The 57,671-nt window shown below is 37.8% G+C and carries 60 protein-coding genes and 1 other RNA gene (1 of these 61 running past the window's edge); 55 read left to right on the forward strand and 6 right to left on the reverse strand.

Features of this window, described 5'->3' with window-relative positions:
* Nucleotides 1-293, reverse strand: a 293-nt coding sequence (locus tag IPU53_RS17225) for a cytochrome c oxidase assembly protein (RefSeq protein ID WP_207452254.1), incomplete at its 3' end; no start/stop codon positions are given.
* 78 nt (nucleotides 294-371) lie between these two features.
* On the reverse strand, nucleotides 372-1,364 hold the full coding sequence (locus tag IPU53_RS17230; protein WP_207452255.1) for an asparaginase: 993 nt from the start codon (nucleotides 1,362-1,364) through the stop codon (nucleotides 372-374).
* A gap of 139 nt (nucleotides 1,365-1,503) precedes the next feature.
* On the opposite strand from IPU53_RS17230, the gene prsW reads away from it, so the two are divergent.
* The 34 genes from prsW to purU all read left to right on the forward strand — a co-directional run bounded on the left by prsW (nucleotide 1,504) and on the right by purU (nucleotide 33,578).
* On the forward strand, nucleotides 1,504-2,190 hold the full coding sequence (gene prsW, locus IPU53_RS17235) for a glutamic-type intramembrane protease PrsW (protein WP_207452256.1): 687 nt from the start codon (nucleotides 1,504-1,506) through the stop codon (nucleotides 2,188-2,190).
* Nucleotides 2,191-2,732: 542 nt separating this feature from the next.
* Nucleotides 2,733-3,533, forward strand: a complete 801-nt coding sequence (sleB, locus tag IPU53_RS17240) for a spore cortex-lytic enzyme (protein WP_242698388.1) — start codon at nucleotides 2,733-2,735, stop codon at nucleotides 3,531-3,533.
* A gap of 18 nt (nucleotides 3,534-3,551) precedes the next feature.
* Nucleotides 3,552-4,898 (forward strand): germination protein YpeB, encoded by a 1,347-nt coding sequence (gene ypeB / locus IPU53_RS17245; protein ID WP_207452258.1) that lies wholly within the window; start codon nucleotides 3,552-3,554, stop codon nucleotides 4,896-4,898.
* Between the two features lie 127 nt (nucleotides 4,899-5,025).
* On the forward strand, nucleotides 5,026-5,679 hold the full coding sequence (locus IPU53_RS17250; protein ID WP_207452259.1) for a flagellar brake protein: 654 nt from the start codon (nucleotides 5,026-5,028) through the stop codon (nucleotides 5,677-5,679).
* Between the two features lie 42 nt (nucleotides 5,680-5,721).
* Entirely contained in the window at nucleotides 5,722-5,916 is a 195-nt protein-coding gene (locus IPU53_RS17255; protein ID WP_207452260.1) for a DUF5359 family protein, read from the forward strand.
* Between the two features lie 172 nt (nucleotides 5,917-6,088).
* Nucleotides 6,089-6,763 (forward strand): (d)CMP kinase, encoded by a 675-nt coding sequence (cmk, locus tag IPU53_RS17260; protein ID WP_207452261.1) that lies wholly within the window; start codon nucleotides 6,089-6,091, stop codon nucleotides 6,761-6,763.
* Entirely contained in the window at nucleotides 6,763-7,347 is a 585-nt protein-coding gene (locus IPU53_RS17265; RefSeq protein ID WP_207452262.1) for a lysophospholipid acyltransferase family protein, read from the forward strand. The genes cmk and IPU53_RS17265 overlap by 1 nt, the downstream gene beginning before the upstream one ends.
* A 143-nt stretch (nucleotides 7,348-7,490) precedes the next feature.
* Nucleotides 7,491-8,627 carry a 30S ribosomal protein S1 gene (gene rpsA / locus IPU53_RS17270; protein WP_207452263.1) on the forward strand — a complete coding sequence of 379 codons (1,137 nt, stop codon included), beginning with the start codon at nucleotides 7,491-7,493 and terminating at the stop codon, nucleotides 8,625-8,627.
* A 496-nt stretch (nucleotides 8,628-9,123) separates the two neighbouring features.
* Nucleotides 9,124-10,449 (forward strand): ABC transporter substrate-binding protein, encoded by a 1,326-nt coding sequence (locus IPU53_RS17275; protein ID WP_207452264.1) that lies wholly within the window; start codon nucleotides 9,124-9,126, stop codon nucleotides 10,447-10,449.
* A gap of 307 nt (nucleotides 10,450-10,756) precedes the next feature.
* Nucleotides 10,757-11,353: a YphA family membrane protein gene (locus IPU53_RS17280; protein WP_207452265.1), complete on the forward strand. Its 597-nt coding sequence runs from the start codon at nucleotides 10,757-10,759 to the stop codon at nucleotides 11,351-11,353.
* Between the two features lie 471 nt (nucleotides 11,354-11,824).
* Nucleotides 11,825-13,135 (forward strand): ribosome biogenesis GTPase Der, encoded by a 1,311-nt coding sequence (gene der, locus IPU53_RS17285; protein ID WP_207452266.1) that lies wholly within the window; start codon nucleotides 11,825-11,827, stop codon nucleotides 13,133-13,135.
* 30 nt (nucleotides 13,136-13,165) lie between these two features.
* Entirely contained in the window at nucleotides 13,166-14,221 is a 1,056-nt protein-coding gene (locus tag IPU53_RS17290) for an NAD(P)H-dependent glycerol-3-phosphate dehydrogenase (RefSeq protein ID WP_207452267.1), read from the forward strand.
* A 578-nt stretch (nucleotides 14,222-14,799) separates the two neighbouring features.
* Entirely contained in the window at nucleotides 14,800-15,000 is a 201-nt protein-coding gene (locus IPU53_RS17295) for a DUF2768 domain-containing protein (RefSeq protein WP_207452268.1), read from the forward strand.
* A gap of 51 nt (nucleotides 15,001-15,051) precedes the next feature.
* A complete protein-coding gene (locus tag IPU53_RS17300) occupies nucleotides 15,052-15,753 on the forward strand; it encodes a hypothetical protein (RefSeq protein ID WP_207452269.1) in 702 nt (233 codons plus the stop codon).
* 153 nt (nucleotides 15,754-15,906) lie between these two features.
* Nucleotides 15,907-17,385, forward strand: a complete 1,479-nt coding sequence (gene spoIVA, locus IPU53_RS17305; RefSeq protein ID WP_207452270.1) for a stage IV sporulation protein A — start codon at nucleotides 15,907-15,909, stop codon at nucleotides 17,383-17,385.
* Nucleotides 17,386-17,711: 326 nt separating this feature from the next.
* Complete coding sequence (locus IPU53_RS17310; protein ID WP_057988285.1) at nucleotides 17,712-17,984, forward strand: HU family DNA-binding protein; 273 nt, start codon at nucleotides 17,712-17,714, stop codon at nucleotides 17,982-17,984.
* 231 nt (nucleotides 17,985-18,215) lie between these two features.
* On the forward strand, nucleotides 18,216-18,440 hold the full coding sequence (gene mtrB, locus IPU53_RS17315; RefSeq protein ID WP_207452271.1) for a trp RNA-binding attenuation protein MtrB: 225 nt from the start codon (nucleotides 18,216-18,218) through the stop codon (nucleotides 18,438-18,440).
* 101 nt (nucleotides 18,441-18,541) lie between these two features.
* Nucleotides 18,542-19,339 (forward strand): heptaprenyl diphosphate synthase component 1, encoded by a 798-nt coding sequence (locus tag IPU53_RS17320; RefSeq protein WP_207452272.1) that lies wholly within the window; start codon nucleotides 18,542-18,544, stop codon nucleotides 19,337-19,339.
* Nucleotides 19,339-20,046: a demethylmenaquinone methyltransferase gene (locus IPU53_RS17325; RefSeq protein ID WP_207452273.1), complete on the forward strand. Its 708-nt coding sequence runs from the start codon at nucleotides 19,339-19,341 to the stop codon at nucleotides 20,044-20,046. Before IPU53_RS17320 ends, IPU53_RS17325 begins: the two co-directional genes overlap by 1 nt.
* Nucleotides 20,047-20,065: 19 nt before the next feature.
* On the forward strand, nucleotides 20,066-21,028 hold the full coding sequence (gene hepT / locus IPU53_RS17330) for a heptaprenyl diphosphate synthase component II (protein WP_207452274.1): 963 nt from the start codon (nucleotides 20,066-20,068) through the stop codon (nucleotides 21,026-21,028).
* A gap of 387 nt (nucleotides 21,029-21,415) precedes the next feature.
* Nucleotides 21,416-21,862, forward strand: coding sequence for a nucleoside-diphosphate kinase (gene ndk / locus IPU53_RS17335; protein ID WP_207452275.1), 447 nt, complete (start codon nucleotides 21,416-21,418; stop codon nucleotides 21,860-21,862).
* Nucleotides 21,863-21,936: 74 nt separating this feature from the next.
* A complete protein-coding gene (locus tag IPU53_RS17340; protein ID WP_207452276.1) occupies nucleotides 21,937-22,719 on the forward strand; it encodes a CheR family methyltransferase in 783 nt (260 codons plus the stop codon).
* Between the two features lie 551 nt (nucleotides 22,720-23,270).
* Entirely contained in the window at nucleotides 23,271-24,374 is a 1,104-nt protein-coding gene (aroB, locus tag IPU53_RS17345; protein WP_207452277.1) for a 3-dehydroquinate synthase, read from the forward strand.
* A gap of 120 nt (nucleotides 24,375-24,494) precedes the next feature.
* Nucleotides 24,495-25,382 carry a hypothetical protein gene (locus IPU53_RS17350; protein ID WP_207452278.1) on the forward strand — a complete coding sequence of 296 codons (888 nt, stop codon included), beginning with the start codon at nucleotides 24,495-24,497 and terminating at the stop codon, nucleotides 25,380-25,382.
* 180 nt (nucleotides 25,383-25,562) lie between these two features.
* The gene (locus IPU53_RS17355) at nucleotides 25,563-26,825 is read left to right on the forward strand and encodes a tetratricopeptide repeat protein (protein ID WP_313886515.1); all 1,263 of its coding nucleotides are present in this window, start codon (nucleotides 25,563-25,565) and stop codon (nucleotides 26,823-26,825) included.
* A 26-nt stretch (nucleotides 26,826-26,851) separates the two neighbouring features.
* Nucleotides 26,852-27,412 carry a ReoY family proteolytic degradation factor gene (locus IPU53_RS17360; RefSeq protein ID WP_207452279.1) on the forward strand — a complete coding sequence of 187 codons (561 nt, stop codon included), beginning with the start codon at nucleotides 26,852-26,854 and terminating at the stop codon, nucleotides 27,410-27,412.
* Between the two features lie 226 nt (nucleotides 27,413-27,638).
* On the forward strand, nucleotides 27,639-28,088 hold the full coding sequence (locus IPU53_RS17365; RefSeq protein ID WP_207452280.1) for a YpiF family protein: 450 nt from the start codon (nucleotides 27,639-27,641) through the stop codon (nucleotides 28,086-28,088).
* Between the two features lie 158 nt (nucleotides 28,089-28,246).
* Complete coding sequence (locus IPU53_RS17370; RefSeq protein WP_242698380.1) at nucleotides 28,247-28,759, forward strand: ubiquinol-cytochrome c reductase iron-sulfur subunit; 513 nt, start codon at nucleotides 28,247-28,249, stop codon at nucleotides 28,757-28,759.
* A 17-nt stretch (nucleotides 28,760-28,776) separates the two neighbouring features.
* On the forward strand, nucleotides 28,777-29,451 hold the full coding sequence (gene qcrB, locus IPU53_RS17375) for a menaquinol-cytochrome c reductase cytochrome b subunit (protein ID WP_158322321.1): 675 nt from the start codon (nucleotides 28,777-28,779) through the stop codon (nucleotides 29,449-29,451).
* 36 nt (nucleotides 29,452-29,487) lie between these two features.
* Nucleotides 29,488-30,267, forward strand: a complete 780-nt coding sequence (locus IPU53_RS17380; protein WP_207452281.1) for a menaquinol-cytochrome c reductase cytochrome b/c subunit — start codon at nucleotides 29,488-29,490, stop codon at nucleotides 30,265-30,267.
* A 72-nt stretch (nucleotides 30,268-30,339) separates the two neighbouring features.
* A complete protein-coding gene (locus IPU53_RS17385) occupies nucleotides 30,340-30,936 on the forward strand; it encodes a DUF1405 domain-containing protein (protein WP_313886516.1) in 597 nt (198 codons plus the stop codon).
* 72 nt (nucleotides 30,937-31,008) lie between these two features.
* Complete coding sequence (ypjB, locus tag IPU53_RS17390) at nucleotides 31,009-31,797, forward strand: sporulation protein YpjB (protein ID WP_207452282.1); 789 nt, start codon at nucleotides 31,009-31,011, stop codon at nucleotides 31,795-31,797.
* A gap of 65 nt (nucleotides 31,798-31,862) precedes the next feature.
* Nucleotides 31,863-32,540, forward strand: coding sequence for a zinc metallopeptidase (locus tag IPU53_RS17395; protein WP_207452283.1), 678 nt, complete (start codon nucleotides 31,863-31,865; stop codon nucleotides 32,538-32,540).
* Nucleotides 32,541-32,675: 135 nt separating this feature from the next.
* Nucleotides 32,676-33,578 (forward strand): formyltetrahydrofolate deformylase, encoded by a 903-nt coding sequence (purU, locus tag IPU53_RS17400; RefSeq protein WP_207452284.1) that lies wholly within the window; start codon nucleotides 32,676-32,678, stop codon nucleotides 33,576-33,578.
* Nucleotides 33,579-33,662: 84 nt separating this feature from the next.
* On the opposite strand, the gene IPU53_RS17405 is transcribed toward purU, so the two are convergent.
* Nucleotides 33,663-34,538, reverse strand: coding sequence for a YitT family protein (locus tag IPU53_RS17405; RefSeq protein WP_207452345.1), 876 nt, complete (start codon nucleotides 34,536-34,538; stop codon nucleotides 33,663-33,665).
* Nucleotides 34,539-34,874: 336 nt separating this feature from the next.
* Between IPU53_RS17405 and IPU53_RS17410 the strand changes: the two genes are divergently transcribed.
* The 15 genes from IPU53_RS17410 (at nucleotide 34,875) to nth (ending at nucleotide 50,804) form a co-directional block, all read left to right on the forward strand.
* Complete coding sequence (locus IPU53_RS17410; RefSeq protein ID WP_207452285.1) at nucleotides 34,875-35,219, forward strand: nucleotide pyrophosphohydrolase; 345 nt, start codon at nucleotides 34,875-34,877, stop codon at nucleotides 35,217-35,219.
* Nucleotides 35,212-36,015, forward strand: a complete 804-nt coding sequence (gene dapB, locus IPU53_RS17415; protein WP_207452286.1) for a 4-hydroxy-tetrahydrodipicolinate reductase — start codon at nucleotides 35,212-35,214, stop codon at nucleotides 36,013-36,015. The genes IPU53_RS17410 and dapB overlap by 8 nt, the downstream gene beginning before the upstream one ends.
* A gap of 135 nt (nucleotides 36,016-36,150) precedes the next feature.
* Entirely contained in the window at nucleotides 36,151-36,867 is a 717-nt protein-coding gene (bshB1, locus tag IPU53_RS17420; protein ID WP_207452287.1) for a bacillithiol biosynthesis deacetylase BshB1, read from the forward strand.
* The gene (gene bshA, locus IPU53_RS17425; protein ID WP_207452288.1) at nucleotides 36,864-37,991 is read left to right on the forward strand and encodes an N-acetyl-alpha-D-glucosaminyl L-malate synthase BshA; all 1,128 of its coding nucleotides are present in this window, start codon (nucleotides 36,864-36,866) and stop codon (nucleotides 37,989-37,991) included. The genes bshB1 and bshA overlap by 4 nt, the downstream gene beginning before the upstream one ends.
* Before the next feature lie 13 nt (nucleotides 37,992-38,004).
* Entirely contained in the window at nucleotides 38,005-39,222 is a 1,218-nt protein-coding gene (locus IPU53_RS17430) for a CCA tRNA nucleotidyltransferase (RefSeq protein ID WP_242698382.1), read from the forward strand.
* Nucleotides 39,183-40,163: a biotin--[acetyl-CoA-carboxylase] ligase gene (locus IPU53_RS17435; protein WP_207452290.1), complete on the forward strand. Its 981-nt coding sequence runs from the start codon at nucleotides 39,183-39,185 to the stop codon at nucleotides 40,161-40,163. Before IPU53_RS17430 ends, IPU53_RS17435 begins: the two co-directional genes overlap by 40 nt.
* Before the next feature lie 273 nt (nucleotides 40,164-40,436).
* A complete protein-coding gene (gene panB, locus IPU53_RS17440; protein WP_207452291.1) occupies nucleotides 40,437-41,270 on the forward strand; it encodes a 3-methyl-2-oxobutanoate hydroxymethyltransferase in 834 nt (277 codons plus the stop codon).
* A 1-nt stretch (nucleotide 41,271) separates the two neighbouring features.
* The gene (gene panC / locus IPU53_RS17445; RefSeq protein ID WP_207452292.1) at nucleotides 41,272-42,171 is read left to right on the forward strand and encodes a pantoate--beta-alanine ligase; all 900 of its coding nucleotides are present in this window, start codon (nucleotides 41,272-41,274) and stop codon (nucleotides 42,169-42,171) included.
* Entirely contained in the window at nucleotides 42,137-42,520 is a 384-nt protein-coding gene (gene panD, locus IPU53_RS17450) for an aspartate 1-decarboxylase (RefSeq protein WP_207452293.1), read from the forward strand. The genes panC and panD overlap by 35 nt, the downstream gene beginning before the upstream one ends.
* Before the next feature lie 496 nt (nucleotides 42,521-43,016).
* Complete coding sequence (gene dinG / locus IPU53_RS17455; RefSeq protein ID WP_207452294.1) at nucleotides 43,017-45,821, forward strand: ATP-dependent DNA helicase DinG; 2,805 nt, start codon at nucleotides 43,017-43,019, stop codon at nucleotides 45,819-45,821.
* A 214-nt stretch (nucleotides 45,822-46,035) separates the two neighbouring features.
* Nucleotides 46,036-46,515 carry a cell wall elongation regulator TseB-like domain-containing protein gene (locus tag IPU53_RS17460; RefSeq protein WP_207452295.1) on the forward strand — a complete coding sequence of 160 codons (480 nt, stop codon included), beginning with the start codon at nucleotides 46,036-46,038 and terminating at the stop codon, nucleotides 46,513-46,515.
* 17 nt (nucleotides 46,516-46,532) lie between these two features.
* A complete protein-coding gene (locus tag IPU53_RS17465) occupies nucleotides 46,533-47,723 on the forward strand; it encodes a pyridoxal phosphate-dependent aminotransferase (protein WP_242698383.1) in 1,191 nt (396 codons plus the stop codon).
* Between the two features lie 290 nt (nucleotides 47,724-48,013).
* The gene (gene asnS / locus IPU53_RS17470; protein WP_207452296.1) at nucleotides 48,014-49,306 is read left to right on the forward strand and encodes an asparagine--tRNA ligase; all 1,293 of its coding nucleotides are present in this window, start codon (nucleotides 48,014-48,016) and stop codon (nucleotides 49,304-49,306) included.
* 133 nt (nucleotides 49,307-49,439) lie between these two features.
* Nucleotides 49,440-50,132 (forward strand): DnaD domain-containing protein, encoded by a 693-nt coding sequence (locus tag IPU53_RS17475; RefSeq protein WP_207452297.1) that lies wholly within the window; start codon nucleotides 49,440-49,442, stop codon nucleotides 50,130-50,132.
* A gap of 9 nt (nucleotides 50,133-50,141) precedes the next feature.
* The gene (gene nth, locus IPU53_RS17480; protein ID WP_207452298.1) at nucleotides 50,142-50,804 is read left to right on the forward strand and encodes an endonuclease III; all 663 of its coding nucleotides are present in this window, start codon (nucleotides 50,142-50,144) and stop codon (nucleotides 50,802-50,804) included.
* 97 nt (nucleotides 50,805-50,901) lie between these two features.
* On the opposite strand, the gene IPU53_RS17485 is transcribed toward nth, so the two are convergent.
* Together IPU53_RS17485 and recU are read right to left on the reverse strand one after the other, a co-directional pair.
* Complete coding sequence (locus IPU53_RS17485) at nucleotides 50,902-53,523, reverse strand: penicillin-binding protein 1A (protein ID WP_207452299.1); 2,622 nt, start codon at nucleotides 53,521-53,523, stop codon at nucleotides 50,902-50,904.
* Between the two features lie 25 nt (nucleotides 53,524-53,548).
* Nucleotides 53,549-54,160 (reverse strand): Holliday junction resolvase RecU, encoded by a 612-nt coding sequence (gene recU, locus IPU53_RS17490; RefSeq protein WP_207452300.1) that lies wholly within the window; start codon nucleotides 54,158-54,160, stop codon nucleotides 53,549-53,551.
* A 425-nt stretch (nucleotides 54,161-54,585) separates the two neighbouring features.
* Here recU and IPU53_RS17495 point away from each other — a divergent pair, with 425 nt between their 5' ends.
* The 3 genes from IPU53_RS17495 (at nucleotide 54,586) to IPU53_RS17505 (ending at nucleotide 55,826) form a co-directional block, all read left to right on the forward strand.
* The gene (locus IPU53_RS17495; RefSeq protein ID WP_207452301.1) at nucleotides 54,586-54,780 is read left to right on the forward strand and encodes a hypothetical protein; all 195 of its coding nucleotides are present in this window, start codon (nucleotides 54,586-54,588) and stop codon (nucleotides 54,778-54,780) included.
* Nucleotides 54,781-54,955: 175 nt separating this feature from the next.
* The gene (locus tag IPU53_RS17500) at nucleotides 54,956-55,318 is read left to right on the forward strand and encodes a YppE family protein (RefSeq protein ID WP_207452302.1); all 363 of its coding nucleotides are present in this window, start codon (nucleotides 54,956-54,958) and stop codon (nucleotides 55,316-55,318) included.
* A 58-nt stretch (nucleotides 55,319-55,376) separates the two neighbouring features.
* Nucleotides 55,377-55,826 carry a YppG family protein gene (locus IPU53_RS17505; RefSeq protein ID WP_207452303.1) on the forward strand — a complete coding sequence of 150 codons (450 nt, stop codon included), beginning with the start codon at nucleotides 55,377-55,379 and terminating at the stop codon, nucleotides 55,824-55,826.
* 52 nt (nucleotides 55,827-55,878) lie between these two features.
* On the opposite strand, the gene IPU53_RS17510 is transcribed toward IPU53_RS17505, so the two are convergent.
* Nucleotides 55,879-56,340: an Hsp20/alpha crystallin family protein gene (locus IPU53_RS17510; protein WP_207452304.1), complete on the reverse strand. Its 462-nt coding sequence runs from the start codon at nucleotides 56,338-56,340 to the stop codon at nucleotides 55,879-55,881.
* Nucleotides 56,341-56,684: 344 nt separating this feature from the next.
* Here IPU53_RS17510 and IPU53_RS17515 point away from each other — a divergent pair, with 344 nt between their 5' ends.
* From IPU53_RS17515 to rnpB, 3 genes are all read left to right on the forward strand, one after another.
* Nucleotides 56,685-56,996: a spore coat protein gene (locus tag IPU53_RS17515; protein ID WP_207452305.1), complete on the forward strand. Its 312-nt coding sequence runs from the start codon at nucleotides 56,685-56,687 to the stop codon at nucleotides 56,994-56,996.
* A 192-nt stretch (nucleotides 56,997-57,188) separates the two neighbouring features.
* Nucleotides 57,189-57,494: a cell division regulator GpsB gene (gene gpsB, locus IPU53_RS17520; protein ID WP_207452306.1), complete on the forward strand. Its 306-nt coding sequence runs from the start codon at nucleotides 57,189-57,191 to the stop codon at nucleotides 57,492-57,494.
* 72 nt (nucleotides 57,495-57,566) lie between these two features.
* Nucleotides 57,567-57,671, forward strand: an RNA gene (gene rnpB, locus IPU53_RS17525) — RNase P RNA component class B (it continues 281 nt past the right edge of the window).

The raw sequence follows: 57,671 nt of genomic DNA on the forward strand, positions 1-57,671 counted from the left end.
ACATATACAGAGGGAGGGATCCCTAATAACAGAAGAGGCGGGATAATAAAATAATGGATACTCATGAATAACATATGAGAGCTAAATAAGAGGTGACTCAAGATGGATAAGGGACTTTCTATAATTAAATAAGTTAAACATAATCCCAAGAAAAAAATCAGAGGTTGTGGAGAAGAGAGTTTCAAATTGGTCGCCTGCTTGATCAGGATGCCATAAAGAATGGCAATACAGACTAGAATACTCAAGAAAATACCACTCCACTCATCACTGACAAGCACATACATAGAAAACATGTGATCACCCCCATGTTTTCTATAAATATGCCTTCTTGCCAGCTATTATGATTGTGCGATCTGTTGGAGCATCACCACTTATTCTTCATGCTTACAAACGGGATCTTGGAAAATGCGGGTTAGTTGGTTAAGATTAGCTATTTTTGTTAAAGCAATGAGTAATTTAATCCTTGCTTTTTGTCCATTTAATCCATTACTAAAGATAACTCCCATATCTTTCAATTGCTTTCCTCCGCCTTGGTAATCATAAACGTCTTGAGCAACACCCTTAAAGCAGCGAGAAACGATCACAATAGGAATATTCGCCTTCATTAATTTTTCGACTCCAGGTAGGCAGTAAGGTGGAAGATTTCCTTGTCCCAATGCTTCTATCACAACTCCATCATATTTTTGCTCATAGATTGCCTCAAGCATATCTGCTTCCATTCCCGCGTAAGCTTTTAACAATGCGACTCTTTTGGAAATCTGATGAATATCATAGTGTTCGCCATAGAGTGGTTTATAATGAAACAAGACTTCTCGCTTCGTGACTAAACCTATAGGGCCATATTGTGGACTCTGAAAGGTTGAGACATTACTGGCATGCGTCTTTGTCACATTTTTTGCAGCATGAATTTCATCGTTAAGAGCAACGAGAACTCCTTTATCTTTTGCCTCATTACAACAGGCAACACGAACTGCAGAAATAAAATTATATAAACCATCAGAGCCAATTTCATTACTCGACCGCATTGCTCCAGTGATGACAATTGGAATTTCGATGTCAAGTGTGAGATCTAGGAAATACGCAGTCTCTTCCAAGGTATCTGTTCCGTGGGTAATCACTACTCCATCAAATGAGTGTTGCCTGTATTCTTCCTCAATTAAGGTTTTCAAGACTAGCATCTCTGCTGGCCTAATGTGAGGTGAGGGAAGGTGGAGTGGTTGTTTTGTGGTGAGATGCGCCACATTTTTAAATTCCTCTGTGAAGTCTGTGAGCGGATGATCCAGCGATGGAGCAACCGCACCTGACTGGGTGTCTTCATGCATGGAAATCGTCCCGCCAGTATGTAATACAAGTATGTTTTTCAATTATTTTCACCTTTTCATCGTTGCTTAGGAATTTATAAAATCCTAGCTTTTCTTGTTAGTATGATTCATTACTAAAATCATTCCCAATTCACCTTTTCCATGTTAACATAAAAGAAACAGACAGAAATGAGAGCTGGTTATGTTTGGCATATTATCTGCCGGGATTGCTCCGGGGTTAGCTTTAATAAGTTATTTTTATTTGCGTGACCAATATAGTCAAGAACCTGTTGCAAATGTATTTAAAATGTTTTTGTTTGGCGCAATTTTAACATTTCCGATTATGTTTATGCAATACGTGATAGATGCTGAAAATATGATTGTAAATCTATATTTTAGATCATTCATTTCCGCAGCTTTTTTAGAAGAGTTTTTTAAATGGTTTATTCTATTCCTAACTGTTTACCCGCATGCTGACTTTGATGAGCCATATGACGGGATTGTGTACGGTGCTTCTCTCTCATTGGGTTTTGCCACTGTCGAAAATATTCTGTATTTATTAGGTAATGGAGTAGAGTTTGCAATGGGGAGAGCTTTATTGCCTGTATCTAGCCATGCTTTATTCGGTGTATTAATGGGCTATTATCTTGGTAAAGCGAAATTCAACATTGCCGGAAGTCCGGTTAAATGGATTTGCTTATCCTTTTTTATTCCATTTATTTTGCATGGATTTTATGATTCTATTCTAGTCGGGAAAAGCTGGATTTATTATATAATTCCTTTTATGTTATTTCTATGGTATTTTGGACTGAAGAAAGCCAAACAAGCGCATGTATTATCGAAACGTCATTTTCAAAATAAAAGCGAAGACAAAACAGCTGCATTCTAATTAAGAATGATGGCTGTTTTTTTATTGCCAGAAATTTATCAAATCCTAGCTTGTGGATAACTTTCTTAGGTCATTGCAGTGGATAGCGATTTCTTCCTACGATAAGTCAAAGCTCTAAAAAGTTTGTACGTTGCTAAACGAGCACTTGCACTTTTTGTACAAAAATAAGAAAGTATAAAGTTTTTCTTAGATTGCTTCAAGGCTGAGCAGTTGTTGAGGCTCGCAGGAACGAGTCCATCGGCGTTGCGACGTACAGGATGTACTAGTGCAGACGAAGCGACAGGACGTCGCATTTGAGTCTGCCGCCAGGACGGCGCGAACTTAGCCGATGTTCTGCAAAATAACCTGATACAAAAAGGCAAAGAACGCCTTTCTGTATCAGAACATTTGCTTGTCGCCGATAGGCGGGCGCCTTGCGTTTTTCTTATATAGATATTTTTCTTGACTTTTATGAATAAAAATGGGTTTTCCTAAGGACAATATGGATAGGAAAACAATTTTTGGAGGCTATAAAAGTGAGAGATAGCAAAGCGATCAAGCTACTGACTGTATTATTTGTAAGCATCATCGTCCTATCTATCCCAACAATACATGAAACACGCGCATTTACAAATCAAGTGATTCAAAAAGGGGCAGTTGGAGACGATGTCATCGAGTTACAAGCAAGATTACAGTATATTGGTTTTTATGAGGGAAAAATTGATGGTGTATTCGGCTGGGGAACATACTGGGCACTAAGAAATTTCCAAAGTGAATTTGGCTTACCGATTGATGGACTTGCTGGAGCAAATACAAAAGCAAAACTCGCGAACGCTTCAAAGTATGATCAACAGTATGTGAAGGACCAAATTCAAAAAGGCAATAAATTTACTCATTATGGTGGAACAGATCTATCTCAACAATCTTCGCCAAATAAGGGACAATCTGGTAATCAAGGTGGTGGAGATTCTCAACCAAAGCCATCTGCTACAAACACCCCTGCGGGCTTTTCGCAAAACGATATTCGACTTATGGCTAATGCTGTGCATGGGGAAGCTCGTGGAGAACCATATGAAGGCCAGGTTGCCGTTGCTGCTGTTATCTTAAACAGAGTGAATAGCGCATCGTTTCCAAATACAGTATCCGGCGTTATCTTCGAACCTCGGGCATTTACCGCGGTGGCAGATGGTCAAATATGGTTGGAGCCAAATGATACCGCAAAACGTGCAGTCTTGGATGCGATTAATGGCTGGGACCCTACAAGCAGTGCATTGTATTACTTTAATCCGGATACCGCAACAAGTGAGTGGATTTGGACTCGTCCACAAATCAAACGAATTGGAAAACATATCTTTTGCATGTAATAAGGGAGGTGTTCAATTTTGATTAGATCTATCTTAATTGCTGTTTTAGTAATAGGAATTGCTGGTACTGCTTATTGGGGGTATCAGGAGCACCAGGAAAAAAATGCCATTTTAATGAATTCGGAAAATAACTATCAACGTGCTTTTCATGATTTGTCCTATCAAATGGATGTATTACACGACAAAATTGGAACAACGCTTGCAATGAATTCTAAAAAATCTTTATCACCAGCGCTTGCGGATGTTTGGCGGATTACTTCTGAAGCAAGAACACAGGTAGGACAATTGCCATTGACATTGTTACCATTTAATAAGACAGAGGAATTTCTTGCGAATATCGGAAATTTTAGTTATCAAACAGCCGTACGTGATTTAGATAAGGAACCATTATCCAAGAAGGAATACACAACATTGCAAAAGCTGTATAGTCAAAGTGATGAAATTCGTTCAGAACTGCGGAATGTACAACACTCAGTGTTGGAAAACAACCTACGATGGATGGATGTTGAATTGGCTCTAGCTTCTGGAAAAGAAGCGGCTGATAATACAATCATAGATGGATTCAAAACAGTTGATAAAAAAGTTAAAGGATTTGATGAAGAAAATTTAGAAGATACGACGATGGTCACATTTCAAAAAAGAGAAGAGAATTTTAAGCATTTAAAGGGTAAATCAATTTCGAAAGAAGAAGCTGTTTCGCTTGCGAAAGACTATGCAGGATTAAAAGATATTTCAGATGTAAAGGTAGCTAAGAGCGGCAAAGGTTCAGAGTACCGTTTTTATAGTGTAAATCTAGATAGTGGTGGAGACCAAGTTAGTCTTGATATGACTGAAAAAGGTGGCTATCCGATTTGGTTAATTAATCATCGAGATATTGGAGACCAAAAAATAAGCTTAAATGAAGCAGCTTCAAAAGCAGAAGAGTATTTACAAGCACATCAATATAAAGATTTGCACTTGAATGAAAGTCTGCAATATGATACCCAAGGATTGTTTACATTCACGACTATTCAAGATGGCGTAACAATTTACCCCGAGTCAATTAAGGTCAAGGTTGCCCTTGATAATGGGCAGATTATTGGGTTTGCTGCTTCGGATTATTTAAAGGGACAACATGAACGAGAAATCCCCGAACCGAAGTTAACTGAGCAAGAAGCAGAAGAATATATCAATGGAAACGTAGAAATTAGAGATCATCAGTTAGCGATTGTCGCTAACGATCTAGGGAAAGATGTATTTTGTCATGAATTTGTAGGTACCATGAACAATGATACGTATCGTATTTTTATCAATGCGGAAACTGGAATGGAAGAAAAAGTCGACAAGCTCCAAAACGCCGAGCCATTATACGAAGACGTTCTATAAGTCGAAAACCCATCTTAGATGGGTTTTTGCTATGCGGGCGCTTTTCTTGATCTAAAAACTAGAAATTCACAAAATTCTTTGCGATAATACTAAATGATTAGTAAAAAAGTAACGGGTGGGATGTTGGATGATCAAGGCGGGCATGGAACTGACATTAGAATTAGATAGGGAAAATAAACAGGAAAGCTTTAAAGCAAAAATAGCTGATTACGCTGAAAATAAAATTTATATAACCTATCCGGTGGGGAATGAATCAAATCAAGTTATTTTTTTACTAAAAGAGGAAGAGTTATTTGCAAACTTTATTGACAAGGATTCAGGGGATGCTTATTTATTCAGGACAAAGGTGCTAGGACAAATAAAAAATAAGATACCATTATTGATTTTATTTTTCCCGAATGAGGATCGATTGATGAAGATCCAACGCCGAGAATTTGTTCGGGTAAAAACAGCTCTAGATGCCTCACTGAAAATCTCAGGAACATACTTTCCAACCGTAACGAAAGATATAAGTGCCGGAGGTTGTTCAATTATTAATCGTCATACCCAAATTAAAAAGGGTGAATTAGGCGAAGTTTTGCTTGTATTGCCATTTTCTTCAAAGGATTATCGTTACCTTACTCTTCCTTGTAGAGTTGTAAGAAATTTTGAGAAAAGCAAGATACACCTTATTTCCTTACAATTTTTAAATTTATCTAGTCAGGAGCAACAGCAGCTCATTCGCTTTACGTTTGAAAAACAATTAGAGTATCGAAAAAGAGGGCTGAGTGAAATAAATTAATGCAAACTTGGCGATAATAAATGAAAAAACGGAATGGTGAATATGAAGAGATTGGAACGAATTTTCCTAAAATTAGTTTTAGTCCACCTGTTTATTCTAATTGGTGTTCAAATGTTGTTTCAACATGTAACTTGGTTTGATTATGTAAACAAGTTAATTCAATATGAAGGAGTCTCTGGTATGGAAGAGCAAGAGAAACTGGATGTATTTCATCAAAAGATCGAATCACACGAATAAAAAATGAAAAGGGATTCACCTTTCTTCCAACTCCATGTTGAAGATGGAAGGTCACCTGCTGATTTATTTAAATTAAATTCTAAATATATTTTTAGAAGGAATTTAGCGTGTTATATGATAATATAGAAATAAATTAAAATCATATTTATATGAAGCAAGCAGGTGAAGGAATTTGAAGAAAATCAGTATTGCGATTGATGGACCAGCAGGTGCTGGGAAAAGTACTGTAGCTAAAATTGTGGCAGAGAAAATGACTTATATATATGTTGATACAGGCGCTATGTACAGGGCTCTAACATACATGGTTTTGGAAGAAAATGTTAATGTGCAAAATGATCAGGAATTGGCTGACCTATTATCTCATACGGTCATAGAGCTAACTCCATCTGAAAAAGGACAACTTGTCATTGTCAATGGAAAAGATGTGACAGACGTCATCCGTGAAGATAAAGTTACAAATACCGTATCGACCGTAGCTGCTCATCGGCTTGTAAGGGAAAAAATGGTTAAACAACAAAAGGCATTAGGACAAGCTGGCGGCGTTGTAATGGATGGACGTGATATCGGGACTGAAGTGTTGCCAAATGCGGAATTAAAAGTATTTTTGGTAGCGAGTGTTGAAGTAAGAGCAGAGAGAAGACATCTTGAAAATATTGACAAGGGCTATACCTCAGATTTAGAGAAGCTAAAAAAAGAAATTAGTTTACGAGATCAACAAGATTCAGAACGAGAAGTTTCTCCGTTAAGAAAAGCAGACGACGCAATTGAAATAGACACATCTTTTCTTTCGATTGTTGAAGTGGCTGACCGGATTTATCAGTTAGCCAATGAAAGGATGGGGGAATAGTGAGTTTTTACGATTTTGCAAGAGGTGTCGTCAAATGTATTATCAAGCCTCTTTATCGTGTTGAAGTAATTGGTCTCGAGCATTTTCCAAAAGAAGGTGGGGTTTTACTATGTTCTAATCATATTAGTAATCTTGATCCCCCGTCAGTCGGAATGTCAGCACCCAGACCAGTGCATTTTATGGCCAAAGCAGAGTTATTCCAAAAATCAGCCACAAAGAAATTAATGAATGCGATCAATGCTTTTCCAGTTAAACGGGGCATGAGTGATCGAGAAGCTTTAAGAAACGGATTAAAGTTATTAAAGGAAGATAGGGTCGTAGGGCTATTTCCAGAAGGAAAGAGAAGTTCAACTGGGGAACTTGGCAAGGGACTCGCTGGCGCAGGTTTTTTCGCCCTACGTTCGAATGCGCAGATACTTCCTTGTGCAGTGATTGGACCCTATAAGCCATTTAAAAAACAAAAGATTGTTTTTGGAAAGCCAATAGATTTTACCGAGATTCGTAAAAAGAAAACATCAGCCGATATTGCAACAGAGGTAATCATGGCAGAAATTCAAAAACTTTTAGATGAACATACTGGATAATTGAATATTGACACAATAGTTACAATTACTTGACAAACGTATTCATTTGTAAGAAGTTAATAAGAGGACGATTTAAAATTAACTTAAAGGCAAAGGAATTTTTATTAATTCTTATATTTTTAAAGCCGATAGGAGGAGTACATATGCCCGAGGATATGAATGATATTGAAGTGAGAAATTTCTCTGAGGGAGATCAAGTGAAAGGAACTGTCACTAAAATCGAGGAAAAACAAGTTCTTGTCAATATTGATGGAAGTAAACTTGACGGTATCATCCCGATTAGTGAATTATCCAGCCTCCATGTTGAAAAAGCATCGGATGTTGTTAACGAGGGAGACGTTCTTGACCTAATTGTGACAAAAGTGGAAGAAGAACTATTGGTTCTCTCGAAGCGCAAAGTAGATGCAGAAAAGGCTTGGGAGAAGTTGGAAGAACGCTATCAAAATGGCGAAATCTTTGATGCTGAAGTGAATGAAATTGTCAAAGGTGGTCTTGTGGTGGATCTAGGAGTAAGAGCCTTTGTGCCCGCTTCTATGGTAGAAGACCATTATGTTGAGGATTTTGCAGAATATCAAGGAAAAACGCTTTCTTTTAAAATTGTAGAATTGGATAAGGAGAAAAACAGACTTATTCTTTCACATCGTGCTGTAGTTGAAGAAGAGAAGAAGCAAGAAAGAATGAATGTATTAGATCAATTATCAGCAGACCAGGTGCTTGAAGGAACTGTACAGAGATTAACAGATTTTGGTGCATTTGTTGATATTGGTGGAGTAGATGGCTTAGTGCACATTTCTCAACTTTCTCACCAACACATTGACAAACCTTCTGAAGTGGTTCATGAAGGAGAAAAAGTCAAGGTTAAGGTTTTATCAGTAGATCGAGATAATGAACGCATCTCTTTGTCTATTAAAGAAACTTTACCTGGACCTTGGGAAAATATTGCTGAAAAAGCACCTGTAGGTTCCGTTCTTGAAGGAACTGTAAAACGACTCGTATCTTTTGGAGCTTTTGTTGAAGTACTTCCTGGAGTAGAAGGGTTAGTCCATATTTCTCAAATCTCTCATAAACATATTGGAACACCTCAAGAAGTATTAGAAGAGGGCCAAGCTGTTCATGTGAAAGTATTGGATGTTAATGAAGGCGATCAACGTCTTTCATTAAGTATAAAAGAACTAGAAGAACAGGAAGACAACAATCAAGATTATGAGCTTCCAGAAGAAACTTCCGGTTTTCAGTTAAGTGACATGATCGGTGATAAATTAAAAGACTTTAATAAATAAATGTTAGCCTCCCGAATAGACCGTCGGGAGGTTTTTTATTTAAAGATAAGAAAGTATAAAATTTTGGCTAGTGTTTTGATCTAGCTCCAGCGCCTAGCCCCTCGAGGTCAAATAACCTGAGCCAATAAAAGTCAAAACCGGACTTTTCTTGTCTCAGAACATTTGCTTGTCGGGGCTGAGCAAGGCGCTTGCGCTTTTCTTATGTTCAACCATTCGTAAGATCCCATTTAGAGACGATAAGATTTCAGAGAAGTCTAAGTAAAATCTCAAGAAATACTCTACCCATTCGTAAAGGAAAAGTGGACCACAGACTAATTTTGGATGTCTGCACGTCTTCATCTACAACCTGCCTGCCAAAGTGAAGGGATCTTAAGTATTTGTGTTTTTTGTTGTATTAATTGTTTTGTTGCATTTTGTTGTTGACTTTGTTGTGTATGCATCGTAATATCATATTTAGTAAGCGCTTACTAAAACCAAAAAAAGAGGGAGGGGAATCATGGAAAGATTTGCAAAATTTATTATTATTAATCTATTAGGAATAATGCTTATTCTAGTTCTGACTGCCTGTAAATCAGGACGAGGAGCGGTGAAGAGTGAGACCGATAATGTTGAAGCATCTGAAGATAACCCTGTAGAAGATATTACCTTAAACGTTGTTTATCCTGACGCTTGGGAAGAAAAACGGTTTAACGAGGAGATTAAGGAGCCAGTTGAGAGGGAATTTCCTCATATTAAACTAAAGTATCTAGATCAACCGATTGAGGATTTGCTGGCCAAGAAAATTATGCCTGACATCATTTTTTTGGGTAATCCTTCAGGACTGCCCAATTTTACAGAGCACGGATTAACGATGGATATGAGTGAGTTAATTGAGAAACATGATTTTGATTTAAATAGAATTGAACCAAGCCTTTTAGCTGAATCACGGATGTTCGCTGATGGCAATTTGTACACATTACCATATACTCGAGGAATCACAGTGTTGCACTATAATAAAGACATTTTTGATATGTTTGGCGTAGACTACCCAAAAGATGATATGACTTGGGATGAGATCATCGATTTGGCCGCTAAATTGACTGGAGAAAAGAATGGTGTGCACTACTATGGGTTACAAATTCCGTATGCAAGTATTATGTTAGACCAACGGGGTGTACCAAAAGTGGATCCAGAAACAGATGAGCCAACATATACAAGTGAGAAATATATGCCGTTATATCAGGAGTATCTAAGAAAGATGGAACGTGTATATTCAATCCCGGGCAATGTACCGGAAGGTGATGATGATAGGGATCCTAGCATCGGGCCATTCTTCGGGGACCGGAACGTGGCGATGAATCCAATTTGGTCGCAAGTTGAACTTTTTTCCGAAGACGAAGGTTTCAACTTTGATATTGTAACATATCCTAATTGGAAAGATCGTCCTGGCATTTCACGGCCTTCAAGATCGGGAAATATCGGTGTTGCGTCATCTTCGGCACATCCTGATGAAGCATTTAAAGTGATTGCGTATTTATTTACAGATGAGATTCAACGGACGACAGCCAGAAAAGGCCGTGCATCCTCATTGGCCGATCCGACAATAAATGATGACTACCTAGGTGACTTAATCGAAGAACGCCCATGGATGGAGGAGCTGAATATCGATGCAATGACGAAGCACTCCTATCCGACGGATTTGGATCGCTTTTCTCCGTATGAGGAGGATGCTTACGCAGGTTTAGAAGAGAGGTTGCTAGATGGGGTAGACATTAATACGATTTTGAGAGAAGCTCAAGAGGAAGCGGAAACAGCAGTAAAGGAAGCGAAGGAAAAGAAATAGTAAGAGCCTGGATCAGAACCAGAGTGGAAGTATTATTGTGAAGGTTGGAAGCACTTCTTAATCTAGCACACATAAAGAGTGAACAGGCAGCTATTGAAGTTTTGTCTCCGAGAATCTGGCGCAGAAAACTATGATTTTTGATGATATTTCTTAAGGCTCGCATTTTTTAAATAGCAACAAATTTTATGTCAACAGTCACTTACTTTCAAAGTGGCTGTTTTAAGTTATATTTACTCTTTTCTCTCATGGATTAAATAATTGATTAAATTCTGTTTTCCTTTCCTATAATGGAAAGGGAGGTGGTTAAATGGCGGGAAGCATATTTTTACTTTTTATTTGGGTAATATGGATTTTTGCTACCTTTTTAATGGACAAACAAGAAGTACACCGACGGACGTTAGCCATATTTGCACTTGTGATGATTATTTGTCTACCAATAAAGCTATCTTTAAATGGCTTCATGATTAGTGGGCAGAGCCTAGTTGTCTTAATCACTTGTTATCTGATCATAGTGAAGCTATCTTTTAAAAAGCAAGTTGTCTTACTTATAGCTGTTCTTTCTCTTATATTGGGGTACACGGGCGCTCGATTATTCGAATTATTTGATCCGATTTTAATGATAGTGGACAGAAAGATTTTACTGTCTTTTATATTGATTGTAATGAGTTATATTGTTTACCCATTTAATTTTTTAGAAAGAGCCTTATTTATTTGCCTCGGTGTTTTACAGGGAGATTTTTTATTGGCTATTATATTATCTAAGTGGGAAATCCCTTATGTAATCGGCTCTCTGGAAATACTCGATATTTTGTCGATTACTATTTTTACAATGATTATAAGCTATATTTTCTCGAAAATTCTCGTTCTAATGAGGGTAAATAAAAACAAAAAAGTTTTACATTAAATTGTCCATTACTATTTTTTGTCTATCTTTCACAAGTGGACGTCTTGCACTTACTCGCAGGATGCGAGCCCATCGGGGAAGACATGGACATGGCGTCCTTCGCTGATGTTCCACTAAATAACCTGAGACAATAAAAGTCAAAACTGGATTTTATTGTCTCAGGTTATTTGCCTGTCGGAGGGCAGCAGGATGTTGGGGCAGAAAGACGTTGCGAGTGCAGACGAAGCGACAGGACGTCTCAAACTTAGCCTTTCTTCTTGCATCAAGGCACTTACGCTTTTGTTCTTGTCTAAGATTTTATAAAATGGTATATTGTGGACTATACGTCTAGCTTGAGTATAATAAGGTGAGGAGAGTAGCAGGGTGCCAATTTGCTGAGCATACAAATATTGAAAGATGTTCTGAAATTTTCACCAAGCTTTCTGAGAATGAAAAAGTTTTTGAAATTGACTTGAAGTGAGTGATGATAATATGGCTAAGGCTACGGTTGCAATTGTAGGACGTCCTAATGTAGGGAAGTCTACAATTTTTAATAGAATTGTTGGGGAACGGATCTCCATTGTAGAAGATTCACCAGGTGTAACGCGAGATCGAATTTACGGGACGGGTGATTGGCTCACACATGAGTTTCACCTGATTGATACAGGTGGAATTGATCTGGGAGATGCTCCTTTTTTAGTCGAAATTCGCGAGCAAGCTGAATTAGCCATTGAAGAAGCAGATGTCATAATTTTCATTGTAAGTGCTCGAGAAGGTGTCACATCTACAGATGAGGAAGTTGGAAAGATTTTATTCCGCTCGAAAAAACCGGTTGTTCTAGCAGTTAATAAAGTGGATAATCCGGAGATGAGAACAGATATTTTTGAGTTTTATTCTCTAGGTTTTGGAGAACCTTTTCCTATCTCTGGCTCTCATGGACTCGGGTTAGGAGACATGCTAGATGAGATTGTCCGACATTTTCCAAGCGATTTGGAAGAAAATGAAGATGAGGATATTATCAAATTTAGTCTAATTGGCAGACCAAATGTGGGGAAATCCTCAATTGTGAATGCGTTTCTTGGTGAAGACCGTGTAATTGTTAGCGATATTGCTGGTACAACAAGGGATGCGACCGATTCTTCCTATGAATTTGAAGATCAAAAGTACACGATTATTGATACGGCTGGAATGCGAAAAAAAGGAAAAGTGTATGAGAAAACAGAAAAATATAGTGTATTGAGGGCTCTAAAGGCAATTGATCGTTCAGATATAGTTCTTGTCGTGTTGAATGGGCAAGAAGGAATTTTGGAGCAAGACAAAAAGATAGCTGGGTACGCCCACGAAGCCGGTAGAGGAATCGTCATTGTAGTCAATAAATGGGATGTTGTTGAAAAAGACGACAAAACGCTGAAAAACTTTGAAGAGAAAATTAGAGCCCATTTTCAGTTTCTTGATTATGCCCCGATTGTCTTCGTATCTGCTAAAACGAAGAAGAGACTTACGACGTTACCCCCTATTATTAAAATGGTGAGTGAGAATCACTCCTTACGTGTCCAATCAAGCGTTTTGAACGAGATTATTATGGATGCGATTGCCCGTAATCCGGCACCAACTGATAAAGGTCGTAGGTTAAAAATCTTATACGCTACACAGATTGGAGTCAAACCACCCACTTTTGTAATTTTTGTGAATGATCCCGAGCTCATGCACTTTTCTTATGAGCGATTTTTGGAAAATCGGATTCGGGAAGCATTTGGGTTTGAAGGAACTCCGATAAGGATGATTGCTAGAGCGAGAACGTAAGACTTAATAACTACAGAGTAGGTGAATGTTTTGGCTAATAAAAAAGAAAAGCTTGCGGTGATTGGGGCTGGAAGTTGGGGAACAGCTCTAGCTCTCGTATTAGCTGATAATGGGCATGAAGTAATACTGTGGACGAGAAATGATGAACAAAAGCAGGAAATAAATACAAAACAGGAGAACTCAAAATACCTCGCAGGAATTTCCTTGCCGGAAAATATTATTGCGTCCACTTCATTGGAGGAGACACTTGCAGGGGTAAAGACTGTGATTATAGCTGTACCAACAAAAGCAATCAGAGAGCAATTGAGAGCGATTCTGACCTTCCAGCAAACTCCATTAACGTTTGTTCATGTTAGCAAAGGAATAGAACCAGATACACTGTTACGTATTTCGGAAATGTTTGAAGAAGAAGTCAAAGAAAATATTCTTAAAGATATCGTCGTGTTATCAGGACCAAGCCATGCGGAAGAAGTTAGTTTAAGACATCCTACGACAGTGACGGTTTCGTCTAAAAATATGGAAGCAGCAGAATATGTTCGTGATCTATTTATGAATCAGAACTTCCGAATCTACACAAATCCAGATTTAATTGGAGTAGAAATTGGGGGGGCATTAAAGAATATTATTGCGCTTGCAGCAGGAGTGTCTGATGGATTAGGTTTTGGGGATAATGCTAAGGCTGCCCTAATTACAAGGGGACTGGCTGAAATCTCTCGTCTTGGTACAAAGATGGGGGCCAATCCACTAACATTCTCCGGCCTAACAGGTGTTGGTGATTTAATTGTGACATGTACAAGTGTTCATTCGCGGAATTGGCGAGCTGGGAATATGCTTGGACAAGGACAAAATTTAGAAGATGTACTCCAAAAAATGGGGATGGCAGTGGAGGGTGTAAGAACTACGAAAGCTGCTTATCAACTTGCTCAAAAATATCATTGTCAAATGCCTATCACTGAAACGTTGTATCATGTGTTATTTAATAATGTAGAGCCCAAACAAGCTGTCGAAAGACTAATGGCGCGCCTAAAGAAAAATGAAATGGAAGAACTTGTGGATATTTTAAGTGCACAAATGGAACAGCGGTGAGATGGGCAAGAGATGGTGCGTTATTGCGTTTTGTTGCATATACTAACTTTGAAGCGATCATGCTTGAACTACTGGCATGGGTACTGGGTTGTCACTATGGAGCAAGGAAATTTCCTTTGCTTCATATTTTTTTATGTTATTCAAGAACAAAAGCGCAAGGCGCCTGGAGCTAGCCGACACAAAACTCAATATTTCAACTTATCCACAAGCTACAATTTTATAATTTCCTAAACCAGAACAAAAGCGTACGTAGAACAGCTTCAGACCGTCCTATTGGCGGCTGTACGATGCTGCTGTTGTTCTGACAAGCATCTGCGAGCCTCTCGTGGCCTAGGTACTGGAGCTGGATGACGACGGCATAAGTAAGTTATCTACAAGCTAGGATTTTATAATACACTAGGCAAGGGCGAAATTAGTGTTCAGTTTTCATATTGTTTATTTCTATATCCGGAAAAATGTTATAATAAAAATGAAATTTCACTCAGTCTGGGGCTAGTGCCAGTTGATTCAAGATAACATAAACCTTAAAAATGAAATTTTCCAAGCAAATGAGATAAAGAGTAACGGAGGAAAAAATTATGTCAGTATCAATGCAAAAGATGTGGATTTCAATAATAGGTATGGGCTTATTTGCAGTAGCTATGTTTGCAATGTATTTAGTCCGTTATAAACTGAAAAATAGGTGGATGAAAGTGATTATAAGTATTGTTGGTTGGCTGTGTTTAATTATCGGAGGTCTCATCACATTATTTATTGTGCTGTCAGGTCCGACTTACTAAATTTCACTAGATTCTTATGAGTGACGTGAGTAATTGAAAGGATGAACATGGATGCCATTACGTTTTATTATGCCATTATTTCTTATATTGTTATTATCAGGTTGCATGTATCCGGATGAAAGAAAAGCTGAAAATAAGATCCCGTACGAAGATCAAATTGAGTCGGTGCAAAAGGCAGTGAACCAATATCAAGATGAAAAAGGTGGAATTTTACCAATTAAAACTCGGGATCAAGACACACCTATATACATAAAGTACCCTATTGATTTTTCAGGAATTGTACCGAATTATCTATCTTCACCTCCAGGAAATTCATTTGAGAGTGGAGGGGTTTTTCAGTATGTGCTTATAGATGTGGAAACAGATCCTACCGTAAAATTAGTGGATTTGAGAATAGCTGAAAAAATAAGAGAAATAAAAATTAGGCTACAATCACATAAATATCCTCCATTCAAAGAGGCAATAGCTGATAATGTCTACTCGATTGATTTTTCAAAGTTAGGTTATAAAAATGAGCCATATATTACATCCCCTTTTAGCCAAAACAATTTATCTTTTGTTATGGATGGAAAAGGAGAAATATATGTTGATTATATAAGTGATTTGTACCAAGCGTTAAAAGAAGGGTCTGAATCCTATCAAAATGGTGATAATATAGTTGAAATTCTTACGAAAGATTCTCCATTTGTTCCAGCATATTCTTTACCTTACACAATCGATGAAAACAATGAACCGATTTATATGGCTAAATAGGAATATTCCTTCTTTCACTAAATATAATGTGGAAGAAGGATTTTTTAGTTGGTAATAATTATGGTCATATGAGAATCGGACAACATCATAAACATATATTGACGAGCATCTATTATGGTTTGTCCCTTGAACTTAATGATAGGAGGGAACCTCTTGGAAAAGGTGGATATTTTTAAAGATATTGCGGAAAGAACGGGCGGGGACATCTATTTGGGAGTAGTAGGAGCTGTTCGTACAGGTAAGTCCACATTCATTAAAAAGTTTATGGAATTAGCTGTTCTACCGAATATTAAGAGTGAAGCAGATCGAGCACGGGCTCAGGATGAGCTGCCACAAAGCGCGGCAGGAAGAACGATTATGACAACTGAACCGAAATTTGTCCCCAATCAGGCAGTTACTGTTCAGGTGGATGAGGGGCTAGAAGTAAATGTAAGGCTTGTAGATTGTGTTGGGTATACAGTCCCAGGGGCAAAAGGCTATGAAGATGAGAACGGGCCGAGAATGATTCACACACCATGGTATGAAGATCCCATCTCATTTCACGAAGCAGCTGAGATTGGAACACGAAAAGTTATTCAAGAACACTCTGTATTAGGTGTTGTTATTACAACAGATGGCACAATTGGTGATATTCCACGTAGTGATTATATTGATGCAGAAGAACGTGTGATAAATGAGCTGAAAGAAGTAGGAAAGCCATTTATAATGGTGATTAATTCTTCCCGTCCGCATCACACTGAAACAGAGGCACTGAGAAAGGAATTAGAAGGTAAATATGATATCCCTGTGCTTGCTATGTCTGTTGAGGGGATGAGAGAAGAGGATGTCATGAGTGTCCTCAGGGAGTCTCTCTATGAATTCCCAGTCCTTGAAGTAAATGTGAATTTGCCAAGCTGGGTCATGGTTTTAAAAGAAGATCATTGGTTAAGAGCTAACTATCAAGAAGCTGTAAAAGAAACAGTGAAAGACATCAAACGTTTGCGTGATGTTGATCGTGTTGTCCAGCAATTCTATGAATATGATTATATCGATAATGCTGGTATGGCAGGAGTAGATATGGGGCAGGGCATTGCCGAAATTGATTTATTTGCCCCAGATGAACTTTATGATGATGTGTTAAAAGAAATTGTGGGAGTCGAGGTTAGAGGGAAAGACCATTTGTTAGAATTAATGCAAGATTTCGCGGATGCGAAAAGGGAATACGATCAAATCTCAGATGCGCTGGTGATGGTGAAACAAACGGGTTATGGGATTGCGGCTCCTTCCTTAACAGATATGAGTCTTGATGAGCCTGAGATCATTCGTCAAGGATCAAGATTTGGTGTTAGGTTAAAAGCCGTAGCCCCTTCTATCCATATGATTAAAGTGGATGTTGAATCAGAGTTCTCGCCAATTATTGGAACAGAGAAACAAAGTGAAGAACTTGTCCGCTACTTAATGCAGGACTTTGAAGATGATCCATTATCCATCTGGAATTCAGATATTTTTGGTAGAAGTCTAAGCTCGCTTGTGAGAGAAGGAATACAAGGGAAAATTGCCATGATGCCAGAAAATGCTCGGTATAAACTAAAGGAAACACTCGAAAGAATTATTAACGAAGGATCAGGAGGCTTAATTGCCATTATTTTGTAAGGGAAATGAAAAGCTTGTAATACTAAATTAAAGTTTGTGAATACATTAAATTTAATGAATGAAACGCGTGGTAACTCACTTTTTATTAAAAAAGATGCCGAATTTGACGAAATTCGGCATCTTTTCCATTTTTCGCCGCATTAATTCTTGCTAACCGATATTTATTATGTTAATCTTTTAAACAGAATTGCTGATGAATCCCTGATTTCCAGCAATTGTGATAGGATTTCTGCCGTTGCATGTTTAGAAATTCATAAAATTGTTTACAAATGTAATAGCGGTTGAGAAACTTGGTTTCTCTATTTTCTTAGAAGGAGGTGAATGGCATGAACAAAACTGAACTTATTAATTCTGTTGCCGAAGCAGCTGAGCTTTCTAAAAAAGATGCAACTAAAGCGGTTGATGCCGTATTTCAATCAATTCAAGATACATTGGCGAATGGCGATAAAGTAGCATTGATTGGTTTTGGAAACTTTGAAGTGCGCGAACGTGCAGCACGTAAAGGTAGAAACCCACAAACTGGTGAAGAAATTGAAATTGCAGCAAGCAAAGTTCCAGCTTTCAAACCAGGTAAAGCATTAAAAGATGCTGTAAAATAATATTTTTACATACATTCTTGTGAAAGAGTGTAGGGAGGAACTGTCTATTTAGGCAGTTCCTTTTTATATTGCAAACAATTTGTGGTACTATGTACAATAAAATAGCGGATGCTTTATTCCACATTAATGGGCACTAATCCCCCTCACTGATAGAAATTTCACTTTATGAATATGAATGCATAGAATTGGATAGTGATTAAGAATAAGATGAAAGCCAAAGGAGTGTAATGATTGAAGGAACAGTCGGATTTTATTATTATTAAATCGCTAGAAGATGGTGTGAATGTAATTGGACTCACAAGAGGGTCCGATACTAAATTTCATCATGCAGAGAAGCTAGATCAAGGAGAAGTGATGATCGCTCAATTTACTGAACATACTTCTGCTATAAAGGTTAGAGGAGAAGCCAAGATTTTAACGGCTTTTGGCGAAATAGATAGTGAAAGAACAAAATAGCCTCTTAATAGACAATCGCCATACCCCACACCATTATGTTATAATGAATTTTGTGCACAAAGGAACATATTGATTAATGCGATAGAAATGAGGCTTACTAAATGGCGGTTTTTAATTATGAGCAACAAATTCATAACTTAAAGAAAAGGGTTGAAAAAAAGAGCTTTCATCCTTATTTCAGTCAATACGTGAAACCGTCGATGATTGATGAAGACCGAATTCTTTTTTTGGTCCATTCCTTACGAAATGCAGATTTTCAAAAAGAAGAAATGGATACATATATTTCAGCGGCTATGCTTGCTCATTATGCGATTGATATGCATGAGAAGGTAACAGAACACCAGCTAACAACTGTAAAAGAAAAACAGCTCAAGGTTTTGGCTGGTGATTACTATAGTGGCCTATACTATAGTTTATTAGCTGGATACCAAAATATAGAATTAATTAAAAACTTAGCAGATGCGATCAGGATAATAAATGAACAAAAAATAAGTATTTTTCAAATGGGGGAGGGGAATGATCACCTATTTATGAAATGTATTAAACAAGTGGAATCCATCCTGCTTACGAAATTTAATGATCATTTTGATCAGGCATCACATTATAACGAATTGATCGAGGAATTTCTATTCTTAAAAAAACTATTAAATGAAATCAGAAATATGAGAGAAGGCAAGAAAAACCTTTTTTTCAAAAGCTTGGCAAGTTGTTGCTTACCTCATGTTCCTGAAACAACTACCCTTGAAAGTATTTGCTTTAAGTATGCTACAGAATCAAAAATAAAGCTTGAAGATATCATGAAGTCCTTGCCTAATTTACCTGCAATTGTGAAAACACGATTGAATCAGTTGAATCGTCATTACTTTGATCTCTCAAGCCTGCGGGTGGAGGAAAGATAATGGTACAACCAAACGAAGAGCATGTTCATAGGGTCTTTGAAAATATCTACCAAAATTATGATAAAATGAATTCAGTTATCAGTTTCCAGCAACATAAAAAATGGCGAAGAGAAACGATGAAGAAAATGAATGTCCAGCCTGGACAGACTTGTTTAGACCTTTGCTGTGGTACAGGGGACTGGACGATTGCTTTGGGAAAAGCAACAGGACCTGAAGGGAAAGCAATTGGACTAGATTTCAGTCATAATATGTTGCATGTAGCGGAAGAAAAGATCGAGCATGAACAATTAACAAATGTTGAACTTGTTCAGGGGAACGCTATGGAATTACCTTTTGAAGATAATCAATTTGATTATGTCACAATTGGTTTCGGTCTACGAAATGTCCCAGATTATGAGCAGGTTCTACAAGAAATGGAACGAGTTTTAAAGCCGGGGGGAATGGCTGTATGCTTGGAAACGTCTCAACCGAATCTTCCTGTGTATCGCCAAGGCTATTATATTTATTTTCGTTTTTTAATGCCGCTTATGGGCAAATTCTTGGCGAAGAGCTTTAAAGAGTATTCTTGGCTGCAAGAATCTGCACGCGATTTTCCCGGAATGAATCAATTGGCCCAATTATTTTGGAGAGTAGGATTCGTGGATGTGATCTACAAATCTTTTACAGGCGGTGTCGCAGCGGCCCATATCGGAATAAAAAAGAAATAATAACCCAGGTGGAAATGAAATGAAAATTAATTTAATAAATTCTCCCTTAAAAACAGATCTAGAATTAATTGAAACCGAATTGGAAGCATCGATCCATTCCGATATTGATTTATTGCAGCAGGCATCCATTCAATTATTAAAGGCTGGGGGAAAACGAATTCGCCCGATCTTTGTTCTTTTATGCGCAAAATTCGGGACTTATGATATACATACTGTTAAAAATGCTGCCATAGCGTTAGAACTTATTCATATGGCTTCTCTAGTTCATGATGATGTGATTGATGAGGCTGATTTAAGAAGAGGCCAAGCAACGATTAATTATACATGGAACGATAGGGTAGCAATGTATACTGGTGACTATATGTTAGCAAGATCTCTCGATTATATGACGAATATTAAAGATTCCATTGCGCATCGTACTTTGGCAAAAGCGATTGTTGAAGTGTGCAAAGGAGAAATTGAACAAATAAAAGACAAATATCGTTTTGATCAAAATATAAGAGATTATTTGCGCAGAATAAGGAGGAAAACAGCTTTATTAATTGCTGTAAGCTGTGAACTTGGTGCCATTGCAGCAGGTGCAGACGAAAAAACATACAAAACCCTTTACCGATTCGGCTATTGTATCGGAATGTCTTATCAGATTATTGACGATATCCTTGATTTTATTGCTACAGAAGAAACCTTGGGCAAACCTGCTGGAGAGGATTTAAGGCAAGGAAATATTACGTTACCTGCCCTTTATGCTATGGAAGATAAACAGCTTCGAAAGCAAATTTTAAATGTCAGTGAAGATACTGATAAACGAGAAATGAAGCACATTATTACCCAAATAAAAAATTCACCTGCAATTGAAAAATCATATGATGTAAGTCAAAAATATTTAAACAAAGCGTTGCTTTTACTGAATGATCTCCCGGCAAATCCTGCAAAAAAAATGTTACAAGATATTGCAAAATATATTGGCAAGAGAAAATATTGATAGGGGTTGTTCAAAAAGTCCGGTAAAAAATGACACTGCAGGATATATGATTTTCGACTAAGTGCCGACACATCCTGTGTCGAACGTCGAAGTAACCACTTCCTGTGAAGGCTCGTTGGCTTGCTTCTAAAAGGATACCACTTTTCCTTCATGCAGATTCGAGGAAGCTTTCCTAGTGCTCGAAGACTTCGCCGCCTCGAACTTTCGACGTAAAGGATGTACTAGTGGTGGTGTTGCTGACTGGACGTCAGCGCCTTTATCCGACTTGCTCCATTTTATCCTCCTTTTGAACAAGTATTGAGAGCATTGCCAATAATAGGAAATAGTGATATTATTTTGATAAGTTTTGTCAATTGTAATCGATTTTTAGCAGGAGGATATAAAAATATGGAAAAAACATTTTTAATGGTAAAACCTGATGGAGTTCAAAGGGGATTGATTGGAGAAATTATATCTCGCTTTGAAGCAAAGGGCTTTCAATTAGTTGGCGCAAAGCTAATGTCTATTTCTGAGGAACTGGCGGAAAGCCACTATGCAGAGCATAAAGAACGACCTTTTTTCCCAGGACTCGTTCAATTTATTACCTCTGGCCCCGTATTTGCGATGGTTTGGCAAGGGGAGCAGGTCATTGCAACTGCAAGGCAAATGATGGGGACGACAAATCCGCAAGAGGCAGCACCAGGTACGATCCGCGGAGATTTTGGCTTAATTATGGGGAAAAACATTATTCATGGCTCTGATTCTGTGCAAAGTGCTGAAAGGGAAATAAAACTTTTCTTTCGAGATGACGAACTTGTGGAATATTCAAAACTCATCAATAATTGGATTTATTAATTAACCGCCGCCTGTTTATACAGGGGGCTTTTTAATCTAATAGTATATTTCTTTAGATAGACGAGGGGAAGAATTTGAGTCAAGATTATGAGGTTTTTATCACTTCAATGAAGACAAAGACGGGAATTGACTTATCTCTGTATAAAGAAGCACAAATGAAAAGAAGACTTACCTCACTTTTTCAAAAAAAGGGATATCGATCATTTCGTGAGTTCTTTGAAAAATTAGATCAAGATCAAGACCTTTTAGAAGAATTTTTGGATAGAATGACGATTAATGTAACGGAGTTTTATCGTAATCGAAGTCGATGGGAAGTATTAGAAAATAAAATATTGCCCCGTTTATTAAAGGAAAATCAAATGCTAAAGGTTTGGAGCTCAGCATCTTCAACTGGGGAAGAACCTTATACAATCTCAATGATTTTATCCCGGTTTATGCCAATGCAGCAGATTTCCATCCTTGCTACAGATATAGATGAAGGGGCAATTGAAAGAGCAAAACTTGGAATATATGCAGAACGCTCTCTAGCTGAAATGTCAACTGAAGATAGAAAGAAACATTTTGTTAAAGATGGTTCTGTTTATAAAATTAGCGATGTTATCAAGAAACCAGTTCAGTTTAAAAAGACGAATCTGCTAGCTGATCCATTTGACTCTGGCTATCATTTGATCGTTTGTCGAAATGTGCTTATTTACTTTACGGAGGAAGCAAAAGATCGTTTATATCAAAAATTTTCGCAAGCACTTGCTCCAGGCGGTGTCCTATTTGTTGGCAGCACCGAGCAAATATTTAATCCTGGACAATATGGATTAGAGGTAGAAGATACATTTTTCTATAAAAAATGTGATAGCTATTAAGTATAGAGATAACGATGAAAAAAAAGATGATAGACTCTCAAGGTGTAAATCCATCGAATGACCAAAGTTTTACTGGGAATCTAGGCCCTATTGTAATTTCGGTATTCGTTTTTCAAAACCTTTTCAAAAAAGGCACGCCAAAGAAGCGCCACAAATGTAATTTTTAAACGTGGTTGATTCCGCTAAAGTTGCTCGCTTTTCCGCGGGGCGGGCGGTGAGCCCGCAGGAGTGTTTTATAGATCAAAGGCTAAATACGCGCGCCGTCCTGGCGGTAGGTTCAAAGCGCAACATCGCCTGTACTAGTGTCCTTGTACGTCGCAACGCCTTTGTGACCTGCATTCTGCAGCGTCCGCCTAGAACGAAAATCACCGGTGATTAGCAGACTCGCCATTTGTAGATGATGATCTCGTTCAATATAGAATGGAAATTCCATAAAAAGTGAAATATCCCTTATAAAATGTAGAGGAGAAATCAAAAATAGTACAAGAAAACCTTGTACCATCCAAATCGGTGAATGCCGAGAGTCTATGATGAATCAAGGAGGAGAATTTATGTCGATCCATATTCAAACTTCATCGAAAACATATCCTGTTGTCATTGGTGAAAAGGCGCTCCAATCGCTTATTGATCATGTAGAAGAAAAGGATTATACGAAAATTCTTATCATGACAGATTACACAGTAGCAAATCTACATTTGAACGAGTTACAATCTTGTTTATCTGGATTGGCTGATTATTCTGTCTATAAGATGCCTATCGGTGAAAAAGCAAAACAGTTCTCTGTTTATGAGGAGGCACTTACGTTTGCATTAGACAATGGCCTTGATCGAAAATCTTGTATAATCGCTTTTGGTGGAGGAGCAGTTGGAGATTTAGCTGGTTTTGTTGCCGCGACTTTCATGAGAGGAATTCGTTTTATACAAGTTCCAACAACAATCTTAGCGCATGATAGTGCAGTCGGGGGAAAAACAGGAATTAATCACCCACTAGGAAAAAATATGATCGGGGCCTTCCATCAGCCAGAAGGGGTGTATTACTATACCAATTTTTTAGACACACTTCCGCTAGTAGAAATCCGTTCAGGGTTTGCTGAGGTAGTCAAGCATGCTTTCATAGCAGACAAAGAACTGCTTGATTTTTTGATGAATTCAATTACGGATTTAACAAACATTAACAAGCAGGATTTAAGTTATATATTGAAAAAAGGCATCGAAATAAAGGCGAAAATTGTTCATCAGGATGAGCGGGAAAATGGGCTTCGCGCAGTTTTGAATTTTGGTCATACATTGGGCCATGCGATAGAAGCCAATGCTGGTTATGGAGCCGTGACGCATGGCGAGGCGATTATGACTGGTTTAGTATATGCCTTATATTTAAGTGAAGCTGAAGCAGGGCTCAAGATGGATATCCAGCGTTTTGAACAATGGTTACGGACATTAGGCTATCAGCTGGAAATTGCTGAACAATTTGACTTCGATAAAGCTGTCATCTCCATGAAAAGAGATAAAAAATCATTTGCAAACAAACCAAGGTTTATCCTACTAGAGGAAATTGGAAAACCAGTTATCAAAGAAGTGGAAGAAGAGCAATTAAAGAGAACCTATGAAAAGTTCATTTTAACAACGCAATTACAAAGAAAATCGTTAAATAGCTAATGGAAGTTTTCGCATGATTCCTTCCGATTGAGCATAGTTTGTTTTAAGTGCGTGTTTAAAAAGCACCGGTCTTTTTGAACATCCCTTATAACAGCTATTTTCACAGAAAGGAAGGAATCGATGCGCTACTTGATGGAAGATGTGACGCTCTTATTTGCGGACCAATTAAAAAAAGTCTCTGTACTTGTTCAAAAAAATGAAATACGTTATATTGGGTACTCAGTGCCAAAATTTAATGTGATGAAAGTAAATGTACAAGCTTTTTTACTTACTCCTTCATTTGTTTTTTATTCTCCCAACATTCCCAGTTTTTCCTTCGAAGCATTTAAAACGTACTTTTCGCAAGAATATTTGTTAAAAGGTTGTGGCTGTATATTGACTGATTTTGCAATCCAGTATCAGCATCAGTTTTTAGAAAAGCTGGAGAAAAAGCGATTAGAGCTCTTGAATAGTTCGATTGATTATGTATTAGGTGTGAAATTGAAGGCAAATAAATTGACCCCTAAAATCGTTCAGCTATGTAATAGAGAGAAAATTCCAATGTTATTTGTAGAATTGGAAAATAGCCAAGAATTAGAGGGAATTCCCTGGGGGTGGATAAGAGAAACTTCTTATCCGAATAAACCATTATTCATTCCGGATGTTTCTAATGTAGTTAAACCTTTACTGCAAAGACATTTATTAAAAAAGTGGCATGAAATTCTTCAATATGAAAAGATCAATCATCTTCCAACCCCTCCACCTTCAAACAAACCTTTAAACCCTGATATTTTGAAGAAAATTGGTTTGTATCCGAAAAAAGGAGTTTTGAAAGCGGGTGGCGAAATAAGTTATAACCTTGTTTTAAAACAAGCTAAACGAGGTAATCTTTCATCCTGGAATGATCGTAGCATCGTTCCACATATTTCTGTTCATAATGGAAAGTTTGTCATCTTAAACCAAAGTCCCATTTTTCGACCAGGCTTTGGTAAGGAAATGAAAATTCAGCAAACTGGACTTTTTATATAAGAAACTATAAGTGTGTTCAAAAAAGGATCAAGTCGACTAAAGGTGCTGACGTTCTGTCAGCATACATCCGTGTTGTGGAGACGTTCGACACATGAGGTGTCGGTACTTAGTCGAAGGACCTTTATCTCGCAGAGACATTTGAACATCCTCTATAAGAACTGTTTAGAAAGGAATTTTATTGTGAATGCAGCAGAACGAATGATTCAACACTTACAAGCAGAAGATATTGTAGAAGCTGAAAAACAATTAGAACTAGTCATTGCAAAGGGAACAGACGAGGAAAAATTATTATCTGCTGAGGAATTGGCAAGGTTTGGTTATTTATCGGAATCGAAAGAATTGTATGAAACTTTATTGGAGACCTATCCTGAAGAAAGTGAGCTAAAACTACGCTTAGCAGAATTAAGCATTGAAATGAATGATGATGAGCAAGCATATGCTTATTTAGAGACTATTACAACAGATGACCCTGAATATGTTGCGGCGCTTTTAATAGAGGCTGACTTATACCAAATGCAGGGGTTATATGAAGTAAGTGAACATAAACTTTTACTTGCCAAAGAACGTTTACCACAAGAGTCTGTTATTGATTTTGCTTTGGGAGAATTGTATATGACACAAGGTCGTTTCTTAGAAGCTTCCAGATATTATACACTTCTATTGGAGAAGGAAGAGGTCGAGTTTGCGGGTATGAACGTTCACTCACGGATGGCGGAAGCTTTGAGTGCAGGAGGAGCATTCGAGGAAGCTTTGCCATTTTATCAAAAAGCATTGGATCGAAAAGTGGAGGCAGATACACTTTTTGGTTATGGGCTTACTTCCTTCCAAGTGGGGCAACATCTTTTAGCCATTAAAGCATTTAAGCAACTTAAGGAGCTTGATCCTGATTATCTTTCCCTTTATCTCTACTTAGCCAAAAGTTTTGAACATGAGGAGCAACTAGAGGAAGCATTAGAAGCAGTGCAAGCAGGGATCGAACTGGACGAATTTAATAAAGATCTAATTTTTTATGCCGGAAAGCTATCATTAAAGGTTAGAGAAGAAGTTCAAGCCGAGAGCTATTTCAGAAATGCACTTGCATTAGACCCTGAATTTATCGAGGCTGCAACAACTTTAAACAAGCTGTTACTTCATCAAGAAAGGTATGAGGATGTTCTGGAAATAGCAGAACTGTTTATTCAAGAAGGGGGTGTCGAACCACAATTTTATTGGGATTCGGCTATCAGCTTTCAATCGCTTGAAAAATATAAAGAAGCATTAAAACAGTATGAGCTCGCATATAATGATTTTAAAAATAATCAAAGCTTCTTAAAAGATTATGGGTACTTTTTATTAGAAGAAGGAAGAAAATCCGAAGCAGTAAATGTTTTTAAACAATTGGCAAACATAGAACCAACAAATGAGGAATGGATTTCTATTTTAGAAAGGCTGACTGAAGAATAGTCTGAATCGCAGAGGAGGGATATTAAATGGAAACCCCTGTATCTGTCAACGAGAAGAAGGAATTTATCCGCTGGTTTCTAAATCGTTATCAACTAAAAAGAAGGGAGTCTGTTTGGATTCTAAATTATCTGATGAGTCATGAAAAGCTTCTGCAAAAAGTTCATTTCGTTGAAGATGCACAATTTTGCCCTAGAGGACTTGTGATGTCTACGCATTGTTCAAGAGACGTGCCTTTTCGCTTTTATAAAGAAAACATTATGACGACAGATGCGGAAAAATCTTTTCATGATATTAGATTAAATCGCGATGAAGAGATTTATATTCAGATTAATTTTAGGGCAGCCCATTTATCTTATCAATATGCTGCTGTGTTGGAAGAAAATCCATATATCCAAACAAAGGTCCTGTTAACAGAGAAGGATAAAAAGTATGCTGAGGATTTTTTATCGCAAAGTATTCTATTGCATCAAAAAGAAAAATTGCAAAAAGAAATTGATGCTGCTTTAGATCAACGAGATCAATCCAAATTTGAACAGCTTGTTCAACAACTAAATCACTTGCAGAAATCTAGACCGCCTTCTTCTTAAGAGAAGGCTTTTTAGGTTTGTCTAGTGTTTGGATCTAGCTCCAGCGCCTAGCCCCGAGAAGCTCACAGGATGTGAATTCATCGGCATTGCCAGGACGGTGCGAATTTAGCCTTTCTTCCTAGTTCAAGGCGCTTGCGCTTTTCTATTAGCATGCCTAATTCTGTACAAGCAATTAATATGAATGATAAAATACAAATAAGAACATATTAGAAAAGAGGGTATATTTTTGAAGTGGAATGTGAAAGATGTTGAACTTTTTATTCGCGAAAAAGAGTATGTCGATACGGCTCTTATTCCTCTACTACCCGTAGATTTTGGTGCAAATATGAAACGGGCAGCAGAGCAAGGTGAGTTTATTCAATTGCTTTCTATGCATCTTGAAAGACAATTTAAAGGTAGATTGGTGTTATTGCCATCGGTTACTTACCTTCAAGAGCCAGAGGCTGAAGGGGAGATATTATCATCGTGGAGAGTTCAGGCAAAGGAAGGCGGTTTTAGTCACGTTTTCTTTTTAACAGCAGATAAACGCTGGAATTCTCTTGGAGAAGAAGAATTGGGCTCTTTTTTTTATGTCCCGAGCATTCCTCTTGAACATATGGAAGAAAAATATAAACATGCAGCAATGGATGACCAACTAAAATCTTTGATTCCCAAAATGATTAAAAATTGGGGATGAAGAAAAAGTGTTATGAATTTGCCACATTGTTGACAATGTTTGCCTTCCTATATGATTGACCTCTCGCGTTTATTGATATATCATAATGATGTCCTAGTTTGAATAATGTGCATGAATTGTCCGTTGGACTTACCTTACTGACAGAGGGGGGGATAAGGATGAGCAAGAATCCTGTAACAAGACGTCAATTTTTAAGCTATACTCTTACCGGAGTTGGTGGTTTCATGGCAGCTGGAATGCTGATGCCGATGCTTCGTTTCGCTATTGATCCAGTTTTACAAGTAGAAGCATCTGGTGACTTCAAAATGACAGACAAGAAAATAGCCGATATAACGGCAGATCCAGTTCGTGTCGATTTTGAATATGATCAAGTTGATGCATGGTATGAATCAAAAGTTACGAACTCAGCATGGGTTTACAAAGATGATGCTGGCGAGATTGTTGCGCTGTCACCAATTTGTAAACATTTAGGCTGTACGGTTAACTGGGAAGGAAGCGATAAACATCCTGACATGTTCTATTGCCCTTGCCATGGTGGCCTCTATGAAAAAAATGGGAAAAACGTTCCAGGAACTCCGCCAAGAGGACCTTTGGATGCTTATCCAACACAAGAAAAAGATGGCTTTTTGATGCTAGGAACACCTGTTGAAAATCCATTCGTCAAAAAATAGTAAAGGAGGCTAATATCTTGCTAAATAAGATGTACGACTGGATTGACGAGCGTATGGATATTACGCCGATATGGAGAGACATTGCGGATCATGAAGTGCCTGAGCATGTAAACCCTGCTCATCATTTTTCTGCTTTTGTTTACTGTTTTGGCGGATTGACATTTTTCATAACCGTTATACAAATCCTTTCAGGTATGTTTTTAACGATGTATTATGTACCTGATATTAAAAACGCTTGGGAATCCGTATTTTATTTGCAAAATCAAGTTGCTTTCGGACAAATTGTTCGTGGTATGCACCATTGGGGTGCGAGTCTGGTTATTGTCATGATGTTCTTACATACATTGCGCGTATTTTTCCAAGGAGCTTACAAAAAACCGCGTGAGCTAAACTGGGTAGTTGGTGTACTTATCTTTTTCGTTATGCTTGCACTTGGCTTGACCGGTTACTTGCTTCCTTGGGATATGAAAGCTTTGTTTGCTACAAAAGTAACACTTGATATTGTTGAATCTGTTCCACTTGTTGGAATGCATTTGAAAACGTTAATTGCTGGAGATCCTACAATTGTTGGTGCTCAGACATTAACACGTTTCTTCGCAATCCATGTATTTTTCCTGCCAGCTGCACTTATCGCCTTAATGGCAGCTCACTTTATTATGATTCGGAGACAAGGTATTTCTGGACCATTGTAAAAAAATTAACAAAATGCACATAAAGGAGGGGACAGAATGCATCGTGGAAAAGGAATGAAATTTGTTGGTGATTCCCGTATTTCGGCAACACGGAAGTCGAATTTACCAAAAGACTATTCCGAATATCCGGGAAAAACGGAAGCTTTCTGGCCGGACTTTCTTTTGAAAGAGTGGCTAGTAGGGGCTGTTTTCTTAATTGGATTTTTATGTCTAACTGTAGCTCATCCAAGTCCGTTGGAAAGAATTGCAGATCCTACTGATACAGGATACATACCGGTTCCTGACTGGTATTTTATGTTTTTGTATCAGCTGATTAAATATACTTATGCTTCAGGCCCTTATAACGTAATAGGTACTTTAGTTATTCCTGGTCTTGCATTTGGTGCTCTTACTCTTGCTCCATTTCTTGATCGCGGCCCAGAACGTCGTGCGTCTAAAAGACCTTTTGCAACAGGTTTTATGCTACTAGCTTTTGCGGGTGTTTTCTATCTTACTTGGGAAGCAGCAGCGAACCATGACTGGGCAGCAGCAAAGGCTCAAGGAGCAATCGAAGAAAAAGTAGATGTTGAAATTGACAAAGAATCTGAAGGTTACCAAGTTTATTCAGCACAAAGCTGTATAAATTGCCACGGGGAAAATCTAGAGGGTGGTCCTGCAGCTCCATCGCTTGTTGACACTGGTCATTCAGTTGATGAAGTGAAAGACATTGCCCATAATGGAATTGGGACGATGCCCGCTGATCAATATGACGGTTCAGAGGAAGATCTTGACAAGCTTGCTGACTTTATTGCAAACTTGAAAAGTGAAGAAGAATAATAAGTAATTCATAAGAGCCGGCGAATAGCCGGCTTTCTTTCTGTACATTAAACATTCGGAGGAATATTGCTAGTGAGCTTTGTATATCTTATTTTAAGAAACCGCTTATTTTTATGGATGTTATTGATTATTAATATTTTGGGAACAATTTATGGCTATATTTGGTATGGATATCAATTGTCTGAAACGCCTACTATTTTCATTCCATTTGTTCCAGATAGTCCAACCGCAAGTCTATTCTTTGTTTTTGTTTTAATAGCTTTTCTTTTAAAAAGAAATTGGCCATTATTTGAAGCTTTGGCCTTAATCACGCTCGTTAAATATGGAGTTTGGGCTGTCGTGATGAATATCCTGACTTTAAAGGTGACAGGCGATCTGCCTTGGGAAGGGTATATGTTAATGGTTTCCCATGGAGCAATGGCACTCCAAGGACTGCTATATGCAATGTTTTATAAAATGAAATGGTGGCATGTGACGGTTGCGGCTATTTGGACCTTGCATAATGATGTCATTGATTATGTGTACATGCAGTATCCCGTCTACCCTGGATTAGAGGGGTATATTAGCCATATTGGCTATTTTACTTTCTGGTTAAGTATCCTCACTATTGCGATCGCGTATTATTTCGCCCGCCAATATCAGCAAAATCGAACGCTCACGATTTACTAAATTTCAATCCTATATGGTCTAATCTTGTCCTTTTCATCATACAGATAACAGTAGTATGAGGAGGGACAAGGTATGAAATTTAAAGTTGTTATCCTTCTGTTCGCTTGCACAATCCTTTTTGGCCATTCCGTATTGGCAAAATCGCAAACGACAATGCAAGAACTCAATCACATAGCCGATGAGGCATTACAGCTGACAAAATTTGGCCGATTTGAAGAAGCAAAGAATCTACTAGAACAATTTGGAGATACTTTTGCGAAGCAAGGAACTAAATTGGAATCTTTAACAATGGATGAATTACGCGTAGTCACTGCTGTTCACTATGAGGCATTAAATGCATTAACAAGTGTTACATTAAGCCATGAAGATAGAGTCAAGCGAGTAACGTCATTTCGCTTGGCGACAGATGCTGTGACCTCTCAATATCAACCGTTATGGTTTGGTATGAAAGATAACATTCTGGGATCTTTTCAAAATGTGAAAAATGCCGCTTTGGAAGGGGATAAAGTTTTATATAACGAAGAATTAAATGATTTTCTCACGAAATACGCAGTGATCCTACCGAGTTTGAAAATTGATTTATCTGTCGAGAAAGTTCAAAAATTAGATTCGAGAATTACTTATTTGGATCGGTATCGTTCTTCTTTTTCCGAACAAAGCTGGTTACAAGAACTAGATCAAATTGAAGCAGATCTTAAAAGTCTCTTTTCTGGAGCAGAAAAAGATGATACAGATCCTTCCATTTGGTGGGTTATCATGATGACGGGTGGAATTATTATCACGACTTTATCTTATGTAAGTTGGAAACAATATAGAGGAGAAAAGAAGTTCAAGAAAAGTTCAAAAAAACGAAGGGTATAAATAATTGACCATTCTTGTCCTTTAGAATAAAATAGAAGTATCTCAATATGATATGGAGGATATAAATGGTACAGTATCTGATTTATTTGGCCATTATTATTTTAATACCGATTTGGGCGCAAATGAAAGTGAAGAGCACCTATACTCGATTTTCCAAAGTTCCAACTTCAGCGGGGATGAGTGGAGCAGAGGTAGCTAGAAGGATACTGGATGCGAATGGACTTTCAAATGTAGCTGTTGTAGAAACAAAAGGGGTTTTAAGTGATCATTATAATCCTATGAAAAAAACGGTTCATTTGTCTTCGGAAAACTACCGTAAGCATTCTGTTGCTGGCGCTGCAATAGCCGCTCATGAGGTTGGACATGCTATCCAAGATAAAGAGGGATATGCAGCATTACGCTTCAGACATGCTTTAGTACCAGTAGCAAACATAAGCTCAAATATGGCATGGTTCTTTATTTTAGCCGGTATCTTCTTTAGCGCTCTTTCTCAGTTAATGCTTGTCGGAATTATTCTGATGGCTGTTGGTGTTCTATTCCAAATCGTCACTTTACCCGTCGAATTTAACGCTTCATCAAGGGCGATGAATCAAATTGTGACATTAGGGATTATTAATAACGAAGAAGAGCGCGATGCAAAGAAGGTTCTAAATGCTGCTGCTATGACTTATGTAGCTGCTGCTGCAGTTGCAGTCCTTGAACTATTAAGATTGATCTTAATCTACACAAGTTCTAGAGATTAGTGATTTAAACCCGGAGATTCCGGGTTTTTCCTTTGGGCTGGAATAGATGTTTTTTTTGGATAGGGGCGCCTTGCGCTTTTCTTGTTATTTGTTAAACTATTTTAAATAAGAATTATACAGTTAGAGGGGTATGAAATGCTGAAAGATTATCGAAAGACATTGGAAGAATATCGTCAAAATAATTTAGATCGCGCAAGATTACTTATTAAATGTCCAGACCAGCCAGGAATTGTTGCTACAGTTTCAACATTCTTACAAACACATGATGCAAACATTCTTGAATCAAGTCAATATTCTGAGGATCCTGTAGGAGGAAACTTTTTTATCCGGATGGAATTTGCTTGTCCAAAATTAACAGAAAAGAAAGCGAAAATAGAAGCAGAGTTCGCTGAGATTGGTTCTCGTTTCAATATGAAATATGAGTTTCGTTATGTAAGTTCCCTTAAAAAAACCGCCATTTTTGTATCGAAAGAACCACATTGCTTAAGAGAGTTATTGTGGGAATGGCAAAATGGAGATGTAATGATGGATATCTCTTGCATCATTAGTAATTATGAGGATTCACGAGAATTAGCGGCATCACTAGGAATTCCCTTTTACTATATCCCGGCAAATAAAGAAATCCGTAATGAAGTGGAAGAGAAACAACTGAAGATTTTAAAGGATCATGGTATAGAGTTAATTATCTTAGCAAGATATATGCAAATCTTAACACCAAATTTTGTTTCCCACTATCCAAAACAAATCATCAATATCCACCATTCGTTTTTACCTGCATTTATTGGAGCAAGACCGTACGAAAAAGCGTTTGCCCGTGGAGTTAAATTGATTGGCGCAACTTCGCATTACGTGACAAACGATCTAGATGAGGGCCCGATTATTGAGCAAGGGGTAGAACGAGTGAATCACCGAGACCAAGTACAAGATTTAAAGAAAATTGGTAAAAACATTGAACGAAGTGTATTAGCACGTGCTGTTAAATGGCACTTGCAAGATCGAGTCATTGTAACAGGTAATAAGACGATTGTTTTTGATTAATACATTTGAAAAAAACCTTACCCATGCGTGGGAAGGTTTTTTATAGTATGAAGTGGTTTGAAGGGATGTTATGCAATCTTAAGGCTACACATCGAGTGGTCTTTTATTCTCATCCAAAGTAAATCCTTCTCCCATTACATCATGGACAGTCGTTACGGAAACAAAAGCGGCAGGGTCAACAGCATTAACGAGCTTTTTTAAATGGACGATTTCATTTCGGGCAACAACACAATAGAGAATTTCTTTCTCATGCTTTGTGAATGAGCCATAACCTCTTAGTACGGTTACTCCGCGCCCCATGCGCATCAAAATTTCACTCGCAATATCGTCATGCTTGTTTTCCGATATAATGAATACGCCTTTTGCTGCATAGGATCCTTCTTGAATAAAATCAATCACTTTGGCTGCTACAAAAACGGCTACCAAGGTGTACATTGCTTCAATATGATCTAAATAAGTTAATAATGAGACGGTAATCACGATAGCATCAAACATGAACATTGTTTTTCCCATACTATAACCTTTATATTTCAAAAATAGTCGAGCAATAATGTCGACACCGCCGGTTGTTCCCCCATATCGAAAGATGATTCCTAAACCAATTCCAATAAAAACACCGGCAAATAAAGCAGCCAAAAACATATCATTATTTAAAGGAATCGTAAAATGGAATCTTTGAAAAATGAATAAAAAGACGGAAACAGCGACCGTACCAATTAGAGTATAAGTAAATGGTTTTGGTCCAAGGAGCTTCCAACCAATAAAAAATATTGGAATATTCAAGACCAAGTTGGAAATAGATGGATCGATTTCAAAAACAAAATACAGTAAAAGTGTGATTCCTGTAAAACCACCTTCCGCTAAATTGTTCTGCATATTGAAATGAACGAGTCCAAACGAGAAAATTGCTGCGCCAAATAAGATAAGCACCACATTTTTAGTTTTTATACCAAACATGATTTTGCCCCCAAGCATATACTGAAGTCTATAAATTTATCGCGAATGAACTGGCAACAATCAGGGTGAGAAAAAATCCCGCTGAATGAAGTTTCATATTATATTATGTAAGCTCATCTATTATAATCATTGTGTTCTTAGTATGCAAAAATAAAGGGAAGTACGGATAGCAAATAGCTCAGGGTCCAAGCGGTAATATTTGTATAAAAAAAAAGAATTCGATAATATAAAGTGAAGCATCTTAAGATGTATTAGTTAATCATTCCCCTTTGTCTGTCATTATAAGCGTAAATGAAATGGCAGAATTCAATTGTGATCATATTGGAAAGGTTGATTTATATGAGTAATCAAAAAACAATACAAGCATTGCAAAAAGAAGTTGATGATTATATCAGCCAATTTAAAGAAGGATATTTTAGTCCACTGGCTTTAACGGCACGATTAACAGAAGAGTTAGGCGAATTAGCTCGTGAGATTAATCATTATTATGGTGAGAAGCCAAAGAAATCTTCGGAAGAAGAAAAAACAATAGAGGAAGAATTAGGTGATGTATTATTTGTGATGATATGCATGGCTAATTCGTTAGAGATTGATTTACAAAGTGCTCATGATCGAGTGATGAAAAAATTTAATACGCGAGACAAAGATAGATGGACAAAAAAGAGGGGGAAATCCAATGAGTGATTTTATTAAGATTGTAGTTGCAGGACCACGGGGAAGGATGGGACGAGAAGCAGTCAAGCTTGTAGAAGAAACAGAAAACTTCCAACTAGTGGCCGTGATTGATCATCGACATAATGGAATGAAGTTAGCAGATATTTTGGAAACATCGCAATCACAGGTAAAAGTTTACACAGACATAGAGGAATGTTTTCAAAATGAGCAAGCCGATGTTCTTATTGATTTAACGACACCTGAAACCGGCTATTTACATACGAAAACAGCTTTAACTTATGGCGTTAGACCTGTAGTCGGCACAACTGGATTTTCTCAAGAGGAATTATCAGAGCTCAAAAGCTTAGCGGAAGTAAAAGGACTAGGGTGTATTATTGCTCCAAATTTTGCAATTGGAGCTATCTTAATGATGAAATTTTCACAAATGGCAAGTAAATACTTTCCGGATGTTGAAATTATGGAAATGCATCATGATCAGAAATTAGATGCACCATCGGGGACTGCAGTGAAAACAGCAGAAATGATCAAAGAAAATCGCCCATCTCATCGCCAAGGACATGAAGATGAAAAAGAAACAATCGAAGGTGCAAGAGGTGCGAACTATGATGGAATGCGAATTCATAGTGTTCGTCTTCCAGGCTTGGTTGCTCATCAACAAGTATTATTTGGTGCGGAAGGACAAACTCTTACTTTGCGCCACGATTCTTATAATCGCGCATCGTTTATGTCAGGTGTAAAAGTTTCCATAGAAACAATTATGTCTTTAGATACGTTAGTATATGGTTTAGAGCATATTCTTGTATAAAGCGAGACTGTTGAAGTGAGGACACCCTCACTTACCATTCTTATTTCTACTCGAATTCTTGCAATGGAAATATTACTACCAGTTGATTCGAGGAAAAGAAATTTGGAATAAGTTACAGAAGGGGGAATAGAAGATATGAATGAACAAGGGATAGATGTCCTTGCTTTCGGTGCCCATGCTGACGATGTTGAGATCGGGATGGGTGGATCATTAGCGAAATGGGCAAAGGAGAAGAAGGAAATCGTCATATGTGACTTGACAGAAGCTGAGCTATCATCAAATGGAGATGTCATTACTAGACGAGATGAAGCTGAGAAAGCGGCTACTTTGCTTGGTGTGCGGGAAAGATTAAATCTTAAATTTCCTGATCGTGGGTTGAGTATAGCAGATAAGCATATACGAGAAATGGTACAAGTGATACGTAAATATAAGCCTAAGGTCATTTTTGCGCCATATTATAAAGATCGGCATCCTGATCATGAACATTGTGCACAACTGGTGACGGAGGCTTTTTTTTCAGCGGGCATTAGAAAATATCTAGTTGCAGGTGATGCAAAGGCTCATAAACCTACTTTTTTATATCACTATATGATTAACGGTTTTGCAACACCTACTTTCATGGTGGATATTACCAATCACATAGAACATAAGATTCAAGCTCTTCAAATGTATCAGTCACAGTTTTTTCAGGCGGAGAAAGGGGTCCAAACACCCTTAACAGAAGGATATATTGAAACAGTAACAGCAAGAGAAAAATTATTTGGAAAAGAAGTGGGCGTTTCTTTTGCAGAGGGGTTTGTGGCCAATAAACCACTATTATTACATGAGGATTTATTTGGTGAGAAATTATGAAAATTGGTATAACGTGTTATCCAACTGTTGGTGGTTCTGGTGTAATAGCGACGGAACTAGGTCAATTATTGGCTGAAAGAGGACATGAGATTCATTTTATCACTTCTAATGTACCGTTCCGTTTAAATGTTTTACATCCCAATATATTTTTTCATCAAGTATCAGTTAATCAATATTCTGTTTTTCAATACGCTCCTTATGATATTGCTTTGGCAAGTAAAATGGCTGAAGTGATAAGAAGAGAAGAGCTTGATCTTCTACATGTTCACTATGCAATTCCTCATGCGGTTTGTGCCATCTTAGCAAAACAAATGGTTGATCGCGATGTTAAAATTGTCACGACTTTACATGGCACAGATATTTCTGTGCTTGGGTATGATCCTACTTTGGTTGAAGCGATTAAATTTGGAATAGAAAAATCGGATGCTGTAACAGCTGTATCACAGGCTTTAAAAATGCAGACAAATGATTTGATCCATCCTGAGAAAGAAATACGTGTTATTCATAATTTTATTGATGAGCGAGTGTATCATAAGGTGAATGCGGAGAAATTAAAAGAAGCTTACGGCATTCATCCACATGAGAAGGTATTGATTCATGTTTCTAATTTTCGCCCGGTTAAAAGAGTCGATGATGTTATTTCAGCATTTGCGAGAATTGCTGAAGAAACACCTGCTAAACTTCTGCTAATCGGTGATGGACCGGAGAAGTCAAATTTATGCCATTTAACAAAAGAGTTGGACATTGAAGACAAAGTATTATTTTTAGGAAAACAAGATCATTTGGAAGAATTATACTCAATCAGCGATCTTATGCTGCTTCTTTCGGAAAAAGAAAGTTTTGGATTAGTAGCATTAGAAGCAATGGCCTGTGGTGTCCCCTGTATTGGAACGAATATCGGTGGGATCCCGGAAGTGATTATGGATAGTTTTAATGGATTTCTTTGCAATATCGGAGACGTAGAATCGATCGCGGAAAAAGCGATTTTAATCTTAACGGATCCGACTCTGTATAATCAACTTTCGGAAAATGCGATCATTACCCCTGAAAAATATTTCCCTTCGCATATGATTGTGGAGCAATATGAGCAGTTGTATCAATCTTTTACCGAAAAGGTAAAATAAGGAGTTTATGATGATGGACAGATTATTCATCCAGGCAAAGCCAATCATTCTTCGACTAAAGGAAGCGGGCTATGAAGCATATTATGTTGGTGGAGCAGTGAGAGATTATATTCTTAAAAGGGAAATCCATGATATCGATATTGCGACTTCAGCCACTCCAATGGAAGTAAAATCCATTTTTTCTTCTACAGTGGATGTCGGGATCGAACACGGAACGATATTGGTTATTCACGAAGGACGGGGCTATGAAGTCACGACATTTCGGGCTGAAGCCAAATATGTTGATTTTCGTAGACCTGAAAGTGTCTCTTTTATTCGTTCTTTACAAGATGATTTAAGGCGTCGAGATTTTACGATCAATGCAATGGCTATGGATGAAGAAGGAATCATCAAGGACCCCTTCAATGGCAGAGAAGCGATTGAAAAGCGCTGTATAAAAACTGTCGGCTCCGCAACAGAACGATTTGGCGAAGATGCTCTCAGGTTAATGAGAGCCATACGCTTTGTCAGCCAGCTTGGCTTTAAACTCGATTCAAGGACGGAAGAAGCATTAATCCAACAAGCTCCGTTACTGCAAAATATTGCTATAGAAAGAATTTTGCTGGAGATGGAGAAACTTTTAAAAGGAAAAAAAGTAAAATGCGCTTTAAAAATAGCAAGAAAATCCAAATTAAACCATTATTGGCCTGCTATTTTTAATCAAGATTATATAATCGATCAGATCTTCGAAATGCCTATAGAGGAATTAACTCTTATGGAACGATGGTTACTAGCGTTGTATTTAGAAAAAGCGGAAGAACCTCAAAAACAATTAAAAAAGTGGAAAATGCCAACAAAAGAAATAAAGAAGCTACAACGAGCATTATCATTCTTGACCTGGCGAATGAAAAATAAATGGACAAATGTCCAACTTTACCGAGCAGGTAAGGAGATTGCAGGGATGGTTGAGAAGGTAGCTTGTGTTTTACAAGATAAAAGCCCTCGTTTAGTAACAGCTATAATCTATGAACAGTTTGCTGAATTTCCAATTACGGACCGTTCGCAATTAGCCATTACTGGAACAGATGTGTTGAAATGGAAGCAAAAAGCGCCAGGGGCATGGATAAGTCAATTATTGAATCAACTGGAAGAGGAAATTCTTAATCAAAAAATTCCAAATGAACGGGAAATGATTCGGGGGTGGGTGAAGGAGTGGGAAAATCCATCAAGCAACAAATATTCGAAGCCTTAGCTAAAGCGGAGGGGCAATATTTATCAGGTCAACATCTTGCCGATCTAATTGGTTGCTCTAGAACGGCCATTTGGAAACAAATAGAGGAACTGAGAAAATCAAGCATTGAAATTGAGGCTGTTCGAAAAAAAGGCTACCGTTTAATACATTTACCAGATGGGCTTACGGAAAATGAAATTTTATATGGACTCGAAGCAACTATACTGGGAAAAAAAGTGATTCATTTGGAAACAACTACTTCTACTCAGGAAATTGCTCATCAAGAGGCAGCTAAAGGTGCGCCCGAGGGCACGCTGATCATTTCTGAGGAACAAACAAGTGGGAGGGGAAGAATGTCACGTGCATGGCATTCTTCTAAACAAAAAGGGATATGGATGAGTTTAATTTTACGACCAATCGTACCTTTAGAAAAAGCACCACCATTTACACTCATTACCGCCATTGCTGTAGCGAAAGCGATTGAGGACCTGTTTGAGCTAGAACCTGAAATAAAATGGCCAAATGACCTATTATTGAATGGCAAAAAGATTACAGGCATTTTAACGGAATTACAAGGAGAAGCAGATCAAGTCAATTATTTAATCATTGGCATGGGGATCAATGTGAACCAGGATATTCAAGATTTTCCTAATGAATTACAGGATAAAGTAACTTCTTTATTTATTGAGTCTGGGAAAAGAATAAAGAGAAAAATAATTGTTCAACATATTTTGAAGAATTTAGAGAAATATTATTTGATTTTCATAGAAAAAGGCTTCGCTCCCCTGAAGATTATTTGGGAAGAATATGCCGTCAGTATTGGAAAAGTAATAACAGCACAAACGAGTAGGGAAAAGATAACGGGCATTGCCGAGGGAATCACAAACGACGGAGTGCTTCTAATTCGCGATGGAAATGGTCAAGTTCATTCTATTTATTCAGCAGATATTTTCATTCATTAATGGTCAGATGGAAAAGAGTTTGTTATAATTTAGTTGGGCAGTATCTATACGAACTGCACCTACAAATATAATGATTTTGGATTTAGCTCCAGTAACTAAAGTGAGCTACTCTATAATCTGCCTTGATCCATTTTGTGACTGGGACAGAGGACCTGTGAATAATGAATGAGAGATGTAAGAGTCCTTCTGCCTATTTGCAGAGGACTCTTTTGTTAATTGATGGTAATCTCGCATTTCATTACGGTATCCTCGGACAAAAAAGGAGGAGACGAAATGAAGAAGACAACAGATTTTCAGCAAATGAAACAAGCGAAAGAAAAAATTGCCATGGTGACGGCTTATGATTGTCCGCAAGGCAAACTGGCTGAAAAGGCGGAAGTTGATTTAGTGCTTGTCGGAGATTCTTTAGGTATGGTGGTTTTAGGTTATGATTCGACTGTACCCGTGACCTTGGATGATATGATTCATCATACAAAAGCGGTTAAAAGAGGAGCAAGTGATACGTTTATTGTCGCGGATTTACCGTTTATGACTTATCATGTGAGCAAAGCGGAAGCAATGAAATCAGCTGCAATGCTTATGCAAAAAGGTGGAGCACATGCGATTAAGGTTGAAGGGGGCGGCGAGGTTATCGAAACGATCCGTGCTTTAACGGCAGCTGGAGTTCCTGTAATGGCGCATTTAGGACTTACTCCGCAAACAGCCGGTGTTTTGGGTGGTTTCAAAGTACAAGGAAAAACCGCAGAAGCTGCATCTCTCTTAGTTGAAGAAGCCAAAAGATGTGAAGAGGCTGGGGCATTTGCTCTTGTGCTTGAATGTATTCCCAAGCAACTAGGGCAAATTGTAACTGAGAGTATTTCGATTCCGACCATTGGCATAGGCGCGGGAAATGAAACAGATGGTCAGGTGCTTGTGCTTCATGATCTCATTAATTTTGGCGTTGATCGTGTCGCAAAGTTTGTGAGACAATATGGTGATGTAAATCAAGTCCTTGAAACTGGCATTCGAGATTATATAGAAGATGTTAAGCAAGGTACGTTTCCATCTGAGAAACATTCATTTACGATGAATGAACATGAGCTCGAATTATTATATGGAGGAAAATAGCATGGAGATTTTCACCACGAAAAAAGCATTGCAAAAGCATATACAGCATGTAATAACAAGTGGAAAGTCTATAGGATTTGTTCCCACAATGGGTTCTTTACATGAGGGACATTTAACTTTGGTTGAAAAGTCCGTTGCGGATAATGATTGTACAGTCATGAGTATTTTTGTGAATCCGCTCCAATTTGGGCCCAAGGAAGATTTTCATGCTTATCCAAGGAATCACGAGCAAGATCAAAGTCTAGCTGAAAGAGCTGGTGTCGATATTTTATTTATGCCAGATGTTGCGGAAATGTATGACCAAGAACGTTCATTCAAAATAGATGTACTGCAACGAACGGACCAGCTTTGTGGGAAAAGTAGGCCAGGGCATTTTGATGGTGTTGCCACGATTTTAATGAAATTATTTCATCTTGTTAGTCCTCACCGAGTGTATTTTGGGTTAAAAGATGCTCAACAAATATCAGTAATAGATGCACTTATTCACTATTTTGATTTTCCAATTGAGCTCGTAGCTGTTGATACGGTGAGGGAACATGACGGTTTAGCCAAAAGCTCTCGAAATGTGAATTTAACTAACCTAGAGCGTAAAGAAGCTCCTTCTCTATACAGGGCTTTACAAATCGGTGAGCAACTCATTAGTCAAGGTGAAAGAAACATAGCAAGTGTTACAAAAGAGATTCATCATCATATAGAAAAACATACAAGCGGAAAAATCGACTATATCGAGCTCCTTCGATTTCCAGAATTACAGCCATTACAAATGATTGAAGGGAAAGTAATTATTGCGATAGCTGTTCAATTTTCCAAAGCACGGTTAATTGATAATATGATTCTTAATGTTGAGGCGCAAGGAGGGAATTTAGATGTTCCGGACAATGATGAACGGAAAAATTCATAGAGCAACTGTAACGGAAGCAAATTTAAATTATGTTGGCAGTATTACGATTGATCGGGATATTCTCGATGCTGTTGATATGGTTGCAAATGAAAAAGTACAAATCGTGAATAACAATAATGGGGCACGATTTGAGACATATATTATTGAAGGAGAAAGAGGTTCTGGTGTCATATGTGTAAATGGGGCAGCAGCGCGCCTCGTTCAACCTGGTGATATTATTATCATTATCTCCTATGCGCTTATTGCAACAGATCAATTGCGCACCCATCAACCGAAAATAGCGATTATGACGGAAGATAACCAAATTAAAGAATTGATTCATCATGAACCAGAGTCAACTTTTTGTTAGTTGCTTCTGCAGCTTGCCAGTCCTTGGGAATAAAGGGACTGGTTTTTTAGATCTAACTCTAGCGCATAGCCCAAGAGGCTCGCAGGATACGAATCCACCGGCGGCGCTCTAGGATGTGCGCTTTTAGCCAGTGTCCTGCTTGAATCTGAGCTAATAAAAGTCAAAATCGCACTTTTTTTGTCGTAGAACATTTGCTTGTCACCGATAAGGTGGGGCGCCTTGCACTTTTCCTGTCGTAGAACAAGAGGATGTTGGCAAGAAAGGCGTTGTAACGTACAGGATATACTAGTATAGGCGAAGAGACAAGAGATCCACCGGCTGAGTCTGACATCAGGACGGTCTAAACTAAGCTTTTCTTCCTGAATAAGCCGTTTGTGCTTTTCTTACCATGAATAGAAAGATATGGTACAATAATGAAGATCAAGTAGAGGTATTAATGCCCGCTAATACTAAAGCGGGATAAAGCATGGGCTAGATTAAAAAAGGTGAGATTAGCATGTCACAAAAATATGTTGTTGTTGATTTAGAAACAACAGGAAATATGTGGGGAAAAGGAGATCGCATCATTCAATTATCCGCAGTCGTGATTCTCGATTCCCAGATCGTTGATCAGTATACAACGTTCATTAATCCAGGAATTTCCATTCCACCCTTTATTGCTGAACTAACTGGAATTGAAGATGAAATGGTAGAAGATGCGCCCCATTTTTCCGAGATTGCTGAGAAAATCCAAACGTTACTTTGCGATGCCGTTTTTGTCGCACATAACGTCTTGTTTGATTTAGGATTTTTACGAAAAGAAATGGAAGAGGCAGGGTATTTTAATGTTTTTTCAAACGCCGTCGATACAGTAGAGTTAACTAAAATTCTATTACCAGAATCTCCAAGCTATAAATTATCTGATCTCTCCGATGTCTTAGGCTTTGATCATGATCGTCCTCACCAAGCTGATAGTGATGCCTTAGTCACGGCAGAATTGCTGTTAATGCTTATTGATAGAGCTAAACAATTACCTATCATAACGCTAGAAAAATTAACGGAGCTTGCTTTTTATTTAAAAAGTGATATAGGACCCTTATTTCATGAACTTTTACGTGAACAAGAAGAAAAGATAGAAAATTTAGCAGACGATTTGGAAGTACATCGAGGTATTGCACTGAAGAAGAAAAGCAAACCAATTCATAACCAAATCCAAGACCATCATCCATATCCGGTGATAGCGGAAGAAAAAGTCCGCTTGCTTTCCCCTCATATAAATGGTTTTCAAGCTAGGGAAATGCAGTTTGATATGATGGACACGATTTATGAAGCCTTTATTGATCAGCAGCATATGGTGGTTGAAGCAGGAACCGGAACTGGAAAGTCATTAGCCTATTTACTACCTGCGCTTTATATGGCAATTGAAAAGCAACAACCTGTTGTGATCAGTACATATACGACACAAATGCAAGAACAAATACTAAACAATGAAATCAGAAGATTAGCTGAAGCCGTACCATTCCCAATTCAGGCTTGTATTGTAAAAGGTAGAAACCACTATATTCATTTATTAAAATTTGAACAAACCTTACGTGAAAAAGAGAGCCACTCCGATATTGTTCTGACTAAAATGCAAATTTTAGTTTGGCTTACACGAACAGAAACAGGTGACTTAGATGAGCTCAATTTCACTAGTGGAGGTCAATTATTTAGATACAGAATTCAACATGATGGTTGGTTTACGGATAAAGAAAAGGACGCTTGGCTATCAAGAGATTTCTATCTTTTTGCACGTGAAAAAGCACAGGAATCCAATATTATTATTACGAATCATTCCATGTTACTTTTGGATACAGAAAAGGAAATTCTTCCGAAATATCAATATGTGATAATAGATGAGGCTCATCATCTTGAACGAACGGCAAGAAACTCCTTTGGTGAAAAATTAGAATATAATTCGGTGAAATATTGGATCGGCCGATTAGGAACGTTGGAAAAAGACTTTTTCTTTAAAACGCTAGAGTCACTTATTAAAAGTAAAAAATTAACACCAGCTATACTTTCGATGGAATTAGAACAGGCGATCCTGCAAATGGACGAAGAACTAGATATTTTATACGGCCAATTAGGGAAATTATTAGCTGATTCAAAGCAAAAAAATAAAGGAGTGCAAACGAGAAAAGACTTTTTCCGTATTACGAATGAAATGAAAGAAAAGCGTACATGGCAATCGATTGTCATGTGTGCGGAAAGAGTCTATGATCAACATCGATTGATCAAAAGAGGGTTGGAAGAGCGACTAGTATTAATAAAAGACCATAAAGAAAAACTTACGATCGGCGAACAGGCTTTTATTGAGGAAATGAATAGTTTTATTCGAGAATGGACGGCAATGGGCGAGAGGATAAGAGACATCTTTATTTCCCCTGTGGAGGAAGAAATTCTATGGTTGCAAGGTGATATAAAAGCATTGCCAACAAGTATTACAATTCGAAACGAACCTACGGAAATTGGTCCTATCTTAAGGGAGCAACTATTTCAGCAAAAAAAGTCGATCGTATTAACATCAGCTACTTTATCTATTCAAGGGTCTTTTCACTATTTTTTATATGAGCTGGGACTTACAAAGGATGAGCTGATTCAGAAAATCTATCCATCTCCCTTTAAATTTGAAAAAATGGCTAAGCTTCTAATCCCAACAGATTTACCCGAAATTCGTGGTCAGGCGATGGATCATGAAATTGAAATGATTGCCAGCCATCTATTGGCGATTGCAGAGGTAACCAATGGCAGGATGTTAATTCTATTCACATCTTATGACATGTTAAAGAAGACGTATTATTTGGTAAAAGAGGCTGGGTGTTTGGAAGATTATGCGATTTTAGCGCAAGGAATTTCAGCCGGAAGTAGATCAAGACTCATTAAAAACTTTCAACAATTTCAGAAAGCCATTCTTTTTGGTACTAGTAGTTTTTGGGAAGGTGTAGACATACCTGGAAAAGATCTTTCTTGTCTGATCATCGTAAGGCTTCCTTTTGCACCACCTGATGAACCAGTGACAGAAGCAAAGTATGAAAGGATAAAGGAAAAAGGGATGAATCCTTTTACTACTTATGCCTTACCTCAAGCAGTACTCCGCTTTAAACAAGGATTTGGGAGATTGATACGCGGTGAAGAAGATCGTGGTGTAGTGGTTGTATTCGATAAGCGGTTAGATACAACTTCATACGGAAAGGTATTTTTACAATCCATCCCACTGATTCCAATCGAGAGAGGACCGTTGCCTGTCATATTGGATGAGATCCAGCAATGGCTTGATTGAGGCTGTAGGATTCTACAACCTCAATCATGTGGGCTAAAATTTATTTTAAAACGCAAAATCCATCATCTTTCAACAAAAATCCTGTTATAATGATGGGAGACATTGCTTACCTAGTAGTATGACCTTTTTATGGAGTGATATGATGACATTTTTTGTGCGCAATAATCCTGTGAAAAGGAAAATGTAAAGGAATGATGGTAGTGAGAGGGCTCATATGAAAAAATGGATTTTAATTGTAATAGCAAGCATTATCCTTTTGGGTACGGCACTCTTTTTTTACATATACGAATCAAGCCGTGCTCCATTAAAGGAGATGAAAGCATATGCTGAAGAAAGAGCAACAACGGAAGCTGAACTAACAAAAATCGACGAATTTTACTTATATAATGGCACTGAGACTCATTATGTCATCGTAGGAGAGAACAAATCTGGAGAAAAGTTGGCTGTTTGGGTTCCAGAAAAGAAAGATAAAGAAATAGTCGAGAAAAAAATGGCTGATGGCATCTCGATGCAGGATGCCATTGCAAAATTAAACCAAGAAGAAAACCCGAAAAAAATCATGGGAGTAAAACTTGGAATGGAAAAGGATTTGCCACTTTGGGAAATTTCGTATCTAGACAAACAGTCGAAACTTAATTATTATTATATTCATTTTGATACTGGTAAATGGTGGCGAAAAATTGAAAATTTATAGTAGAGAGAGGAATTATCATGACAATTCATTTGGCAAATCGTGTTGAAACACTAACTCCGTCCACAACTTTGGCCATTACCGCTAAAGCAAAAGAATTAAGGGCGCAAGGGATGGATGTCATCGGTCTTGGAGCAGGAGAGCCTGATTTTAATACACCAAGTAATATAATTGAAGCAGCTTATCGTTCTATGAAAGAAGGTAAAACGAAGTATACACCTGCTGGAGGATTACCGGAGCTTAAGCAGGCAATCATTGCAAAATTAAAAAAAGATCAAGGTCTTGAATATACCCCTGCTGAAGTGATCGTAGGGAATGGGGCAAAGCATATTCTATACACATTATTTCAGGTTCTTTTAAACCCTGATGATGAAGTTGTTATCCCGACACCTTATTGGGTTAGTTATCCTGAACAGGTGAAATTAGCAGGAGGAGTACCCGTTTATGTAGATGGAGAAGAACAGCAGGACTTTAAAATCACACCTGAACAATTAGAAGAAGCCATTACACCTAAAACAAAAGCGTTTATACTAAATTCACCTAGCAACCCAACAGGTATGCTCTACACGAAAGATGAATTAGTTGCATTAGGGGAAATTTGTTTAAAACATCAAGTGTATATTGTGTCTGATGAAATTTATGAAAAGTTAATTTATGGGGATAATAGTCATACATCGATTGCAGAAATTTCTCAAGACCTAAAGGAGATCACCATTCTGATCAATGGTGTTTCCAAATCGCATTCCATGACGGGATGGAGAATAGGTTATGCAGCAGGAGACAAAAAGTTAATTGCAGCTATGACAGACCTTGCGAGTCACTCTACCTCTAATCCAACGACTACTTCTCAGTTTGGTGCGATTGAGGCTTATAATGGTTCACAAGCGGCCGTAGAAACCATGAGAACAGCTTTTGAAGAAAGACTAAATATTATCTATCCAAAACTAGTCTCGATCCCAGGAGTGACATGTAAAAAGCCACAAGGAGCCTTTTACTTATTTCCGAATGTCAAAGAAGCTGCGACTTTAACAGGCTATGAAACAGTGGATCAGTTTGTAGCGGGATTATTAGAGGAAGCGTTAGTGGCGGTTGTACCGGGGTCCGGTTTCGGCTCAGCGGATAATATCCGTTTGTCTTACGCAACATCTTTAGAAAATCTAGAAGAAGCGATTAAAAGAATCCACACTTTTGTTCAAAATAAAATAAAGTAAATAGTAAAGAGGATGTTCAAAAAGTTTGGTAAAATGACACTGTGAGCTAAAGGTCCTTCGACTAAGTATTGACACGTCTTGTGTCAAACGTGGAAGTTTCAACAGCAAGCGCAAGTCCGCCTAGGATGTACTAGTGTCGGCCGTTTTCGATTGACATCAGCGGTCTTAGCCGTTCATCCTTATTAAGAAAGTTGGTACGTCGCTAAACGGGCGTTGCGCTTTTCTTATTTTTATCCTCCTTTTGAACATGTATTTAAACGAATTTTTTGTATGATGAAAGGACGACTAGTATGAAAGTATCGATTTCTGAAGTAAATAAATATGTAGGACAGGAAGTTACAATAGGGGCCTGGTTAGATAATAAGCGCTCAAGTGGGAAAATTGCGTTTTTGCAATTACGTGATGGAACTGGCTTTATCCAAGGCGTTATGGTTAAGAGTGAAGTAGACGAATCCCTTTTTCAAAAAGCCAAATCCTTATCTCAAGAAACATCTCTATTTGTTACAGGGGTAATCCAAGAAGATAGTCGTTCTTCATTTGGCTATGAATTATTAGTTTCAAATGTAGAGGTGATTCATGAAGCAGCTAATTATCCAATAACACCTAAAAATCATGGAACCGAGTTTCTGATGGATCATCGTCATTTATGGCTCCGTTCTCGCCGCCAACATGCTGTAATGAAAATCAGAAATGAGATTATTCGGGCCACTTATGAATTCTTTAATTCACATGGATTTGTTAAAATCGACCCACCAATTTTAACAGGCAGTGCACCAGAAGGAACAACAGAGCTTTTTCATACAAAATATTTTGATGAAGATGCCTTCCTATCGCAAAGTGGGCAGTTATATATGGAAGCTGCGGCAATGGCGCTAGGAAAAGTATTTTCTTTTGGTCCTACGTTTAGAGCAGAGAAATCAAAAACACGTAGACATTTAATTGAATTTTGGATGATTGAACCTGAAATGGCCTTTTATGAGTTTGAGGACAGTTTAAAAGTACAAGAAGAATATGTCGCATTTATCGTACAATCCGTATTAAAAAATTGTTCACTAGAATTAGAACGACTTGGAAGAGATACAGCGAAGTTAGAAAAAGTGGTGGCTCCATTCCCACGTATCACGTATGATGATGCAATTGAATTTTTACATGAACAAGGCTTTGCTGATATAGAGTGGGGAGATGATTTTGGAGCTCCTCATGAAACTGCCATTGCTGACCATTTTGATCAACCCGTTTTTATTACAAAATATCCAACGAAAATAAAGCCGTTTTATATGCAACCGGCTCCTGAAAATGATGATGTTGTCCTTTGTGCGGATATGATTGCACCTGAAGGCTATGGAGAAATCATCGGTGGATCTGAAAGAATTCATGATTTGGAATTATTGAAGAAGAGAATGGAAGAACATCAATTGCCACAAGAAACCTATGAGTGGTATTTAGATATTTCTCGCTATGGTTCTGTCCCACATTCCGGATTTGGATTAGGTTTAGAACGGACTGTGGCATGGATATCTGGAGTGGAACATGTTCGAGAAACAATCCCATTCCCGCGTTTATTAAATCGTCTGTATCCTTAAGTGTGTAACATTTTGGTGACTAAGAGGAAAACAGAAGCTCGTTTATGAAAGCATCCAGATAAAGAGACTATCCACGATAGGTTAGTCTCTTTCACTCATGTTCCTAAGAAAACGAAAAGCGAGGTGTCACAAAATGGATCAAGACTTAATGGTATCTTGGATTGAAGCAGGAACAATACAAATTCCTGTTCTACTTATTCAAAAATATCGAAACCTAGGATTGGATGAAAAGGAGCTTTCCTTAATCCTCCAAATTATTGCTTATAAAGAAAAAGGTAATGAGTTTCCAACGCCTGAACAAATTGCTGAGAGAATGACGATTACTCATAATGAATGCTCATCCATTCTTCGTAAACTCGTTCAACATGAGCTGATAAAGATTGAACAGCAAAGTAACAAGGGGTTAGGCTTTGATCAATATTCTCTTACACCTCTCTGGTATAGGCTTGCAGAAGAAATGATAAAAGAAAGAAAACAAGACAATCTTAAAAATGTGTTAGAAGCAGAACAAGATTTATACACGATCTTTGAGAACGAATTTGGCAGGCCGCTATCTCCAATGGAGTGTGAGTCATTAGCAATGTGGGTCGATCAAGATGGCCAAGAGCCAACATTGATAAGGGCTGCCTTAAAAGAAGCAGTGATGTCAAATACGCTTAATTTTCGCTATATTGATCGAATTTTATTTGAGTGGAAGAAAAATGGTATACAAACTGTTGAGCAAGCAAAGATTCATAGTTCGAAATTTAGACAAAAATCAAAAGCCAGCAAACCAACGCAATCGACATCAAAGACAATGCCTGTTTATAATTGGCTTGAGCAATAAGGTGAGAGAATGTTAAATAAACAACAAATACGCTTCTGTTTGGACGAGATGGGGAAGATGTTTCCAGATGCTCATTGTGAACTGGTTCATTCCAATCCTTTTGAGCTTGTTATTGCGGTTTCCTTATCTGCGCAATGCACGGATGCATTAGTCAATCGGGTAACAAAGCAATTATTTACAAAATATAAAAAACCTGAAGATTATTTAGCTGTTCCTTTAGAGGAACTGCAAACGGACATTCGTTCGATTGGATTATTTCGTAATAAAGCAAAGAATATTCAAAAGCTCTGTCAAATGCTATTAGCTGAGTTTGGCGGGGAAGTTCCGAGGAATCGTGAAGAACTTGAGAAATTACCTGGTGTAGGAAGAAAAACAGCGAATGTTGTTTTATCAGTGGCATTTGGCATCCCAGCGATTGCTGTTGATACCCATGTAGAACGAGTCAGTAAACGACTAGCTTTTTGTCGCTGGAAGGATAATGTACTTGAAGTTGAAAGGACTTTAATGCGGAAAATCCCTGCAGAAGAGTGGTCTGTTACACATCACAGAATGATTTTCTTTGGTCGTTATCACTGTAAAGCGCAAAAACCACAATGTGTAACCTGCCCCTTAAACGAGATATGTAGAGAGGGGAAAAAACGCCTGAAAAAGCAGACACAAGGAGTGACATAAAAAAACGTCAATCTCTGATTAGCTTAAGAGATTGACGTTTTTTTATATAGCTGATGTTAGGAGAGGGGGAGGGAGGAAGACTTCCTCCAACTAACTCTTACTCTGATTCTCCTGCATTTGCGTCCTCTTGGTCAGGATTATCATCTGCTTCATCCTGATTGGTTGTTTCCTCTGATTCTTCTTGTTCCTCTTCTTCCTGAGCTTGCTCTTCGTCTTCATTTGCCTCGTTCTCTTCTGGTTGTTCTGTGTCTTCTTCCTCTTCCGCGTTTTCCTCTTCTTGTCCCTGATCATCCTGATCTTCCGTTTCATCAGAGGCATCGTCCTCAGGAGGAGTAGCTTCTTCTTCCTCTTCCTCCTCTTGTTTAGGCACGGTCACACTTGCTGTTCCAGCACTACTTTTTTGGCCTCCGAAAACAGCTACGACTTCTATGCTATAAGTCTTTTCAGGTTCTACATCTTTCAGTACATAGCTTCGGTCCGATATCTCTCCGAGCGACTTCTTCTCACCATCAATTGTTATGGAAACATCAAATACTAAGCCCTTTTTATCGCTATCAGGGTGATTCCAACTAAACTCAATTTCATTGGAGTCTTCATGATATTTCCCATCTACTGATGGTGTATCTAATTTATCAAAATTTGTAGAAGTTTCCTTTGGTTCTGTTCCAGCTACAAAATATTCATAAATAATATTACTCTCTGGTGTATATTTACTCGGTTTCTTTGCTGGGTTAGAGCCTTTTTCAACGGCTGCTTTTACTACACTTTTCGGCATTGTAAAGTCCGGAGTATCAATGCCTTGAGAGACATGAGCCATTAAGTTTTTATACAATTCTTTAGCAATTTGTTGATCACTTCCAGCTCGTAAAGGCTTTTTGCGATCTTCATAACCCGTCCATACGGCAATCGTATAATTGGTTGTGTAGCCTGCAAACCAAGCATCAGGAACATCTTCGGAACTAAGCCCCCAATCCCTAATTTGGTCTTCTGTATAGTTAGTTGTTCCTGTTTTTCCCGCTGCAGGAAGTCCAGGAATAATTGCACCACTTCCCGTAGCACCAGCTTTACTTGAGATGACATCTTTAAGCATGCTTGTAATCATATAGGCGGTTGAATCCTTCATCGCCAGTTGTGGTGATACTTTATTGACAATTTCTGTTTCATTATCCTTCAGAATAATTTTCTTCACGGTATGTGGCTTATTATATGTTCCGTTATTTCCAAAGGTTGCATATGCTCCAGCAAGCTTTAATGGAGAAACATCTTCAATAGCCCCAATAGATGCTGATTCATTTTCAATTTTGTCATATTCCATTCCAACCTTGGCAGCAAAGTCTCGCACTTTATCATTACCTACGGCTTGAAAGGCCTTAAGAGCTGGGATATTTCGTGATTTATATAGAGCTTCCCGAATCGACATTTGGCCTTCATAATTGTCATTCCAATTTCCAATCGATTCGCCAGTGCTATACTGATAAGGTTCATCAACGATTTGCTCATAGGTGGACCAATTTAAGTTTTCAATCGCAGGTCCATAGTCGAAGATCGGTTTAATGGTCGACCCTGGTTGCCGCTCTGAGAGCGTCGTAGCAAAGTTTCTGCCCCGTTTTATATCTTTGTAACGATTCCCGCCAATTGCGCGGATTTCACCTGTTTGTGTGTCTGTAAGCACAAGTCCCGCTTGCATTTCCTCATCTGGGAATTGGACAACATCATTATCAAAAAACATTTTTTCTGTATATTTCTGTGCTTCTGGATCAAGCGTGGTGTGGATTTTTAAACCATCTTCATATACATTATAGTCACCCATTTCCTCCACTTCACGAATAACTTGATCCACGAAGGAATCATATTTATAAGAAGCAGATGCTTGATTTTCCTCTTTTGGAATCAGGGTATCTGTAACAGATTTCTCCTTAGCGGCATCCATTTCCTCTTTATTTATTTTGCCGTGCTGATACATTAACGACAAAACAACATTCTTTCTTTTATCTGCTTGTTCAGCATGGTCGTATGGCTCATAGCGATTGGGCGATTGTGGTAGCCCGGCTAAAAAGGCTCTCTCCTGTAATTCTAACTCGTCTAACTTTTTGTCAAAGTAATAATCAGCCGCTGTAGCAATGCCGCTCACGCCATTGCCGTAATAAATTTTGTTCACATAAATTTCAAAAATTTGTTCCTTTGAATATTCCTTTTCCAATTTTATCGAAAGCCAGGCTTCTTGTGCTTTTCGTTTTAACGATTTTACATCTGATAAAAATGAAAGCTTTACAACCTGTTGCGTAATAGTAGAGCCACCTTCAGCCCCAAATCCACGCGTAATATTAGCAAGCACAGCTCCGGCAAGTCTTCGGAAATCAATTCCTCCATGTTTATAGAAGCGAACATCCTCTGTTGCTAATACTGCATCAACCACCTCATCTGGAATCTGCTCAAACTCAATAAAATCGCGATTTTCTGTACCGACGGTGGCAAAGACATCACCATTTACATCAAGTAAATCTGATGCAACTGGGTCAATTAATAGTACTTTATCCAGTGGGGGGGCGCTCTTCGCATAAACTGCAAAGGTAGTACCTCCAACAATGACACCGACGAGACCAAGAATAAAAATGGTTAGAAATATCGTTTTAAAGACTTTTCTTGCTTTTTTAGGTTGTTTCTTTTTATTTGAAGGTTGCTTTTTTCGTGCAACTCGACTTTGATTATTATCTGCCATATGGAGTTCCTCACTTTCAAAGATGTTAAAGAAGGTTTAATGCTTGGATTTTTTTTATATAGTCAATTCTCGGTTGTAATCCATAGGGGATTTGAATCCCATTTTGTATAATCTCATCCTTCTTTATGGATTTTCTCCCTCCATTCATCATGCGTTCCCAATAAAAGAATAAAACTTTCCCCTCTAGTAGAAAAACTTCATCTGTTGCCGCAAACCTTACAATCACAAAGGTGATCCCATTTTGCGCAACCACACTTTTCATATGTTCAATTTGATGTTGATGGAAATTTTTTAAAGGAAAAGAGCTATTACTTTTTGTTTCTTTTGCTTCAAAATCGATATATTTACCATTCCAAACGCCATTATAATCTGTCGTGGATGCCTGACGAAAATAGGCCTCCTTGATGACAGCGGCACTTCTTGAAGGATAGTCTACATTCACAATTTGAATAGGGGTAGGCTTCTTATGAATAACCGCAATATTATGGGTAAGATAATATTGATTGGTTTCGTTTAGATCCTCCTCTAATGTCATTCCTCTGTTACTATACGATTTTTGTTTGCCTATCTGTTTTCTTTCGTTTTTACCATTTGTATTGTCTTGGTATTTTTTCCCATTGGGGTAATGAAAAACCATCAAGATCCACCTCACTCTAATTATATCATACCCTTGATAAAGGAAAAATCTTACATATGGGAGTATAGCTTTTTTTCCTACGATTGTATATACGTTTCAAATGCAAAAAAGATACATGAAGTTCAGTTAAATGGACAAGTTAAACACGAAAAGGAAGTAGAAGTTAAGAAAGGATGATAAATGTGGCAAAAAATAAACAAACTGAAGAAAAGAAAAGAATAAAAGACCAACCGACAAAAGCAGGGGAAGGGAATCCTAAACTAAATGGTCCCAACCGACCATCCACTTAAAATTTGTCGAAAAAATGAAAAAGAGAGAAAGTAATCACTTTGTTTGCCGAAACGCTTCTAGTTTTGTCAGCCTAGCAGGGATCGCTGCGATAATGGTGAAATACTAATGCAAAGGCTGAGGATGGAGGCAGGAATGTGACTAAAAAAGAGCTGTTAAACAGGTTGGAAGATATCCAAATGCAAATGAATCTAGTGGAACAAATGCTGAAAGACAAATCTGCACTGAGCAAAAGGCAGGTTACGCTTGATGGAAAACAAAAGAAGTTTATCAATCTAGAGCAGGATAAAGCGAGAGTAGGGCTGGATACAACGTATGTTTTAGCAGAATAATCCATTGATTTTTGTTAGACTTATTTGCTTCAATATGTTAATAACAGTAAAATGGAAAAGTAGCGGGATTATAACCAGCTACTTTTTCGTTTTAAAAAAGCTAGTTTATACATAACGAGATCCATCCTTCATTAAAACGTCATGAATAACTGGTCAAGAAAAGGGGGAGATAGGAATGGAAACAAATAATCTAAAAAAATTAACAGAACAATTATATACATTTAATAACGAGGCCTATGAGACTTTTCTTAAACATCGAGAAACGGGTGAAAAAGGGGACTTTTTTAAAGAGGTAAAACCTTTTGCAGATCAAGTAAAGGTCTGTTGTGATCAATGGGAACCACTCGCGGTGAAGTGGTCGATGCAAGAAAAGCCAAAAAATCTTCACCCCATGCAAATTCGTAATACAGCAGAAAATATTCAAATGGTTTCAATCCGTGCTTTTTTTCCTGAATCCAGTTTAAAGCGATTTAATTCTCATATTCAATCGATTGATTTTATTCTGCGGAGAATGCTAGAAGAATTAGCGAGGGAGTAGCACCATTTTCTAAGGTTGGGCATAAGGTGTAGTAGAAATTTATAGAAGGAGGGGTAAAATGCAGCCATTTCCGATCATAAACGGTCAACAACGATATTATCGAAATGCCTACCCTTACGCTTATCCTTATCCTCCTACCCCATATCCAACAAATTATCAACCAGGCATTCAGTACGGAATGAATAACCCTTATGCTGTACCTTATCAAAATCAACAGCCATCTTTACCGCAGAAGCAATATAATAATTCTGCCTATTTATTTCAAAACCCTCTACAATCTGAAGAGGATTATCAGTACAATCACCAAACAATCCCTTATGCAAAAACACATTCACAATTAAATCAAGCAAAACCGGCGAAACCACTCAATTCGGTATTTCAATCATTTAAATCGCAAGATGGATCATATGACTTTAATAAGATGGTGAATACTGCTGGTCAACTCGTAAATGCCATTAATCAAGTGTCTGGAATGGCAAAAGGGATTGGCGGTATGTTTAAGCTCTAAGAAGGAATCGATTTTTTGTGATCGATTCCTTTTTACATTAATCTTTTTCATTTTAATCAATGGATAGCTTTTTTCCACGTTCTTTCGGAATCCTAATATTGAGAATGCCATCTTTGTATTGAGCAACAGCTTTATGTTGGATTGTAGGCTTTGAAAGTGGAATGGTTCTAGAGGATTTTTTCCATAAGCCCTTTTTATAAAAGCCTTGGTTTTTTGTATCTTCTTTTTCATAGCTTTCTTCCTGCTGAACATTAATCGTTACATATTGCGGCAAGATTTCTAGTTCAATTTGTTCTTTTTTTACACCTGGGAGTTGTGCTGTAATGATATATTCCTTACTGTTTTCAGTAAAGTCTACTGGAAATCCTCCGAATGGTTTTGCTTGATTAAAAAAATCGTTCATACTTTGTAAAAGTCCATGATTTGGCGATTCTGTAAATAAGCGATCCATACTGTGAATTAAATGCTGAAAGGGCTCACTTATATTATTCATATTCTTAGGCTTTTCCTTCAATTTTTACACCTCCTACATAGTCTGTTGTATCGTATGAATATTGATTTTAAAGAGTTCAATAAAAAATCCTCAAATTCTAACTTAATGGGGAATAATTGCTCTATCTAGATAATTAATTTCCCGGGCAAGCGCATATTTCGACGGTCTTGTCAAGTGTTTAATCAACTATAGGGATTTACGGTAGAAATTTGTTGATTTTAGTATTTTTTCGTCAGTTGTGCAGATTTAATTCAAGCTGCTCACACTTTAATTCAGAAATTGGGTTTTATGATTAGTACATGTATCCACTAATTTTCATAGGTTATATATGAAAGGAAAAGATGACAAGAGAGAGGAGCTTTTTTATGAATAAAAATTGTTGTACTAAAGTGTTGCCAGCGATTGTTCATCCAACGAAATGTTGTGTGAATCATACGTGTCAAAACTATATCGTTCCAGAAATCCATCCTAGTCATACAACAACAGTAAATCATGAAAATTTTATTCATGAGCATTATTTCCCGCATACCCAGTCTGTTGTGAATAAGGTATCCAATCAACAAGTGATGATGCCAGGTTCAGGGCCAATGGCCGGTGGGCCTATGTCAGGACAAATGTCGGGACCAGGATTTGGACCGCGTCCAGGATTTGGACCAAGACCCAATTTTCCATATTAATTTATTTTGCGAGGACATTATGTCCTCGCTTTTATATTTCTGAACCCATGTAGCCTTTTTTTGACGAAGGTTGGGCCTATAGTCATAGCTTTTGTACAAGTATAAAATAAACCATCTTGAAAAATTGACAAAATGGCATTATTTTGGAAGAATAATGATATGGTAGTGTGAATTTTAAGGTGGTGTTTTGGATTGTTAGCAGATCGACTAAAATTAACTGCTAAAGAAATATTAGAAAAGGAATTTAAAACGAAGTTCCGCGGTTATAAACAAGATGAGGTAGATCATTTCTTAGATCAAATTATTAAAGATTATGAAGCCATGCATCAAGTAGTAGAAGAATTGCAACAAGAAAATACTAAGTTGAAAAAGCAAGTAGGAGAGCAATCACGTCGACAGCCGCCACCAGCACAACCCGCTGGAACGACTAATTTCGACATTTTAAAGCGACTTTCTAACTTGGAAAAACATGTATTTGGCAGCAAATTGGACGAATAATTGTCCATTCTTTTTTTACCACTTGCATGTAGGGGAAAAAAGAGATAAAATAATATCTTGGTATGAATCATAACATCTGGGTAATCGCTGCTCATCGCAGAGGAAAGTCCATGCTCACACGGTGCTGAGATGCCCGTAGTGTTCACGCCTAGCGAAACAATAAGCTAGGGCAGCTAA

It is taken from the genome of Bacillus sp. SD088 (assembly GCF_017355205.1).
Taxonomy (GTDB): domain Bacteria; phylum Bacillota; class Bacilli; order Bacillales; family Bacillaceae_C; genus Lederbergia.

What these genes read in the sequence shown, in the direction of transcription:
- prsW (WP_207452256.1), top strand. Translation starts at nt 1,504, where the DNA reads ATGTTTGGCATATTATCTGCCGGGATTGCTCCGGGGTTAGCTTTAATA.
- IPU53_RS17250 (WP_207452259.1), top strand. Translation starts at nt 5,026, where the DNA reads ATGATCAAGGCGGGCATGGAACTGACATTAGAATTAGATAGGGAAAAT.
- IPU53_RS17255 (WP_207452260.1), top strand. Translation starts at nt 5,722, where the DNA reads ATGAAGAGATTGGAACGAATTTTCCTAAAATTAGTTTTAGTCCACCTG.
- rpsA (WP_207452263.1), top strand. Translation starts at nt 7,491, where the DNA reads ATGCCCGAGGATATGAATGATATTGAAGTGAGAAATTTCTCTGAGGGA.
- IPU53_RS17275 (WP_207452264.1), top strand. Translation starts at nt 9,124, where the DNA reads ATGGAAAGATTTGCAAAATTTATTATTATTAATCTATTAGGAATAATG.
- IPU53_RS17280 (WP_207452265.1), top strand. Translation starts at nt 10,757, where the DNA reads ATGGCGGGAAGCATATTTTTACTTTTTATTTGGGTAATATGGATTTTT.
- der (WP_207452266.1), top strand. Translation starts at nt 11,825, where the DNA reads ATGGCTAAGGCTACGGTTGCAATTGTAGGACGTCCTAATGTAGGGAAG.
- IPU53_RS17295 (WP_207452268.1), top strand. Translation starts at nt 14,800, where the DNA reads ATGTCAGTATCAATGCAAAAGATGTGGATTTCAATAATAGGTATGGGC.
- IPU53_RS17300 (WP_207452269.1), top strand. Translation starts at nt 15,052, where the DNA reads ATGCCATTACGTTTTATTATGCCATTATTTCTTATATTGTTATTATCA.
- IPU53_RS17310 (WP_057988285.1), top strand. Translation starts at nt 17,712, where the DNA reads ATGAACAAAACTGAACTTATTAATTCTGTTGCCGAAGCAGCTGAGCTT.
- IPU53_RS17320 (WP_207452272.1), top strand. Translation starts at nt 18,542, where the DNA reads ATGGCGGTTTTTAATTATGAGCAACAAATTCATAACTTAAAGAAAAGG.
- IPU53_RS17325 (WP_207452273.1), top strand. Translation starts at nt 19,339, where the DNA reads ATGGTACAACCAAACGAAGAGCATGTTCATAGGGTCTTTGAAAATATC.
- hepT (WP_207452274.1), top strand. Translation starts at nt 20,066, where the DNA reads ATGAAAATTAATTTAATAAATTCTCCCTTAAAAACAGATCTAGAATTA.
- ndk (WP_207452275.1), top strand. Translation starts at nt 21,416, where the DNA reads ATGGAAAAAACATTTTTAATGGTAAAACCTGATGGAGTTCAAAGGGGA.
- aroB (WP_207452277.1), top strand. Translation starts at nt 23,271, where the DNA reads ATGTCGATCCATATTCAAACTTCATCGAAAACATATCCTGTTGTCATT.
- IPU53_RS17350 (WP_207452278.1), top strand. Translation starts at nt 24,495, where the DNA reads ATGCGCTACTTGATGGAAGATGTGACGCTCTTATTTGCGGACCAATTA.
- IPU53_RS17360 (WP_207452279.1), top strand. Translation starts at nt 26,852, where the DNA reads ATGGAAACCCCTGTATCTGTCAACGAGAAGAAGGAATTTATCCGCTGG.
- IPU53_RS17370 (WP_242698380.1), top strand. Translation starts at nt 28,247, where the DNA reads ATGAGCAAGAATCCTGTAACAAGACGTCAATTTTTAAGCTATACTCTT.
- IPU53_RS17380 (WP_207452281.1), top strand. Translation starts at nt 29,488, where the DNA reads ATGCATCGTGGAAAAGGAATGAAATTTGTTGGTGATTCCCGTATTTCG.
- ypjB (WP_207452282.1), top strand. Translation starts at nt 31,009, where the DNA reads ATGAAATTTAAAGTTGTTATCCTTCTGTTCGCTTGCACAATCCTTTTT.
- IPU53_RS17395 (WP_207452283.1), top strand. Translation starts at nt 31,863, where the DNA reads ATGGTACAGTATCTGATTTATTTGGCCATTATTATTTTAATACCGATT.
- purU (WP_207452284.1), top strand. Translation starts at nt 32,676, where the DNA reads ATGCTGAAAGATTATCGAAAGACATTGGAAGAATATCGTCAAAATAAT.
- IPU53_RS17410 (WP_207452285.1), top strand. Translation starts at nt 34,875, where the DNA reads ATGAGTAATCAAAAAACAATACAAGCATTGCAAAAAGAAGTTGATGAT.
- dapB (WP_207452286.1), top strand. Translation starts at nt 35,212, where the DNA reads ATGAGTGATTTTATTAAGATTGTAGTTGCAGGACCACGGGGAAGGATG.
- bshB1 (WP_207452287.1), top strand. Translation starts at nt 36,151, where the DNA reads ATGAATGAACAAGGGATAGATGTCCTTGCTTTCGGTGCCCATGCTGAC.
- bshA (WP_207452288.1), top strand. Translation starts at nt 36,864, where the DNA reads ATGAAAATTGGTATAACGTGTTATCCAACTGTTGGTGGTTCTGGTGTA.
- IPU53_RS17430 (WP_242698382.1), top strand. Translation starts at nt 38,005, where the DNA reads ATGGACAGATTATTCATCCAGGCAAAGCCAATCATTCTTCGACTAAAG.
- panB (WP_207452291.1), top strand. Translation starts at nt 40,437, where the DNA reads ATGAAGAAGACAACAGATTTTCAGCAAATGAAACAAGCGAAAGAAAAA.
- panC (WP_207452292.1), top strand. Translation starts at nt 41,272, where the DNA reads ATGGAGATTTTCACCACGAAAAAAGCATTGCAAAAGCATATACAGCAT.
- panD (WP_207452293.1), top strand. Translation starts at nt 42,137, where the DNA reads ATGTTCCGGACAATGATGAACGGAAAAATTCATAGAGCAACTGTAACG.
- dinG (WP_207452294.1), top strand. Translation starts at nt 43,017, where the DNA reads ATGTCACAAAAATATGTTGTTGTTGATTTAGAAACAACAGGAAATATG.
- IPU53_RS17460 (WP_207452295.1), top strand. Translation starts at nt 46,036, where the DNA reads ATGAAAAAATGGATTTTAATTGTAATAGCAAGCATTATCCTTTTGGGT.
- IPU53_RS17465 (WP_242698383.1), top strand. Translation starts at nt 46,533, where the DNA reads ATGACAATTCATTTGGCAAATCGTGTTGAAACACTAACTCCGTCCACA.
- asnS (WP_207452296.1), top strand. Translation starts at nt 48,014, where the DNA reads ATGAAAGTATCGATTTCTGAAGTAAATAAATATGTAGGACAGGAAGTT.
- IPU53_RS17475 (WP_207452297.1), top strand. Translation starts at nt 49,440, where the DNA reads ATGGATCAAGACTTAATGGTATCTTGGATTGAAGCAGGAACAATACAA.
- nth (WP_207452298.1), top strand. Translation starts at nt 50,142, where the DNA reads ATGTTAAATAAACAACAAATACGCTTCTGTTTGGACGAGATGGGGAAG.
- IPU53_RS17485 (WP_207452299.1), bottom strand. Translation starts at nt 53,523, where the DNA reads ATGGCAGATAATAATCAAAGTCGAGTTGCACGAAAAAAGCAACCTTCA.
- recU (WP_207452300.1), bottom strand. Translation starts at nt 54,160, where the DNA reads ATGGTTTTTCATTACCCCAATGGGAAAAAATACCAAGACAATACAAAT.
- IPU53_RS17500 (WP_207452302.1), top strand. Translation starts at nt 54,956, where the DNA reads ATGGAAACAAATAATCTAAAAAAATTAACAGAACAATTATATACATTT.
- IPU53_RS17505 (WP_207452303.1), top strand. Translation starts at nt 55,377, where the DNA reads ATGCAGCCATTTCCGATCATAAACGGTCAACAACGATATTATCGAAAT.
- IPU53_RS17515 (WP_207452305.1), top strand. Translation starts at nt 56,685, where the DNA reads ATGAATAAAAATTGTTGTACTAAAGTGTTGCCAGCGATTGTTCATCCA.